A 55,686-nucleotide genomic window follows, 5' to 3' on the forward strand; every position below is an offset into this window, starting at 1 on the left:
CTGAACAGCATCGCGAATGCCGCCGAAGCCGAGGGCAAGACCGCGTCCGACAAGGTCGCCCTCGTGCTGACCGACCTCGAGATGCCGGAAATGGACGGCTTCACCCTGACCCGCAACGTCAAGAAAAGCGCCCGCATGGCGAACATTCCGGTGGTGATCCACTCCTCGCTGTCGGGCACCACCAACGAGGAACACGTCAGGAACGTCGGCGCCGACGCCTACGTGGCGAAGTTCTCGGCGGAAGACCTGGCCAATACGCTGCGGCGGGTGTTGAAGCAGTAAGTTGGAATCGGGGCGCCGCGCTGCGTCCCGGTTGCGTTTCGATTATTCAAACGTGGTACCGCGTGGGCACAGGTGCCCACCCTACAACGGCATGATATCCATCGATTTTCGTAGGGTGGGCACCCGTGCCCACGCGGACGCCCCAGCACCTCAACGTTGACGCCGCCGAAGCCGCAGGCGGCATCACACCACCCTCACAGTTTCGCCAGCGCCTGCTCGATATCCGCGATCAGGTCGCGCGGGTCTTCCAGCCCGATATTGAAGCGCACCAGCGTTCCCTTCTCCTGCCAGTCGCGGCGGATCGCCTGCATCCGGTACGGCACCGCCAAGCTGTTGGCGCCGCCCCAGCTGTAGCCGAGGCCGAACAACTGCAGCGAATCGACGAAGCGGTCGGTCTGCGCCTCGGTGTAGCGCTCGTCGAAGATCACCGAGAACAGCCCGCCGGCGCCGCTGAAATCGCGCTTCCAGGTCTCGTGGCCCGGGCAGTCCGCGAATGCCGGATGCAGCACGCGCACGATCTCGGGACGGGCCTTGAGCCAGGCGGCCACCTCGCGCGCGGCGCGGTCGTGGGCCTCGAAGCGCAGCTTCATGGTCGGCAGGCCGCGCATCACCAGGTAGGCGTCGTCCGGGCTCACGCCCAGGCCGAGGCGCATGTGGGCGGTGGCCAGTTTGTCGTGGACGGCGCGCTCGCGCGTGATGACCGCGCCCATCAACAGGTCCGAGCCGCCCGACTGGTACTTGGTCAGCGCGTGCATGACGATGTCGGCGCCGACGTCGAAGCCGCGCAGCGCCAGCCCCGCGGCCCAGGTGTTGTCCAGCGCTACCAGCACGCCGCGCGCGTGGGCGGCGTCGCAGATCGCGCGCAGGTCCGGCACTTCCATCGACACCGAACCCGGCGCCTCGGTCCAGACCAGCTTCGTGTTCGGCTGGATCAGTTCGGCGATGCCGGACCCGACCAGCGGGTCGTAGTAACGCGCGCTGATGCCGAAGTCCTGCGCCAGCCAGCGGCCCAGTTCGCGGTTCGGGTTGTAGACGTTATCGGGCAGCAGGACGTCGTCGCCGCTCTTGAGAAAGGCGAAATCGACCATGGCGATCGCCGACAGGCCCGAGGGCGCCAGCAGGCAGTGGTTGCCGCCCTCGATCTCGGCCAGGCGCGCTTCGAGCGTAAAGGTGGTCGGGGTGCCGTGCAGGCCGTAGGTGTAGGCGGTCTTGTTCTTCCAGTCGCCCGAGCGCAGGGCGGCGACGTTCTCGAACAGGACGGTCGAGGCGCGGTGGATGCCGGGCGGGTAGGCGTCGAAGCCTGTCGGGGGCGCATAGTCGGTGTGGATCAGGGTGGTCTGGAGGGACTTCTTGGTCATGGGGGCCCTTTCTTGCGATGTGAATTCGGCTCGCTTGATGCGACAATGCCGGCGCTGTCAGTGCTGACAGCGGCCGGCAATGTTACGGTGCCAGATCGGTGGGTACAAGTACCCACCCTACGGAACCATATTACGCCACGGTCGCCCAGAGGTCGTGGGCGTCGGCTTTCGTCACGACGACGTCGGCGAACTGGCCGACGGCGAGCTTGGCCTTGCCCGGCACCAGCGAGCGCTTGATGTGGACGACGCCGTCGATTTCCGGCGCGTCGGCGCTTGACCTGCCGATCGCTTCGCGGGCGTTGACCTCGTCGACCAGCACGCGGATGGTCTTGCCGACCTTGGCCTGCAGACGCTTGGCCGAGATTTCTTCCTGCAACAGCATGACGCGCGCGCGGCGCTCCTCGCGCACCTCTTCCGGCACCGGATTTTCCAGTTCATTGGCGCTGGCGCCCTCCACCGGCGAATACGCGAAGCAGCCGAGGCGGTCGATCTGGGCTTCGCGCAGGAAGTCCAGCAGGTATTCGAATTCGGCCTCGGTCTCGCCCGGGAAGCCGGCAATGAAAGTCGAGCGGATCGTCAGGTCCGGGTTCATCTTGCGCCAGGCCAGGATGCGGTCCAGGTTCTTTTCGCCGCTGGCCGGACGCTTCATGCGCTTGAGGACGTCCGGGTGCGCGTGCTGCATCGGGATGTCCAGGTAAGGCAGGACGTGGCCGTCGCCCATCAGCGGGATCGCCTGGTCGACGTGCGGGTAAGGATAGACGTAGTGCAGGCGCACCCAGGCGTCGTACTGGCGCGCGAGCACGCCCAGGGCTTCGACCAGCTGGGTCATGTGGGTCTTGATCGGGCGGCCGTTCCAGAAGCCGGTGCGGAACTTCACGTCCACGCCATAGGCCGAAGTGTCCTGCGAGATCACCAGCAGTTCCTTGACGCCGGCCTTGAACAGGTTTTCGGCCTCCGTCAGGACCTCATGGATCGGACGCGAGACCAGGTCGCCGCGCATCGACGGGATGATGCAGAAGCTGCAACGGTGGTTGCAGCCTTCGGAAATCTTCAGGTAGGCGTAGTGCTTCGGGGTCAGCTTGACGCCATGGTCGGGGACCAGGTCCACGAAGGGATCGTGCGGCTTGGGCAGGTGGGTATGCACCGAATTCATGACCTCGGCCACCGCGTGCGGGCCGGTCACGGCCAGCACCTTCGGGTGCACCTTGGTGATGATGTCCTCGCCCGAGGCATCCTTCTTCGCGCCCAGGCAGCCGGTGACGATGACCTTGCCGTTCTCGGCCAGCGCCTCGCCGATCGCATCGAGCGATTCCTGCACCGCGGCGTCGATGAAACCGCAGGTGTTGACGATCACCAGGTCGGCGCCGTCGTAGGACTTGGCGGTCTGGTAACCCTCCGCGCGCAGCTGGGTCAGGATCTGTTCGGAGTCGACCAGCGCCTTCGGGCAGCCGAGCGAGACGAAGCCGACCTTGGGCGCCGTGTGGGCACCGGTCACGGCATCGATACTGGTGGGGAGAGGATTGCGACGAAGTTCAGTCATGGAGAGGACGGCAAAAAATTCTGGGCAATCCGCGATTGTACCCGAAGCGGGCTTCGTGGAGAACCGAGGATCGTTTTTTGCCGGCCACGCCGGGGCGACGGTGTTGTTTGAAGGCGGCGTAACCCTCCCGATGAGACAGCGTGGACTCGGGAGTCCATCCTACAAACGCTGTTTCGGGGCGGGGATCCTTCCAGGTCGGCACAGGTGGGTACGAGTACCCACCCTACGCCACCCGGCCGTGCTTACTTCTTGTCCGGCGGATTCATGCCCGGAAAGGGAAAGGCCGCGAACATCGCCTTGCTCTGGTTCTGCATCTGCTCCTGCATCTGCATGAACAGGTTCTTGCTCTGGTCGATGTAGTTGTTCATCATGCCCTGCATCATCGGGCCCTGGACGTTCATGAACTGGGTCCACATTTCCGGGCTGAAGGGCTTGCCTTCCAGGGCGCCGGCGGCGCTGCTGGTGAACTTGTTCTGGATGTCGGTGAAGGCCTGGACGTTCTTTTCCAGGTAGGAGCCCATCATGCCCTGCATCGCGTGGCCGTAGTAGCGGATGATCTGGGCCAGTACCGAGCTCGAGAACATCGGCACGCCGTTCGCTTCTTCCTCCAGGATGATCTGCAGCAGGATGCTGCGGGTCAGGTCCTCGTTCGTCTTGGCGTCGACCACCGTGAACTCGTCGGCGTCGAGCACCAGTTGCTTCACGTCCGTCAGGGTGATGTAGGAACTGGTCTGGGTGTCGTAGAGGCGACGGTTCGGGTATTTCTTGATCAGGCGTTCAGTACTGTTTTTTGCACTACTCATCTCAAGTTCCATTGGTTGCGCTTGGCTTCATGGGCCGCGCTTTAATCATGACCATACAGCGGTGGTGGGTAGCTCCTGCTGTCTCCGTGTTGCTTGCAGGACCGGAATTCAAGGAATTCCGGTGCAGGTGCAGCAATTGAAGGTTTTACCATTCAATTTATTTATAAGCAATACCCACACGCCTTCAATCGGCGCGCGCCTTGACGTAGCGTCCCGGCGCCGGCTCGGACGGCAGGTACTGGCCGTTGCCCGCCTGGCTCGGGGCCGGCACCTCCTTGCCGCCGTTTTCCGCCAGGAAGCGCGCCCATTCCGGCCACCAGCTGCCCTTGTGCTCGACGGCGCCGGCGAACCACTCCTCCGGCGTACGCGGGCGGCCGCGGCCGTTCTTGTCGCCGCCTTTTCCATTCACCCAGTAGCTGCGCTTGCCCTTGGACGCCGGGTTGATCACGCCGGCGATGTGGCCCGATGCGCCCAGCACGAAACGGTTGGCCTTGGCCTTCTTTGGATTGAGCAGGTTCATCGAGGCGAACGCGGCCGGCCAGGGCACGATGTGGTCTTCCTTCGAGCCGTAGATGAAGACCGGGCAGTCGATCCGGCCCAGGTCGACCGGCACGCCGCAGACCGTCAGCTTGCCCGGCTGCTTGAGCTTGTTCTCGAGGTAGGTGTTGCGCAGGTACCAGCAGAACATCGGGCCCGGCAGGTTGGTGCTGTCGGCATTCCAGTACAGCAGGTCGAAGGCGGGCGGGGTCTTGCCCTTCAGGTAGTTTTGCTGGACGTAGTTCCACACCAGGTCGTTCGGGCGCAGCGCCGAGAAGGTGGTGGCCAGGTCGCGTCCGGGCATGATGCCGCCCTTCGCGAGGTTCTGTTCGCGCAGCGCGACCTGGGTTTCGTCGACGAAGACCTCGAGTACGCCCGTATCGTTGAAGTCGAGCAGGGTCGTGAGCAGGCTCAGGCTCGCGGCCGGCTGCTGGCCGCGCGCCGCCAGCACCGCCAGCGCGGTGGCGGCGATGGTGCCGCCGACGCAGAAGCCGAACACGTGGGTCTTCGGCTGGCCGCTGATCGCGCGCACCACGTCGAGGGCCTGGATGGCGCCGCGCTCGACATAGTCGTCCCAGGTCAGCGCGCCCATCGATTGGTCCGGGTTGCGCCAGGACACCATGAACACCGTATTGCCCTGTTCCACGACGTAGCGCACCACCGAGTTTTCCGGCTGCAGGTCGAGGATGTAGAACTTGTTGATGCAGGGCGGGATCATCAAGAGCGGCACCTCGCGCACCTGCGCGGTGCTCGGGCGGTACTGGATCAGCTGGAACAGCTCGTTCTCGTAGACCACCTCGCCCGGCGTGGTGGCGACGTTCCGGCCGACCTCGAAGGCCGACTCGTCCGATTGCGAGATGCGCCCTTTCTGCATGTCGGCCAGCATGTTCTGCAGGCCCTGGGTCAGGCTTTCGCCCTTGGTCTCGAGCATCTTCTTCTGCGCTTCCGGGTTGGTCGCGAGGAAGTTCGCCGGCGACATGGCGTCGACCATCTGCTGCACCGCGAAACGGATCTTCTGGCGCTCGCGCGGCGGCGCCTCGACGGCGTCGGCCAGGGCCAGCATGAAGTCGGCGTTGAGCAGGTAGGATGCGGCGGAGAAGGCGGAGAAGGGATTGGCGGTCCATTCCGAGCCCGAGAAGCGGCGGTCGTGCAGCTCGGGAGTCTTGGCCATCATGAAGTCCTGCCACAGCTTGCCCGCCTTTTGCAGGTAGTCCTGGCGCAGGGCGTCCAGGCGCGCCGGGTCGATGCCGACCTTGAAGTCCTTGAGGATGCCGGCCAGCGGGTTGGCCGCGCCGGCGCCCAGGTTGGCGCCGACGTTGGCGCCGAGGTTGGCGCCGAGATTGGCGCCGAAATTCGCGCCTGGCAGCTTGAGCCAGCCCTGCCAGACCGAGGGGTCGGTCAGCTGCGTCATCCAGGTTGCGGCGAAGGCTTGCGGGTCGGGCATGTTCATGTCGGCTTCCGTTGGTAGAATCTGGTTGTCAACTGGAGAAAAGCATGTGGATCGTTGCAATCGGCTGGGCCTACGTCGTCATCCTGATGGCGGCGACCGAAACCTCGGTGATTGCCGGAATTATGACTTTTTTCGGCTATGGCGTGTTGCCCTTGTCTATACTTTTTTACCTCGCCGGGGCGGGAAGGCGGCGCCGGCGTCGCGCCGACGCATCGGCGCGCCGGCCTGACGGGGTGGCCGGCGACAGTGCCGGCGCGGACTAGCCAGTCTCGATGACCTTGCAGTTTTCTACTTGAGCCAGATCAAACTCGCCTGGCGCCCCGTCACGCCATCGCGGCGATACGAATAAAAACGGTCGCGCTCGGTGGCGGTGCAATGGATACCGCCGGCAATCCCCGTCACGCCTTCGTTCTCGAGCATCAGCCGCGCCAGCGCGAACATGTCGGCAAGGTATTTCGACGCCTGTTCGGGATGGCGCCGGAAGGCGAAGCCGATGTCGACGCCCGGCAGCGCCCGCGCGAAGCTGTCGAACACGTCCTGCCCCACCTCGAAGGCCATTGGCCCGATCGCCGGCCCCAGCCAGGCGCTGATCTCCCCTGCCCCCGCGGCGCGCATGGCGCGCACGGTTGCCTGCAGCACGCCGCCGGCCAGCCCGCGCCAGCCGGCATGCGCCGCGCCTACCACCCGCCCGTCGAGGTCGGCGAACAGCACCGGCAGGCAGTCGGCGGTGAGGATGGCGCAGACCACGCCGCGCTGGATGCCGATGCTGGCGTCGCCCTGGCGCACCGGCTGGCCCGGACCGACGGTCGCGGCATCGACCACGCCGTTGCCGTGCACTTGCGCGATCCAGGCCGGGCGTCCCGGCAGCAGGACCTGCAGGCGCGCGCGGTTCTCGGCCACCGAGGCCGGATCGTCGCCGACGTGCAGGCCCAGGTTCAGCCCGCCGCCGCCGCGGCCGTCGTCGTAGGGACCGGCCGAGACGCCGCCGGCGCGCGTGGTGGCCAGGGCGCCGATGTTCTCGGGCAGCCCGGGCCAGTCGGGGATGACGAGGTCGGCGGCTTGCATCAGGCGGCGTCCGGTTCCGGAATGCCGGCGCGTGCGATCAGCTCGGCGAAGTCCTCGGCCAGCGGCACCACCCATTCGCAAGCTTCGCCGGTGGCCGGGTGCACCAGGCCCAGGCGGCGCGCCTGCAGGGCCTGGCGATGGAACACCGGGCTCAGATGGGTCTTGCCGTAGACCGAGTCGCCGACCAGGCCGAAGCCGATCGACAGCATGTGCACGCGGATCTGGTGGGTGCGGCCGGTCTCGAGCGAGCAGCGCACCAGGCTGACCGGGCGGCGGTCGAGCATGCCGCTGGCGACGCGCTCGTAGTGGGTGATCGCGGGTTTCGCGCCCAGGCCGGTCGAGACCGCCATCTTGACGCGGTCCTTCGGGTGCCGCCCCATCGGCGCGTTGATGGTGCCCGAGAGATTCGGCGTGCCCCAGACCAGGGCGAAGTATTCGCGCTTGACGCTGCGCGCCTGCAGCTGACGCACCAGGTCGGTCTGGGCGGCCAGGGTCTTGCCGACCACCATCAGGCCGCTGGTGTCCTTGTCCAGGCGGTGCACGATGCCGGCGCGCGGCACCGACGCCAGTTGCGGCGCATGGTGCAGCAGGCCGTTGAGCAGCGTGCCCGACCAGTTGCCGGCGCCCGGATGCACGACCAGGCCGGCCGGCTTGTTGATCACCAGGATGTGCTCGTCCTCATGGACGATGTTCAGGGCGATCGCTTCCGGGGCGAAGGCGGTGTCTTCAGGCGCCGGCTGCGGTTCGACGACCACGGTCTCGTCGCCGTAGGCGGTGTCCTTGCCGCGCGCCGGCTTGCCGTCGACCAGCACGTGGCCCTGCTCGAACCACAGCTGCAGGCGGCTGCGCGAGAACTGCGGCACCAGGCCGGCCACGACCTTGTCGAGGCGCTGGCCGCAGGCCTGGGCATCCAGGTGCAGGGTGATCGGCGTCAGGTCGATGCCGCCGGCAAGGGGAAACTCGGCGACGATCTCGTCGTCGAAATCGGAGTCCAGGGGTAATTCCGCCGAATTCGGCGCAGGAGTTAATATCACGTCAGTCCCATCGGCTATAATCAGCCGTTCGTTGAATCTCGGTAAAACTTTTCTGCAAAAAGCTATGCAAAAAAAATTGTTGGTGGTGCTTGCTACGAGTGCCTTGTTGGGCCTGTCGGGCTGCGGCATGTTGCCGAAGAAGACAGACGCCACCCAAAATCAATCAGCGGAGAAATTATACGCTGAGGCACGCGAAGAGATGGCCGGCGGCCACTACGAAGCAGCAATTCCGCTGTTCCGTCGCCTCGAAGCGAACTACCCCTTCGGCACCTACGCCGCCCAGGCCCAGATGGAAATCGCCTACGCCCACTACAAGGCGCAGGACCAGGCCGAGGCCCTGGCCGCGGTCGAGCGCTTCATCAAGCTGCACCCGAACCATCCCCAGGTCGACTACATGTACTACCTGCGCGGACTGGTCAACTTCAACGACCAGATCGGTTTCATGAGCGTGCTGTATTCGCAGGATCCGTCCGAACGCGATCCGCGTGCAACCCGCGAAGCCTTCGCCGCCTTCAAGGCCCTGGTCGACCGCTTCCCGAACAGCAAGTATGCGCCCGACTCGATCGCGCGCATGAACTACCTGATCAACGCGATGGCCGCCTACGAGGTCCACGTCGCGAACTATTACTATCGCCGCGGCGCCTACCTGGCCGCCGTCAACCGCGCCCAGAACGCGGTGTCGGACTACAGCGAATCGCCGTCGCGCGAGGAAGCGCTGTTCATCATGATCCGCTCCTACGACAAGCTCGGCATGTTCGACCTGCGCGACGACACCCAGCGCGTGTTCCAGCTGAACTACCCGAACAGCCGCTTCATGGGCGGCAAGGGCAGCGGCGATGCGCCGTGGTGGAAGTTCTGGTCGAAGTCGGGCGCCAAGCCGGCGCCGAAGGACGTCACCGCTACGCAGTGACAGCGGTAGGGTGGGCACGGAGTGCCCACCCTACGTCGTTTTACGCCTCGATTTTCCGGCGGAACACCCAGCTGCGCTCACCCGACTCCGACGGAACATAGGCATAGCCGTCGACATCGAACTCCTTGAGCTGCTCAGGATCGGTGATGCCCTTCTCGATCGCATAGCGCGCCATCATGCCGCGTGCGCGCTTGGCGAAGAAGGAGATGATCTTGTATTTTCCGTTCTTCCAGTCCTCGAACACCGGCGTGACGACGGGCACGTCGAGCAGTTTCGGCTTCACCGACTTGAAATACTCTTCCGAGGCCAGGTTGACCAGCGCCGAGGAACCGGTCTTCGCGACTTCGGCGTTCAGCGCGCGGGTGATGGTCTCGCCCCAGAAGGTGTAGAGATCCTTGCCGTCGGGATTGGCCAGCTTCGTGCCCATTTCCAGGCGGTACGGGTGGATCAGGTCGAGCGGGCGCAACAGGCCGTACAGGCCCGACAGGATGCGCAGGCGGGCCTGGGCAAAGGCGATTCCCGTCGCATCCAGGCTGCGCGCATCGAGCCCGGCATACACGTCGCCGTTAAAGGCCATCACAGCCTGGTAGCCTTCGCCGTGGTCCGCGGTCCAGCTGGCGTAGCGCGCCACGTTGAGCACCGACAGGCTGTCGGAAATGTGCATCAGGTCGCCGACCTGGCCGGGCGACAAATCGCGCAGCACGCCGATCAACTGACCGGCGCGGTCGATGAAGTCGGGGAGCGTGTGGTCCCGGGTCGGGGATGGGGTGTCGAGGTCGAGCGACTTGGCAGGCGATAAAACAATCAGCATCGTAAACGTAAAAGCAATTAAGTCCCTATATGATACCTGCTTCCGAACAACGCATCGTTCTCGACACCAACGTCTGCCTGGATCTGTTCGTCTTTCGCGACCCGCGCTGGGAACGCCTGCTGCGCGCGCTCGAGGCCGGCGAAGTCCGGGCCGTGACCCGTGTCGACTGCCGCGACGAATACCTGGTCGTGCTGCACTACCCGCACCTGCCGCTGGACGAGGCATCGCGGCGCGAAGCGCAGGAGCGCTTCGACGCCCTGATTACCGTGGAGGCGCCGGACAGCAAACCGATCCGCTTGCCGGTCTGCACCGACCGCGACGACCAGAAGTTCCTGGAGATCGCGCGCGACGCTGGCGCCCAGATCCTGGTCACCAAGGACAAGGCCTTGTTGAAACTCGGCCGCAAGACCATGCAGGCCGGCCTGTTCCGCATCATGCTGCCGGAAGCGTGGACCAAGGCACGACTGGCTGCGGCTGTAGAATAAGCGGACCGCAACCACGCTTTCGACCATGAGCACCCCAGCACTGCAATCGCGCCTGCCGGCCGTCGGCACCACCGTCTTCTCCACGATGTCGGCCCTCGCCGCCGAACACGGCGCCGTCAATCTCGGCCAGGGCTTCCCCGACTTCGGCTGCGACCCGCTGCTGCTCGACTACGTGAACGAGGCCATGCGCGCCGGCCACAACCAGTATCCCTTGATGAGCGGCGTGCCGGCCCTGCGCGAAGCGATCGCGGCCAAGATCGGCCGCCTCTACGGCCGCGCCTACGACCCCAACCTGGAAATCACGGTCACGGCCGGCGCGACCCAGGCCCTGACCACCGCCATCCTCTGCTGCGTGCATCCGGGCGAGGAAGCGATCGTCATCGAGCCGGCCTACGACAGCTATGCGCCGGCGATCGCGCTGGCCGGCGGCGTGGCGGTCCCGGTGGCGATGGACGTCGGGCCCGGGGGCTACAGCCTGCCCTGGGACAAGGTGGCGGCGGCGGTGAATCCGCGCACCCGGCTGATCGTCATCAACTCGCCGCACAATCCGACCGGCACCATCCTGCGCCGCGCCGACCTGGAGCGCCTGGCGGCGATCGTCGACGGCACCGATATCCTGATCCTGTCCGATGAAGTCTACGAGCACATGGTCTACGACGGCCAGCACCACGCGTCGGTTGCGACCCATCCGGTGCTGGCCGAGCGCGCCTTCGTGGTCTCGAGCTTCGGCAAGACCTATCACGTGACCGGCTGGAAGGTCGGCTACGTGGCGGCGCCCGCGGCGCTCACCGCCGAGTTCCGCAAGGTCCACCAGTACAACGTCTTCACCGTGAACACGCCTATGCAGCATGGCCTCGCGCGCTACATGGCCGACCCGGCGCCCTACCTGGCGCTGCCGGCCTTCTACCAGAGGAAGCGCGACCTGTTCCGCGCCGGACTGGCGGGCACCCGCTTCGAACTGCTGCCGGCCGACGGCACCTATTTCCAGTGCGTGCGCTACGACGCCATCTCGACGCTGCCGGAAACCGAATTCGCCAAGTGGCTGACCGCCGAGTTCCAGGTCGCCGCGATTCCCGTCGCGCCCTTCTACAGCCAGCCGAAGGAGTCGGGCATCGTGCGCTTCTGCTTCGCCAAGCAGGACGAGACGCTCGCGTTGGCGCTCGAGAAACTGACGCGTATTTGAGCTTGCCGGCCATGGCGCCAGCGCGGCGCCGTCGCGCTTTACCGGCCCAGCTGCGCGATCTTGCGCTCGACGAAGCCCTGCAATTCCTGCGACAGCGTGCCGCTGCCCTGCGCCCGCCGGAACGCGTCCAGGGCCTCGGCATTGCGCTTCTCGGCCTGCAGCGAGATGCCCAGGCCCATCCACCACACCGCCTTGGCCGGCATGCCGCGCAGCGCCGCCTGGTATTGTTCGGCCGCTTCGCGGTGCCGTCCCTGGCGCTGCAGGGCCGCGGCCAGGAAGCCGTGGTAGTCGGCGTCGCCGGCCGCGTAAGGCAGGGTGCGCAGCAGGACCTCGATGCCGCTGCCGCCGCGCTCGATCTGCAGGCGCGCCAGCAGCATCGCCAGCGCCGGCTGGCGCGCGTCCAGCGTCAGCGCCTGCTGCAGTTCGCCCGTCGCCTCGTCCATGCGCTTGTTCTCGATCAGCAGGCCGACCAGGGTCTGGCGCGCCGCCTCGTGCCGCGGATTGATGCGCAGCGCTGCCTGCAGGCCGGCGATGGCGTCCGACACGCGGCCTTCCTGCAGGCTGGCCAGCGCGCGGCGGTAAGCGTTGTCGGCGCGCTGCAGCGCCGTTTCGCTGCGGCCCGTGGCCTGGCTGGCGGCGGGGCGCGCCTCTCCCCCCTCCGCTTCGCCCGCCAGGGCGCCGGCGGCGCTTTCCTTGCGCTTGAGCGCGGCGATCCAGGCCGCGTCGGTGCGCGCCTTGCGCGCCGCGCTGTCCTGCTCGGCGCGCAGCCGGCGCGTCGCGGCCGCGCGTTCGCTCGCCGGCAACGCGGCGATCCTGCGTTCCTCGGCGGCCCAGCGCCGGGCCAGGCGTTTTTCCTCGGCGCGGGCGCGGGCGCTGGCGACGGCCCAGGTCGTGGTCGACGCGGCCGGGGCGGCTGGCGCCGCGGGAGCGGCAATTGCGGCGGCGGGCGTCTCGCGCGGCGCACGCGGGGCCTCGGCGGGCGCCCGGGGCACGCTGTGCGCCGTGGACGGCCTGGCGCGCAGCGGCGCCGCTTCCTTCGCGGCGGCCGCTGCGGCTGCCGGAGCCGGCTCGTCCGGCACGTCGGGCGCGGCCGGGGCCGGCGCGGGAGCGGGCGCGACCTCGGCCACGGTGACCGGCGCCGGTTCCGCCGCGGCCGGCGCGGGCAATGGGGCCGGCGCCACCTGCGCGGCCGGCACCGGCGGGCGCGGATCGAAGGTCTTGCCCTTGATCGGCAACAGCACCCAGGCCGCCGCGCCCAGGGCCACGGCCAGCAGCGCGGCGGTGACGGCGGCGATCCGGCGCACCGGCGGCCGGACGGCCGGCTGCGGCACCGGCTTGACTTCGAGCGGAATGTCCGCGCTGCGCCCGTTGCCGCGCGCATCGAGGTCCTGCAACATTTTATTTATCAGGCTCATCGTACAAAGGTCCAGGCAAATCCCGCCATGCCGGCCAGCACACCGGCGCCGGCGACCCAAGGCCAGCGGCGCGGCCTGGCCGCCATCGTGTCGCGCGCCGCGGCCGCGACGTGGGCCGCGCTCACCTCCTGCCGGCCCTCCCCGTAGCACAGCATCAGCGCCTTGTGCGCCAGGACGTTCACCAGGCGCGGGATGCCGCCGCTGGCGCGGTACAGGCGCGCCACGGCGCGGCGCGAAAACAGGCGCGCGCCGTCGTGGCCCGCCACCCGCAGGCGGTGCGCGAGATAGTAGTCGAGGTCGTCCCGGCCCAGCGGGCCGAGGTGGTAGTGGAAAGTGATGCGCTGGGCCAGCTGGCGGATCGACTCGAGCGCGAGCTTGCGGTTCAGCTCGGGCTGGCCGAACAGGACGATCTGGAGCAGCTTGCGCTTTTCCGTCTCGAGGTTGGTCAGGAGGCGCAGCGCCTCCATGGTCTCGAGCGGCAGTGCCTGCGCCTCGTCGATGCACAGCAGCACGCGCTTGCCCTGCCCGGCCAGCATCAGGAGGTGGTGGGTGATGGTGCGCAGCAGCTGGTGCTGGTCGACCTCGCGGTCGAGCACCAGCTCCAGCTCGTCGGCCAGGGCCAGCATCAGCGTGCGCGGCTCCAGGAAAGGATTGGGGAGCCAGGCGGTGATGAAATCCTCGCCCAGCGTCGCCATGAACTTGCGGCACAGCAGCGTCTTGCCGGTGCCGACCTCGCCGGTGATCTTGATGAAGCCTTCGCCGCTGCGGGCGGCAATCAACAAGGTGTTCAGCGCTTCCTGCGAGCGCGCGCTGCCGAAAAAGAAACTCGTGTCCGGCGTAATGCCGAACGGCAGCTCGCGCAGGCCGAAATGCGCTTGATACATTACCGGCGCTCCAGAGTACGCGGGTCGAGCTGCTCGATGCGGCGCGTGGCGTCGAGCAGGTCGCGATTCCAGCTGTTGGCGCTGTCGACGATGGTCGGCTTGATCAGCACCACCAGCTCGCGCTTCTGGCTGATCTTGTTCTTGTTGCGAAACAGCGCACCCAGCACCGGCACCTGGCCGGCGCCCGGCAGCTGGCCGGTGTCGTCGGTCGCGGCCTGGCGCATCAGGCCGCCGATCGCCACCACCTGGCCGTCCTGGCCGCGCACGATGCTGTCGAGCTCGGAGGTGCTGGAAGCCGCCAGCGGCAGCGTGAGCGAACCGGCCGAACCCAGGTTCACGCCCTTGGTCACGGTGCTGACCTGGCTCACCGACGGGTGCACGTGCAGCAGGATGTTGCCGCTGTCGTCGATCTGCGGCGTCACGTCCAGCACCACGCCCGAGAAGAAGGGCTGCAGCGTCACGCTCGGGGTGACGGTGTCGCCGGTGGTGTTGCTGTTGATGGTGGTGGTGACGCCGGTCACGTAGAACTCGTCGGTGCCGATCTTCAGCACCGCCTTCTGGTTGTTGACCGCGGCAATGCGCGGGCTCGACAGCACGTGCACGGTGCCCTGCGATTCGAGGAAGGAAATCAGGGCCGCGAAGTTGTTGGTCTGGACCGCCAGGCCGAACAGGGAGCCCGCCGCGTTGGCCGCGTTCGACAGCGAGAAGCCGGTGCTGGCCGACAGCCCGGTGCCGTTGCTGATCACCGGCGGTTGCCCTCCGGTATAGGGCAAGGGCGCGAGACCCGTGCCCGGCGAGATCATGCCGGTCGAGACGCGGTTCGGGTGCGAGCTCTTGATCGAGGCGAAGGAGGCCCAGTTGATGCCGCTCTGGAACTGCTCGTTCAGCTCGACCTCGAGGATCTTCGCTTCCAGGATCACCTGGCGGTCGACCGCGAGCTGGGTCGCCTTCAGGTAGGCGTCGACGTTGCGCAGCTCTTCCGGCATGGCGCGGATCACCAGCACGCCCGACTGCGGGCTGACCACCACGCTGCGCCCGCCCTCCTTCGAGCCGACGATGGCCGCGATCGATTCGCGCAGGTCGGTCCAGAAGTCGTTCTCCGACGAGGTGTTGACGTCGGTGCTCTCGAGCTGGGCATTGCCCTGGCCGTAGGGATTGTTCGGGTTGTTGCGGTTGTTCGGGTTGTTCTGGCCATTGCCCTGGTTGCCCACCCCCAGGCCCTGGCTGCCGCCGCCGTTGTTGTTGGCGCCGGCGTTCGACACCGAGGTCGAGGTCACGCGCAGGTTCGACGACCCGCGGCGGCTGCCGACCAGGTAGTTCACGCGGAACATACGGGTCTGCATGGTCAGCGGACGGATCGTGACCCGGTTGCCCTCGATCTTGTAGTCGTAGCCGTACATCTCGCGGATCGCCTCCAGCGTCTCCTGCAGGGTCACGTCCTTCAAATTGGCGCTGATGGTGCCGGACACCTCCGGATGCACCAGCATGTTGTAGCGCGTGCCGGCCACGATGGAGCGGAAGAACTGCTGGGCGGGGACGTTGTTGAAGGCGACGTTGAAGCGCTCTTCCAGCGCCGGCTTCGCCTTCGGCAGTTCCTGGGCCAGCTTCGCCGCCGGCGGCAGCAGCGCATCGGCCACGGCATCGTTGCCCGGCGCGCCGTTGCCTGGAAGCGCGCTGGTGGCGGCGCTGGCGGTGGCGACCTCCTGCTTGATCGCGTCGTAGGTCGCATGGGGCGGCGTGGCCTGGCAACCGGCGAGCAGTGCGGCGCCCGACAGGACGCTCGTGGTGAGTAGGTGTTTTCGCATCGTCATTGGTTCCCGTCAGTCCCTGCTTGCTCGCAGGCTTGCGCTGCTCGCCGGCGTCGGCGCCGGCGCGGCGCCTGGGTTCAGTTTCAGCACGCGCCGCTCGCGGCCGCGCACCAGCTCGACCTCGTTCGCGCTCATGCGCGTCACGCGCGCGCCCTTGTACAGTTCGCCCAGGCGCACGGTGTCGCCGTCGATCACGGCGACGTGGCGACCGCCCGGTTCGCGCGCGATCAGGATCGACTGGAGCCGGGGACCGGACACCGGCGCCGCCGTGCCGGCCGCCGTGGCGCCTTGCATCAGCGCGGCCGGCGGCCGGGTCGGGTCGCGCAACGCCTGCGCCGCCGCGGGCAGCGCGCAGGCGGCAAGCAGAAGGCCGATCAGGCGCCGGCGGTTCACAGCTTCATCCATTTGCGGTCCAGGCTGAGGGTGTAGAGCGTCAGGCTCAGGCGCGACGCCGGCCAGGTCTCGGCCGCGAGCTCGGCGCGGCCCCAGAACAGCTGGGTCGGCAGGCTTTCCAGCGCGGCCATGTAGTCGACCATGTCGAGGTAGTTGCCGCGCACCGTGATCTCGACGCCGTGGCGGTAGAGCAGCTCGGCCGTGCCCGGCGCCGATGCTGGCGCGCCCGCCGGTGCCGCCGCGGCGGAAGCGCCCTCGCCCGCAGCGGGCGCGGCGCGGCGCCCCGCTTCGAGTACCGACTCGGCCGGCAGGGTACGCACCGACACCAGGCTGAGCCGCCCGTTGGCGCGCAGGATGCTGTCGAGCAGCGGCGCCATGCGCTCGGGCGCGACCAGGCCGTTCTGCATCGCGCGCAGCTGCAGGCTCAGCGCCTCGGTTTCCTTGCGCACCGCGGCCAGGCGTTCGCGCGCCGGGGCGTCCGGATCGCGCTGCGCCGCCTCGACGCGGGCGCGGATCTCGTTGTCGATGCCTTCGATGTTGTTGTTCTGCTGCCCGATCCGGGCCTGCAGCGCATCCTGCTGGCGCAGCTGCGGCCCGAGCGCGAAGAAGTGCAGCAGGAAGACGATGGCCGCGGCGCTGGCCGCGAACACCATGATGCGTTCGCGCAGCGTCAAGGCGTCGATACGCGCCGCGAGTTTGATCCACTGTTCTTTCATGGGCGCGGCGCCTCGCTGTTCGATTGCAGGCTGAATTCGACGAAGGGCGCCGGCTGCGTGGCCGGCTGGGTAGCGGCAGCGGCTTCCTGCGCGCCTTCCGAGATCGAGAGGCTGCCGAAGCCCTTGCCCTGCAGGATGGGTTCGCGCGTCAGGCGCGTCAGGTAGCCCGGCACTGCGGCAGGATCGAGGGCGCGGCCGCGCACCCCGATCTCGCTGCCGGCGCCGTTGATGGTGAGGCCGGTCAGCCACAGGCCGTCGGCATGCTGGCGCGCCAGCGCGCGGAAGTACTCGGCATAGCCGCGGGTATTGCCCAGTTCTCCGCGCTGCAGCACGCCGGACACCTCGCGCAGGGCGCCGAGCTGGCGTTCGGCCTCCTGCACCTCGGCGGCGAGCAGCGGATCCTTCTGGCGCGGCGCGAACTCGGCCGTGACCGCCGCCAGCCGCGCCTCGCGTTGCTGGAGCTGGGCCGCGCCGGCGTCGGCCTGGCGCTGGAGCGCCGTCACGCGCACGTTGCCGTAGACCGCCATGGCCGCCACGCCCAGCGCCAGCACGCCCAGTGCCTGGGCCATGGTCTTGCTGGAAAAGATCTTCTTCTGCTGCAGGAAGATCGGATTGAACAGGTTGATCTGCTGGCTCACAGCACCGTCTCCTCGTGGCGCAGGGCCGCGCCGAGCGGCACCAGGAAGCGTTGCTGCAAGACCTGGTCGGCCAGTTCCGGCGCGCGGCCGAAGTCGAACAGGGTAGCCAGGTCGAGCGTCTCGACCGGCATGTAGAGGTTGCTCGACAGGTAGTCCTCGAGCCCGGCGATGGCCGACGGCGCCAGCACCAGCTTGGCCACGCTGACGAAGGAATACTGGCGCTCGAAGTTGTCGAGCGAACGCTGCAGTTCGAGCGTGACGCGGTCGAAGCTGTGGTGCCGGCGTTCGAGGTCGGCGTCGAGCAGCTGCTCGGGCGCGATGTCGATGCGCCGCGCCAGGTACAGCTCACCCTTGTAGGACACGGTCAGCAGGCCGCCTTCGTCGCCGAAGGAGAGCATGGCCAACCCGCGCCCCTCGGGCTCGATCATGGCCGCGATATTGCGCTGCGCCATCTCGGGAATGTCGATCACCGACAAGTCGACCTTCGCGCCGGCGAACAGCTTCTGGCGCGCCTCGATGGTGCTGTTGCGCGCCGCGATCGCGAACATCGAATGCTGGGCGCGCCCGGCCGCCGCGCTGTCGACCGGCAGGTCGAGCACGTCGATGGTGGCGTCGTCGATGTGAAAGTCGAGCATGTCCTTCAGGCGCCAGCGCACCGCCGTCTTCAGCTCGCTCGCCTCGACGTTGGGCGCGTCGACCGACAGGATCTGGTATTCGCCGCCGGCCAGGACCGTGCTGCAGCGGTAGGCGTTCGCATGCAGTTCGCGCCCCAGTTTTTCCAGCAGTTCCGGGCCCACCTTGCCCGGGTAAAACACCGCCTGACGGACCTGGGGCCGGATGTCGGGCGCGGTCTGCATGCTGACGGCGGCGATGCCGTCGCGCAGCAGGCTGATCGCCAGCCATCCTTCTCTCTTCTTGGTTCTTCTAAAAAAACGCATGCAGGTCCGGTTCAGTGGTGGTGCGGCTATCAGGTGTTTACGGTAAAGGCTTGATTATATTCAAGTACGGCGTCAAAGCGAACAAAAAAAGTTGTCACTTTGCACGACTGTTGGGCAGATTTCCTTGCCGGCTCGTCAATAGACTTCCCGCAGGTAGATCAGTGCGCTGCGGGTGGCTCCGAAATTCACCCTGCCGCGCGTCGCCGGCAGCCAGGGATGGCCGGTGGGCTGGACCCAGACGCTGCCGGCGCGCCCCGCACCAGGGGCGTTCAGCTGATAGATGCCGGTACCGGCCGTCAGCGCGACATTCTGCGTTGCGCTCGGACTGTTCAGGAGCGCGGCGTTGCAATTCTGCAGTCCCGTATCGCCGGCCGCCGGGTTCGCGGTGCCGGCCCGCAGGTCGCGCCAGCACGAGGTGTAGCTCGCCGCCGCCGTGAAGGCCTGGTTCGGGATGTCGGCATGGTTGACCCAGGCCGTGCCGCTCCAGTACTGGACCTGCAGCCTGAGCGGTGTGCGCCGGATGTTGCTGCCCTGGGCGCTGCCGACGTTCAGTCGGCCGTTGACGATCATGACGCCATCCTCGGCCGATTGCGCGGGGTCGTCGCGCAGGGACGAAATGGAGACCACTTTCAGGCCGCTCGACGACGCGCCGGCCTTGGGCACGGCAACCGTTTCCGGCGAGGTCGCGCGCAGGTAGATCGGCAACGGCGCGCTCCAGGCCGTGTTGGCGGGCCTGCCGACGTCGAACGGCACCTCGAGCGTGAAATTCGGCGCCCCGGTCAGGCGCGCAATGCCGGCGTCCGAGCCGAGCTCGCCGCCGATCAGGGCACGCGCCGTCGCCCCCTGCCCCGGCGCCGTGACCGCGCTCAGCGTCACCGGCTTGCGCCAGGTACCGGCGTAGTTCTTCAGCTCGTCGCCGGCCAGGTTGTGGGCCTTTACCTCGACGTCGAAGGGCTGGCCCGAATAGGCCGCGCCGCTGACGGCCGCGGGCGCGCTCTCGCACCGCATCGGCACCTGGCATTGCGAGGGCGCCGTCACCGTCGTCGTGTAGTAGGCCGGATAGAAGCGCCCGACGACTTCGCGCCGGCCACCCACGGCCAGGCCCGTGGCCTGGTAATCGGCCAGCGAGGGCACGAGGTTGACGGCGCCGACCTCGCTGTACTGGAGCGTGGCGCCGATCGCGCCGCTTTTCGCCACCTGGATGGGCGACGACGTCAACTCGCCCGCCACGCTCATCGGTGCTGTCGCGCCCGCTGCCACGGTGTGCGCGAACGACACCGTCGGCGCGGTCCTCTCGTTGCCGAAGTTCAGCGCGAAGGTCTGGCCGTCGGCGAGCAAGGCGCCGACATCGACGCTGAAATTCTCGCCGGCCCTGGCAAAGCCGGTGCCGTCGGGTGTCGTCGCCCCCGGATTGAGGCCGCCGGCCGCATTGGTAATGCTGCGGAAGGCGAGCCGCAGCGGGCGCGCGGTGAAGGAATTCGAGGAGGCGACGCGCCCGTTCGCGAGCAAGTTCAGCTGGACGGTGCCCACGTCCGGGTAGCCGAAGGTCGACTGCGCCGGCGTCACCGCGGCCGATGCGCTGTTCGCGGCGAACGCCATGTTGACCGTGCCCGACCAGGCATCGGTCCCCGCCGCCGGCGCGGCGCCGTTCGGCGTGCACCGCTTCAGTTCCACGCCAGCATAGCCGGGCGCGCTGGCATCGCCGGCCCCGACCTTGCCGCTGGCCGGATCCTCGCAGCTCAGGCTGAACTGCATCGGCACCGTGGTCTGCTGGGTCGCGTTGAGCGTCATGGTCGTGGTTCCGTTCACGGCCGTGACATAGATCTTGGCGCTGGCGCCGCCGGTCATCGGTCCGTTGTACAGCGGGCAATCGGCGCTGTCGACCGTCTTGCCCGGGAGGCAGGGGACGGACGTGAACACATAGCCCGGCATCACGGTCGTGGAGCCGGTCGCGGTAAACGTGTTGCTGGCGTTGTTGTTGGCGCTGTTGTTGTCCGAGGTCCCGGTCACGGTGGCGTTGTTGGTCATGCTGCCGGCCTGGTTGACGGCGGCGGTGATGACCAGCGGCGGCGCCGTCGTGTTCGGCGCCATCGACGGCTTGTAGGTGCAGGTGACGACCTGGCCGCTGTTCGTGCAGGTCCAGTTCACGCCGCTGGCGGAGACGAAGCTCATCCCGGCCGGCAGGGTGTCGGTGACGGTGATCGGGCCGGCCTCGGTATACGGGCCGTTGTTCGACACCACCAGGGTATAGGTCGCCTTGCCGCCGACGGCCGTCGCGCCGCCGCGCGTCATCGCGATCGACAGGTCCGACACCGGCAGGGTCGGCACGACCAGGATCTCGGCATTGAGCAGCACCAGGTCCTGGCCGGTACGGTAGGTCGTCGTGACGCTTGGCTCGTAGAATATCCACTGCACCACTTCGGTATCGTAGGCGTCGAAGTCGATTCCGTAGGAATAATAGTCGCGATTGATGTTACTGCGCGAATTGAACTGGTTGCCGGACGGGTTCATGTCGTCGGTCAGCTCGTTGCCTTCGAAGATCAGGTTCTCGCCGCCCTGCGACAGGGTGGAGTCGCCCTCCCAGGTGATGTGGCCGACGCGCGCCTTCTCGCGGGTAGGCCACCATGGCCTGGGCCAGCGAAAGTTGGTGGCGGTGAAGGTGATCTCGCCGTTCTGGAAGAAGCGGAAACCCTCGTACAGGTTGAGGACACGTTCCGCTTCGTTCGGATGCGAATACACGACCAGCAGCGAAAAGCCGCCCAGCACCGCCTGCGAGGCGCACCAGGGGTTGCCGCTGGCGACGGTCAGGCCGGAGAAGGTATACGTGCCCGCGCCCTTGTTCTTGACGATGTCGGTGACGTCGGCCGCGCCGCCGAAATAGTTCATGCCGTTGCCGACCGTGGCCGACGAGTACTTGCGGGTGGCGGTGACCTGGTTGCCCTGGAAGGTGACGGTGTTGTCGGCCGAGCCGGAGCCGGCCCAGTAGAGCTGGGCCGAGAGCACGGTGGCGCCGGTTGGCAGGCTGAGGACGGCGCTGCGGTTGCTGGTCGAGGACGCGACCGAGCAGGCGTTGACCGTGTTGCTGCTGGTCCGCAAGGTCGCCTGGGTGCCGGTGAAATTCACGGCCCCGTTGAAGCTCTTCCACAAGGTGATCGCGGTGTCGGCGCGGGCCGTTGCGCACAGGCCCAACAGCGCCAGGCAGGCGAGCAGGCGCAGGAAGTGACGCAAGACGCTCATATCTGCACCTCGATCACGCGTGCGACGTAATCGTTGCTGTTGTTCGGCGCCGGGCAGGCGCCGGCCGTGGCCGTGCAGGCGCTGGCACGGATGCGCCGGCGGTCGAGGTTGACGGTGCTGTTGGCCGACGCCGGTCCGGGACTGACCCGGCACTGCACCGTGACGCGGAAAGCGGCCAGCGCGCCAGGCAACTGGAAGGTGTCGGTGGCCGGCGCCGTCGCGCAGTAGTTGTTGGGGTCGAGCGAGCGGCGCAGCAGGGCCCATTCGATGCCGGTGCGCGCTGCCTGGTAAGCGCGCGCCCCCTGCTCGTCCAGGGCCGCGGACTGGCGCTGGGTGATGAAGATGGCGACCAGGGCGACGGCCAGCCCGGCCAGCACGACCAGCAGGAAAATCGCGGTAACGAGGCCGGCGCCGCCGTTGCGGCGCGAACGAGGAAAGAAAGCAGAACGCTGCATCATGGCGTATTGTCGACGTGGACCTGGTGCACCAGGCGCACCGCCGGGTCGGCAAGGTTGCGGGTGCCCAGGCTCAAGGCCAGCACCACCAGACCGGCATTGGTGGCGGCCACGTTATCGCTGCGGAAGACGTTGGCGCAGGTGGTGACGCGGGCGGCAAGCACGGCGACGCGCGCGTTCGCCGGCGGCGCCGCCATTGCGCGGGTTACCGCGTAGCCGGAATAACGCCGGATCATGAAGCCGCCGGCCGGCGCCGCTTCGCATACGTAGGACACCGGCCCGCTGACGACCTGGAAACGCGCGTCCGGCGAAGGCATCGGGACCGGTTGCGCGGCGAAAGGATTGGCCCTGAGCGTGATGACCGGATTGGTTCCGGCCGCAACCGGCGCCGCGACCGGGGCAATCGTCGCGCCTTCGTAGGCATCCGCGTCCGGCACGCCGAGATTGAAGACGGCGATCGCATCGGTCGCCTGGATGTCTTCCATTAACTCGCCCACCACGGAAAAGCTGCGATCGGCGGGATCGGCAAAGGAAAGCGTGTCGCCGCCCTCGACCTCGTCCTCGTCGGCCAGGTAGCGTCCGCCGGTCCGCGTGAGCAGGAATTCGATGGCGCTGCCGGCCGCGTTGACGCGCACGCTGTTGGGCAGGGCCAGGCGGATGTCGCGCGCCATGCGGCGCAGCGCCAGGTCGGCCTCGTCGGTCGCCTCGGCGCGCGCCACCGCATCGACGTAACCCTGGATCGGCGCACGGACGAACACCGCGACGATGGCGCCCAGGATGCCGATGATGACGATCACCATGATCGTCTCGATCAGGGTGAAACCGCGCTGGGTCGCGCGGCGGGAAGCGCAAACGCGAGCCGCAATCACTGGAACCCCGGTCGCGCGTGGCGCGTACGATAGGTTTCCAGCACCACCGGCGCGTCGCCGCCGAAGGTGACGGTGACGCGGATGCGCAGCACGTCGGTGTTCGCCGCCACGCCCCCGCCGCCGGCGTTATTCAGCACGGCCGGCGCGATGTTCACGGTCGCCGCATAGCCCTGCACCCCGAGCGGGGCACCGGTGACGTCGACCAGCTGGCCGGCGGCGTTGTCGAAGGCGGCCGTGTCCACGTTCGGCTGGGCCACGTAGTCGTTGACGTTGTCGAAGGGACGCGGGTTGGCCGGTTCGGGCGCGGCCTGGCCCCAGTTTTCCCCGATCGCGCATTGGGTGGGATCGGCCTGGGTGGCGAAATCGGGCGAACTCGGGTCGCACAGCGTGAAGCCGGCCGAGCGCACCTCTTCCAGCAGGCCTTCGGCGATCATCAGCGCCTGTTTGCGGCGCAGCGGATCGACGCTGTTGGCAGCAGTCAGGCGCATGACCGCGATGATGCCGGCCAGGGCGATGGAAACGATCACGATGAACATGATCAGCTCGATCATGGTCAGGCCGCGCTGGCGGCGCAGGCGCAGCCCGGCCTCAGAAAACATAGCCGGTCTCCGCGTCGACCCTGACGGTGCGCGTGGTGTCGCCACCGACGATCGTGACGGTGAGGCCGCTGAATTGATTGGCCTGGGGCACGTTGAAAGGCTGGCCGAGCGCGTCGAAGCCCATGACGGTCATGTTTGCGTTGCCGGTGATGTTGGCGGGACGGCCTTCGCACATCCAGGTACGCGCGCCGCAGGCTGCGCGGGTGGCGTCGGACCAGCTGTTCTCGACCGGGGCGCGCACCTGGTTGGGGGCGGCGCAGGGCTCCTGGTCGGCGAAGCACAGCGCAATCCGGTTCGGCGCGAGCCGGACGAAGACGTTACGGTTCTGGGCGATGGCGATCTTCTGGCCGTAGCGCAGGATCGAGCGCAGCTGCTCGGTCGCGGTCTCGGCATCGTAGACCTGGCGGTCGAAAAAGCGCGTCATCGCCACCGCCGAGACAATGCCGACGAGGACGATGACGAGGATGAGTTCCACCGCGGTGAAGCCGCGGTGGCGGTCGGCGCGGCCGCGACCGTGGCCGCGGCTGGGTGCGACGTGCGGAGGGATGTCCAGGCCGGCCACGCGCACCCTGCGGCAGCTTACTGGCAGTTGTCGGCGGTGGCGGTGGCGGCCAGGGCCACGACCGGTGCGGTGTTGGCGACACGGGCCGGGGTGTAGGTCATGAAGCAGTTGACGGCCAGTGCGGTGTTGGCTACAGCGCCGGCGACGATGCCGACCGAGCCGGCCGGGATCAGCGGACGGGTGGCGGTGGCGGTGCCTTCGGCGATGATGACATAGTCGCCAGCCAGGCCGGCCGCCTGCAGCAGGCCGGTGTTGGCGGCCGCGTTGACGTTGGTGGTCACGACGTCCGGGTAGCCCGAGGCCGCGTTCATGGTGACGACCGCGCCTTCGACGTTCTGGGTCGCGGCCGGGGCCAGCAGGTGGCGGCCATGGGTCATGGCGGCGGTCGCGTTCAGGGCGCCGCGGGCGGCGTTCAGGCTGGCAACGCGGGCGTCGCCGCTCAGGTTGGTGAAGCGCGGCAGTGCGGTCGCAGCCAGGATGCCGAGGATGACGATCACGACGATCAGTTCGATCAGGGTGAAGCCGCCTTGGGCCGATTTGATGCTCTTGTTCATTACTTTTTCTCCGTTTGAATGGCGCGGATCAGACCCGCTGTGTTCGTGGTGGCAACCGCCTGGCCTTCGATTTCTGCCAGTACCAGGCCTTCGGTGACCCTGTTCCGTCCATCTGGTTCGACTGGCCCGGGGACGCGCAGCAATTCTACCTTGAACCTAAGAAATTTCGGTGTCTTGGCAGAAAAACTTTTAGGTGCGGCCATCAGGTAAACCAGGGTCCGGTTGGACTTATCGAAATACCAGTTACCCTTATGAAGTTTGGTCTCGTCGGGTGAATAGTATTCGCCAAGATAGTTTTCCGGGCGCCGGACCAACCATTCGATGGGATTCTCGTGAGAAATGGCCAATAACGCAAGCTGACCGCCGCTGGCCACTGCCTGCGCCGAACGCAGCGCCAGGGCCGTGCGCAGGGAATGAATGAGTTGTTTGGCTGCAACGACCTCCGACTGTCCGGCATACGGCGCCAGGCGATGGAGCAAGGTTCCGGCGAGCACGGCGACCACGACGGCGGCCACCGCCAGTTCGAACAGGGCGAAGCCGCGCGCGGTGGGACGTCCGGCAGGGCCGCAGCGCTTGCTCATTGCCGGTGCAGGGCCGCCTGGCCGAGGTCCCAGATCGGCAGGAAGATGCCGAGCGCCATCACCAGCACCATCAGGCCGAGGAAGACGATCAGGATCGGCTCGATCTGGGCCGACAGGGTCTTGAGCTCGTAGTCGACCTCGCGCTCGTACATCAGCGCGATCTCGTCGAGCAGGTCGTCGAGCGAACCGGTCTCCTCGCCCACTGCGATCATCTGCAGCACGATGGGCGTGAACACGTTGGCGGCGGTCGAGGTGCGCAGGATGCTTTCGCCGCGCTCGACACCGTCGCGCATCTGCTCGATGCGCGCGGCCAGGTAGGCGTTGTCGGCGGTCTGCGAGACCACGGTCAGCGCCTGCACCACCGGCACCCCGCTCCTCATCGACAGCGCGAAACTGCGCGCGAAGCGCGCCATGGTCGACTTGTGCAGGATCTTGCCGGCGATCGGCAGGCGCAGCTTGTAGCGGTCCCAGTTGTAGCGCCCCTGGCTCGACCCGACCCAGGAGCGAAAGCCCAGGAAGCCGCCGATGGCGAGGGCCAGCAGCAGGCTCCAGTAGTCGAGGGTGAAGCGCGAGGTCGTCATCAGGATGCGCGTCATGACCGGCAGCTCGGTGTGCAGGCTTTCGAATACCTTGGCGAACTGCGGGATGACGAAGATGTTCACTACCACCATCGCCACCACCATGGCGATCACGACGAAGCTCGGGTAGCGCAGCGCCGCCTTTACGCGCTCGCGCATGTCGCGGTCGAATTCGAGGTGGTCGAACAGGCGCAGGAAGATCTCCTCCAGGCGGCCGGTCATCTCTCCCACCCGCACCATCGACAGGTAGAAGGTCGAGAAGGCTTCCGGATGGCGCCGCATCGCGGCGGACAGTTCGCGGCCCGAGTCGAGCGACTCGCGCAGGTCCTTGATCACGCGCCCGAAGGACGGGCTGGTGGCGGACTCCTGCAGGCCGGCCAGGCCGCGCATGATCGGCACGCCGGACTTGAGCAGGGTGTGCATCTGGCGGCTGAACAGCTGCACGTCGATCGACCTGACGGGCTTCTCGCGCAGGCGCTCCCACCAGCCCTGGGCCTGGCCGGGGCCGGCCGTCTTGCGCGTGGTCGGCACGATCTCGACCGGCGTGACGCCGGTGCCGAACAACTGGTCGGCGACGGCGCCGGCGTCGTGCCCCTCGAGCACGCCCTGCATCAGTTCGCCGCGCGCATTGCGGCCCTTGTAGGCGAAGAAGGGCATCAGTCGTCGACCTGGTTACTGATGCGCATGGCTTCGGCGATGGTCGTGCGGCCCTGCACGGCCAGCTGCACGCCATGGCGGCGCAGGGTTTCGCCGGCCATCTCGGCCTGCGCCACCTTCAGGAAGTGGGCCGGGTCCGGGTGGTTGGCGGCATCGGTCACCGCGCGCGTCATCTCCAGCAGCTCGTACACGCCGGTGCGGCCGCGGTAGCCGGTGCCGTTGCAGTGTGAGCAGCCCTTCCCGTGGAAGAACTGGGCCTGCTCGGCGAAGTCCCCGAGTTCCGCGCGCAGCCAGCTGCGCTCAGGCGGGGTCGGGGCGTAGACGGTGCTGCAGCTTTCGCAGATCACGCGCACCAGGCGCTGGGCCAGCACGGCCTGCAGCGAACCGCCCACCATGTAGCGCGGCACGCCCATGTCCATCAGGCGCAGCGGCGTCGAGGCGGCATCGTTGGTGTGCAGGGTCGACAGCACCAGGTGGCCGGTCATCGCGGCGCGCAGGCCGATCTGGGCGGTTTCCTGGTCGCGCATCTCGCCGACCAGCACGATGTCCGGATCCTGGCGCAGGGCCGAGCGCAGCACGCGCGCGAACGACAGCTCGATCTTCTCGTTGACCTGGACCTGGTTGATGCCCTGCAGCCGGTATTCGACCGGGTCCTCGACCGTGATCAGCTTCTTCTCGACCGAATTGAGTTCAGCCAGCGCGCTGTACAGGGTGGTGGTCTTGCCGGAACCGGTGGGTCCGGTCACCAGCACCAGGCCGTTCGGGCGCCCGACGATGGCGCGGAAGCGTTCGAGCATCTTGCGCGGCATGCCGATCGATTCCAGGCGCAGGGTGTTCCCCGCCTGGTTCAGGAGACGCATGACGACCGACTCCCCGTACTGGGTCGGCATGGTCGAGAGTCGCACGTCGATGCGCTGGTTCCTGACCTTGATGGCGAAGCGCCCGTCCTGCGGCAGGCGCTTTTCCGAGATGTCGAGGTCGGCCATGAGTTTCAGGCGCAGCGCCAGCGGCGTGGCGACCTTGATGTCGGCCTCGGTCTGCAGGTGCAGCACGCCGTCGATGCGGAAGCGGATCTGCAGCCGCCCTTCCTGGGGCTCGATGTGGATGTCGGAGGCGCGCACCTGGGCGGCGTCGTCGAACACCGACTGCAGCAGCTTGACCACCGGCGCTTCTTCCAGCCCCGGGTTGGCGCTCATGGCGCCGAAGTCGACGAAAGCGTCCGCCACGTCGGCCTCGACTTCGCGCGCCAGGCCCGTGATCTCGCCGGTGCGGCGGTAGATGCGGTCAATCGTGTGCAGCACCTCGGTCTCGTTGACCACCGCCAGCTCGACGCCTTTCTTGAGCAGGCGCGCGATCTCGTCGTAGGCGAACAGGTCGGTCGGGTCGGACACGCCGACCAGCACCGTCTCGCGGCGGTCTTCCAGCACCAGCGCGCGGAAGCGCCGCGCGGCCGTTTCCGGCAGCAGGCGCACCAGCTGGTCGCTGATGTTGTAGAACTTGAGGTTGATGTAGGGGATGTTCAGCTGGCGCGCCAGCGCGCCCGAGATCTGCTCCTCGGTGACGAAGCCGTTCTCGACGAAGACCCGGCCCAGCTTGCGCCCGGTGCGCTTCTGGTCGGCCAAAGCCTGGTTCAGCTGCTCCTCGGACAAGAGCTTTTGTTGGACCAGGATTTCCCCGAGCCGGACTTTTTCTGGCCTAGCCATGACACCCCTTGCGAATTGTTCTGGAAACGGAGGGTTATTTTAAGGCAGAAACAATGAATATTTACTGTTGGAATTTATTTCTGTGGCCGTAATGCCGCGCTCGGCAGCGGCTGCGTGTAAGATAAATAAGTCCGAATAGCCGAGCGGGCTATTTCATACCCGTAGGGTGGACGGCTCTGCCGTCCACGCGGTGATAGTTCGCAGCAAGTTCATCCGGTGCGAAATCGGCACCGATAGCTATCGACGCGTGGAAGGCAAAGCCTTCCACCCTACGTCCCTTCGATTCATTTTGCAGGGTTACCGATGCCAGAACCAACGAATGCGCGCCGCCGCATCTTCCTGATGCGCCACGGCAGCGTCACCTACTTCGACGCCGCCGGCAAGCCGGTCCTGCCCGAGCAGGTTCCCCTGAACGAGGAGGGCCGCGCCCAGGCCGATGCCGCCGGCGCCGCCTTTGCCGCCGCCGGCATCCGCTTCGACCGCGTCATCGTCTCCGGCCTGCCGCGCACCGTCGAGACCGCCACCCGGGTGCTCGACGCCAGCGGCCAGCAAATCGCCCTCGACACCTGGCCCGAGCTGCACGAAATCCGCGGCGGGCGGCTGTCCGCCATTCCGACCGCCGAACTGAAGCGCGCCTTCACCGGCGCCTTCGAGGGGCTGGTCAATCCCGAGCAGCGCTTCCTCGGCGGCGAATCGGTCGGCGAGATGATGGACCGCGTGCATCCGGCGATCCAGAAACTGCGCGCCGATCCCGGCTGGGACACGGTGCTGCTGGTGCTGCACGGCGGCGTCAACTGCGCCATCCTGTCGCTGGCCCTGACCGGACAGCGGCTCTTCCTCGGCGGCCTGGCCCAGACCGCCGGCTGCATCAATGCCCTCGACGTCGGCGCCGATCCGGCCGACTGGGTGGTGCGCTTCGTGAACCACGTGCCCCCTGCACCGCTGCAGCCGGGTGCGCGCAGCACCACCATGGAACAGTTGTTCGAGCAATACAAACGCTCGCGCTGAACCCTGCCGACAGCCCCTTGATTCGCCTGGCAAAACGCTTGAAAAAATACTAAAAACAAATAGCACGGTCGTGCATTTCATCGGCTACAATCATCCGACAACCACACAGGAGGAGACGCCAGTGTATGAAGAAATGATGGGCACCAAGCCGGTGTCCGAGGGCCAGAAGTTCGATGTCGAGGCGCTCGCCGCCTGGCTGCGGGAGCATGCTCCCGGCTTCCCGGCCGGTCCGCTGGAAGTGGAACAATTCAAGGGCGGGCAATCGAACCCGACCTTCAAGCTGCGCGCCGGCGGTCAACAATACGTGCTGCGCACCAAGCCGGGCCCGGCGGCCAAGCTGCTGCCTTCGGCGCACGCGATCGACCGCGAATTCCGCGTGATGCAGGCCCTGCACGGCGCCGGCTTCCCGGTGCCGCGCCAGATCGTGCTGTGTACCGACGAATCGGTGATCGGCCGCGCCTTCTTCCTGATGGAATGCGTCGAAGGCCGGGTGCTGTGGGAGCAGTCGCTGCCCGGCATGACCCGCGAGGAACGCGGCGCCATCTACGACGAGATGAACCGCGTCATCGCCCAGCTGCACACGATCGACTACGCCGCCATCGGCCTGGCCGACTACGGCAAGCCGGGCAATTATTTCGCGCGCCAGATCGAGCGCTGGACCAGGCAGTACCAGGCCTCCGTCACCGAACCGATCGAGGCCATGGACCGCCTGATCGAATGGCTGCCGCGCAATATTCCCCCCGGCGAGGACACCGCCATCGTGCACGGCGACTTCCGCCTGGATAACATCATTTTCCACCCGACCGAGCCCCGCATCCTCGCCGTACTCGACTGGGAACTGTCGACCCTGGGCCACCCACTCGCGGATTTCTCCTATCACTGCATGAGCTGGCACATCCCGCCGGGCAAGTTCCGCGGCATTGCCGGCCTCGACCTGGCCGAGCTGGGCATTCCCGACCAGGAAAGCTACGTGCGCCGCTACTGCGAGCGCACCGGCAAGACCATCCGCGCCGAGGATTTCAATTTTTATCTTGCCTACAACATGTTCCGCCTGGCCGGGATCATGCAGGGCATCATGAAGCGCTATGTCGACGGCACCGCCTCGAGCGCGCAGGCGCTGCAGAACGGCAAAGCCGCCCGCCCCATGGCCGAGATGGCCTGGCAATTCGCGAATCGCTAAGGAGAAAGACAGAATGGATTTCGAGTATTCCGACCGCTGCAAGGAACTGCGGGCGCGCCTGATCGCCTTCATGGACGAACACATCTATCCGAACGAAAAAGCGTTCAAGGAAGAAGTCGACCGCAACGGCGCGGCCGGCGACCGCTGGGTGCCGACCGAACTCATCGAGCGCCTGAAGCCGCTGGCGCGCGAACAGGGGCTGTGGAACCTGTTCCTGCCGAAGTCCCCGCGCGCCCCCGAGGGCCTGTCGAACCTCGACTATGCCCCGCTGTGCGAGATCATGGGCCGCGTCTCCTGGGCGCCCGAGGTCTTCAACTGCTCGGCGCCGGACACCGGCAACATGGAAACCATCGAGCGCTACGGCACCGAGGAAGACAAGACGCGCTGGCTCGAGCCGCTGCTGCGCGGCGAGATCCGCTCGGCCTTCGCCATGACCGAGCCCGACGTCGCCTCGTCGGACGCGACCAACATCGCCACCCGCATCGAACGCAGCGCCAGTGGCGACGAATACGTGATCAACGGGCACAAATGGTGGATCTCGGGCGCCGGCGATCCGCGCTGCAAGATCTTCATCGTGATGGGCAAGAGCGACCCGAACGCCGCGCGCCACCAGCAGCAGTCGATGATCCTGGTCCCGGCCGACACCCCGGGCATCACCATCAAGCGCCCGCTGCCGGTGTTCGGCTACGACGACGCCCCGCACGGCCACTGCGAGATCCTCTTCGAGAACGTGCGCGTTCCAAGCGCCAACATGCTGCTCGGCGAAGGGCGCGGCTTCGAGATCGCCCAGGGCCGCCTGGGGCCGGGCCGCATCCACCACTGCATGCGTTCGATCGGGGTGGCCGAGCGCGCCCTGGAGCTGATGTGCAAGCGCCTCGACAGCCGGGTCGCGTTCGGGCGCAAGATTTCGGAACAGGGCGTCTGGCGCGAGCGCATCGCCGAAGCGCGCATCCGGATCGACACCGCCCGCCTGCTGACTTTAAAGGCGGCCTGGATGATGGACACCGTCGGCAACAAGCAGGCCCAGGCCGAGATCGCGATGATCAAGGTGCTGGCGCCGACCGTCGCCCAGCAGGTGCTCGACTGGGCGATCCAGGCCCACGGCGCCGGCGGCGTGTCGGACGACTTCCCGCTGGCCTACCAGTGGGCCGGCAACCGCACCCTGCGCCTGGCCGACGGCCCGGACGAGGTGCACCGCAACGCGATCGCCAAGCTGGAGCTTGCCAAATACATATAAGCTGTTGCTGGGTATCTACAGCCAGGGCGGGCGGATGGCGTTAGCGCTATTCCCCGCCGCCCGGGTCGGCTACCATGGGGCGTTGCGGCAACCCATGGCCGCGCCGACCCGGATTTTTTCTTGTCCCTGTTTCGCCGTACTTCCCTTCCTTCGATCCGCTCGAAGCTGTTCGTCCTCGTCTTCGCCAGCGTGCTGCCGATCGTGTTCGGCTACATCGCCTTCGTGCGCGACGCCGGCCAGCGCGAGCGCGAGCATGTCGCGCGCGATGCCGCGACCGTGGCGCGCGCCCTGGTCGCCGCGCTCGACCGCGAACTCGAAAGCGCCGAATCGGCCGCCCGCGTGGCGGCCGCCTGGCCGACCCTCGATGCCGGCAGCCTGGCGCAGTTCCATGCCCACGCGCGCGAATTGCTGCGCCCCGAGTTTGCGGCCCACGCCTTCGTGCTGACCGGCCCCGGCGGCCGGCCGCTGCTGAGCACCCGCGTGCCCTTCGGCGTTCCGATGCCCCTTGTGGCCAACCGCGAATCGGTCGAGAAGGTGTTCGCCCGCGGCGACGCCGTCACCTCCGGCCTGTACGCGCCCGGTCCCGGCCAGGCGCCGGTGGTCTCGGCCGACGTGCCGGTCTGGCGCGACGGCAAGGTGGCCTATGTGTTGTCGGCCGAGCTGCGCCCGCGCCGCATCGGCGACCTGCTCGGCGCCCAGCAGCTGCCGCCGGGCTGGGTGGCGGAAGTGTTCGACAACCACGGCCTGGTGGTCGCGCGCAACCTTGACCAGTCGCGCCACCTGGGCGGGCGCATGAACGCGGCGCTGCAGGCCGCGCTGGAAGCCAGTCCCGAGGGTGCGGTCAGGCTCGCCGGCCAGCCGGGCGAACCTGACTGGTATTCGGTGTATTCGCGCTCGGGCGAACAGGGCTGGACCGTCGTCGTCACCTATCCCGAGGACGCCGCGCGCGAACTGCTCGGCCACACCCTGCCCGCCACCGTCGCCGGCTCGGTCGCCCTGCTCGGCCTGAGCCTGGTGCTGGCCTGGGGCATCGGCGGCACGATCGCGCGTTCGGTGCAAAGGCTGAGCGAACCGGCGGCCGCGCTCGGCCGCGGCGAGCCGCTGCGCCTGGCGCCCCCGAACATCCGCGAAACGGCCGTGGTGGCCGACGCCCTGCGCCAGGTCGAGGGCGAGCTGGTGCGCTACCGCTCGCGCCTGGAGTCGCTGGTGGCCGACCGCACCGCCGAGCTGGAACGCCTGCACGCCCGCGTCGAAACCGTCTACGCCACCGCGCCGGTCGGCCTGTGCTTCGTCGACCGCGACCTGCGCTTCGTGATGATCAACGACTACCTGGCGGAGATCAACGCGGTGCCGGCCGATGCCCACATCGGCCACACCCTGCCCGAGCTGCTGGGCGAGGTCGGCGTCGCGTTCGAGGAAGCCTACCGCCGCGTGCGCGACACCGGGCGCCCGCTGCGCGACATCGAGTCGACCGGCGCGGTGCCGGCCCGGCCCGGCGTGATGCGCTCCTGGCTGGCGAGCTACTATCCGGTGTTCGGCCCGGCGCGCGAACTGGTCGGCATCAATGCGGTCGTGATCGACATCACCGAGCGCAAGCTGCTGGAGCAGCAGAACCGCGACAACGAAGAGATGTTCCGGGTACTGTTCGAAGCCTCGGGCGATGCCCAGACCCTGGTCGCCTACAACGCCAATTTCGTCAACGCGAATCCGGCCGCGGCGGCGCTGTTCGGCTACGACGACATCGACGCTCTCCTGGCGCTGACGCCGGCCGGCGTCTCGCCCGAATTCCAGCCGAATGGCCGGCGCTCCGAAGAAGTGGCGATCGAGAAGATGCGCGAGGCGCTGGACCACGGCGGCGTCCAGTTCGAATGGGTGCACCGGCGCCGCGACGGCAGCAACTTCCATGCCGACATCAAGCTGACCCGCCTCGACATCGGCGGGCGCGGCATGATGCAAGGCACCATCCGCGACATCAGCGCGCGCGTCGCGGCCGACGCCGCCCTGCGCGCCACCGGCGCCCAGCTGCGCCAGCGCGAACGCTTCATCCGCACCGTCACCGACAACCTGCCGGCGCTGGTGAGCTACTGGGACGCCGACGGCAAGCTGCGCTTCGCCAACCGTCCCTGCCTGGACTGGCTCGGACGGCGCGAACAGGACGCGCTCGGCCATCACGCCGACGAACTGATCCCGCCCGACTACAACGAACGCTTCGCGCCCTACTTTGCCGCCGTGCTCGGCGGCGCGCCGCAGCGTTTCGAATGCGAACTGCCGCCGAAGGACCAGGCGAGCGCGGGCGGGCCGGAAGGCGAACCCATCCACGTCTGGGGCAGCTACCTGCCCGACGTCGACCGCCACGGGCGGGTGCGCGGCGCCTACAAGCTGCACATGAACGTGACCGACCTGAAGCGGACCGAAGGCCGGCTGGTGCAGGCCCTGCGCGAAGCCGAGCAGGCCAGCCGCGCCAAGAACGAATTCCTCGGCAACATGAGCCACGAAATCCGCACGCCGATGAATGCGATCATGGGCCTGGCGCGCCTGCTCGAGGAGGCCCCACTGGGCCGGCGCGAACGCGGCCACGTGGCCCACATGAAGACCGCGGCCAGGTCGCTGCTGGGCATCCTCAGCGACCTGCTCGACTATTCCCGCATCGAGTCCGGCCAGCTGGCCCTCGAGCGCGTCGCCTTCCGCCTCGACGACGCCCTGCGCAGCATCGCCACCCTGAGCGCGCCCGGCGCCTGGGCCAAGGGCCTGGAACCGGTGTTCGCGGTGGATCCCGGCGTGCCCGAACAACTCCTGGGCGACCCGATGCGCCTGCAGCAGGTCCTGCTCAACCTGGTCGGCAACGCGGTCAAGTTCACCGAGCGCGGCGAAGTCGTGCTCGCGGTCGAGCTCACGGCGCGCACGGAAAGCGCGGTACGCCTGCGCTTCGCGGTGCGCGATACCGGCATCGGCATCGCGCCCGAAGTGCAGCAACGCATGTTCGAGCCCTTCTCGCAGGGCGACAGTTCGACCAGCCGCAAGTACGGCGGCGCCGGCCTCGGCCTGTCGATCGCGCGCCGCCTGGCCGGGCTGATGGGCGGCGAACTGGGCGTCGAGAGCCGGCCCGGCGCCGGCGCCAGCTTCCACGTCGAGCTCGAGTTCGGCGTGGCCGAAGCCGCGGCGACGGCCGGCGCCGAACGGCTGCGGGTGCTGGTCGTGGACGACAACCCGAGCGCTGGCGCGGCCCTGCGCCGCGCCCTGGCCGGCTTCGGCTGGGAAGTCGCCTGCGCAGCCGGCGGCATCGAAGCGCTGGCGCTGCTGCGCGAAGGGCCGCGCTTCGACCTGGCTTTCGTCGACGCCGCCATGCCCGAACTGGACGGCATCACGCTGCTGGCCTATGCCCGCGCCGATGCCGCCATCGCGCTGCCGCCGACGGCCCTGCTGGCGGCCGATCCGGAGAAGGAAAGGCTGGCGGCCCTGTCCGGCGACCTGGCGCTCGACGCCGTGCTCGGCAAACCCTTCACCCGCGCCGCGCTGCGCGAGACCGTGGCCGAGCTGCGCGGCGGCGTGAACCAGGTCGCCGCCCCCGCCGCGCCCCTGGCGGCGCGCCTGGCCGGCCTGCGGGTGCTGGTGGTCGAGGACAACCCGATCAACCAGGAAGTGGCCAACTACGTGCTGGTGCATGCCGGCGCCACGGTCGACCTGGCCGCCAACGGCCGCATCGCCCTGAGCATGCTGGCCGAGCCGGGCGCGCGCTACGACGCCGTGCTGATGGACCTGCAGATGCCGGTGATGAACGGCTTCGAGGCCAGCGCCGCGATCCGGGCAATGGCGGCGACGGGCGCGGGCGGCGCCGCCCTGCCGATCGTCGCGATGAGCGCCAACGCGATGGAGGACGACCGCCGGCGCGCGCTCGCCGCCGGCATGGATGAGCACCTGGCCAAGCCGATCGACGTCGACGAACTGGTCGCCACGCTGGAACGGGTGACCGGCAGCGGCGGCAGCGGCGGCGCGCGGCGCGCGGCGCCTGCGGTGCTGCCCGCCCCGTCCGCCCTGCCGCTCCTGCCCGGCATCGACCTGAAGGCGGCCCTGCCGCGTTTCGGCGGCAGCTACGCCGCCTTCGCCGCCGTGTTCCGGCGCTTCGCGCTGACCCAGGGCGAAGCCGTGAACGAGATCCGCGCCCAGCTGGCCCAGGGCGAACGCCCGGGCGCCGCCAGGCTCGCGCACCGCCTGCGCGGCGTCGCCGCCAACCTGGGCGCCGACGAGGTGGCGGCGCAGTCGCTGCGGCTGGAAGAAGCGCTGCGCGGCGCCGACGATGCCCAGCTCGCCCTGCGCCTGGCGGACCTGGAAGCGGCCATGGTCCAGGTGGCGGAGATCGCCCGCGAGCTGGCTCCTGCCGCGCCCGAGTCCGGATCCGAAGCGCAAACGCTCCCGGACAGCGTGCGCGCGGACGCATTGGCGGAGCTGATAGAATTGCTCCAGAATAACAACATGAAGGCGATGAGCGCTTATGAGGCCTTGCGACCGGCCCTGGCCGGCATGCTCGCGCCCGCCGAAGCGGCGGCGCTGCGGGAGGCGGTCGGCACGCTGCGATTCGAACAGGCGGCGCAGCAGGTGCGGGCTATACTGGTAGCGAAGGGAGATTCATGAGCTGGACCGACATGGCCCTGAACGGCCGCATCCTGGTCGTCGACGACGCGATGGAAAACATCCAGATCCTGCATGGCGCCCTGCAGGACGAACACGAGGTGCTGTTCGCGCTCGACGGCGCGAAGGCGCTCGCGCTGGCGCGCGCCCAGCGTCCCGACCTCATCCTGCTCGACGCCGTGATGCCCGGCATGGACGGCTACGCCGTGCTGACGGCGCTGCGCGCGGAAGCGTCCACCGCGGACATCCCGGTCATCTTCGTGACCGCCCTGAAGAGCCCGGAAGACGAGACGCGCGCGCTGGACGCCGGCGCCGCCGACTTCATCGGCAAGCCGGTCAATGCGGCCGTGGTGCGCGCCCGCGTGCGCACCCAGCTGACCGTGAAGCGCCAGGCCGACGCCTTGCGCGCGATGAGCCTGACCGACAGCCTGACGGGCGCCGCCAACCGGCGCGCCTTCACCGAGCGCATCGAGGCCGAATGGCGGCGCTGCGCGCGCGCCCAGCTGCCGCTGGCGCTGATCCTGGCCGACGTCGATCACTTCAAGATGTACAACGACTACTACGGCCACCAGGCCGGCGACGCCTGCCTGGAACAGGTGGCGCGCGCGATGCAGCGCACCGCCGGCCGCGCCCAGGACATGGTGGCGCGCTACGGCGGCGAGGAATTCGCCATCCTGCTGCCCCAGCTCGACGCCGCCGGCGCCGAGGGCGTGGCGCGGCGCCTGCTGGCCGAACTGGCCCGGCTCGCGATCCCGCACGCCGCCTCGCCGACCGCGCCGGTGCTGTCGGTCAGCATGGGCATCGCCTCGATCCTGCCGGTCAACGGCCAGCCCAGCGCCCAGCTGATCCGCTCCGTCGACGCCCTGCTGTACCAGGCCAAGGCGGAGGGGCGCAACCGCTACCGGGTGGAGGCGTCATCGTAGCGTGGGCCGGGCCGCGCAAGGCACGCCCTGCCCATGCGTCGATGATCCATCCATTTCCGTTGGCTGCGGCATCACCGACACGTAGCCGATGCCGCAGCGATAGCGGTAGCGTCATTCCCGCACAGTGAGCCGACTGCGGATGCCGCGGCGAGCGATATCTCGCGGCCGCGTACCGGATCGCGCGCACGTAACGCCTGGGCACGGGGTGGTCACCCTAGGGATCTCCCGGCCGAGGTCAACGCGAGGCGCACGCAACGCGTGGGCACGGGGTGCCCACCCTACGGGAGCGCCGCCGTGCCAGGACCGGGCGGAGCGGATCGGCGCCTCAGGCCGGCCGGCGCCGGAACATCGCCATGCCGTCGATCATGCAGACGGCTTCGCCGCGCTGGTTGGTCGCGGTCCACTTCGACCAGACCACGCCGCGGTCCGGCTTCGAGTTCGAGGCCTTGACCTCCTTGGTCAGGTGGCGCAGCGACAGGGTGTCGCCGGCGCGCACCGGCTGCAGCCAGCGCACGCCGTCCAGGCCGGGGGAGCCCATGCTGGAATTCGCGCACGGCATGCCGTCCACGACCATCCGCATGATCATCGCGCAGGTGTGCCAGCCGCTGGCGATCACGCCGCCGTAGATCGACTTCGCCGCTGCCTCCTTGTCGACGTGGAAGGGCTGGGGATCGAACTGGGTGGCGAAGGCGATGATCTCGTCCTCGTTCACGGTGCGCGTGCCCAGGTCGAACTCCTGGCCGGGCACGAAGTCTTCGAAGTACCAGTCGCGGCTCATGCGGCGGCTCCTTGCCTGAATCCCGGCTGGGCGATGAAGCGCGCCAGGTGGTGGTCGGCGTCGCCCAGCGTCAGTTCGATCGTCGCCAGGCGCTTGAAGTAATGCGCGGCCGGCAGTTCGTCGGTCACGCCCATGCCGCCGTGCAGCTGCACCGCCTGCTGGCCGATGAAGCGCGCCGCCTGGTTGATGCGGTACTTCGCGGCCGACACTGCGCGGCGGCGCTCGCCGGCATCCTGCGACCCAAGCTTGACCGCGGCCAGCATCGCCATCGAGCGCGCCTGCTCGAGGTGGATCACCATGTCCGCCATGCGGTGCTGCAGGGCCTGGAACTTGCCGATCGGGACGCCGAACTGCTGGCGCGTCTTCAGGTATTCCAGGGTGGCCTCGAAGATCGCTTCCATCGCGCCCAGGGCTTCCGCGCACAGCAGGCCGGCGCCGTAGTCGAGGGCGGCGTCGAGGATGGGCCAGCCCGCGCCCGGCGCGCCGATCGCGGCGCCGGCGTCCACCCGCACGTCGTCGAACACGACGTCGGCGGCGCGCAGGCCGTCGAGGGTGCGATAGCCGGCGATGCGCAGGCCGGGTGCGTCGGCCGGGACCAGGAACAGCGCGATGCCGTCCTCGGCGCGCTGCTCGCCTCCGAGGCGCGCCGAGACCACCAGCATGCCGGCCTGGGCGCCGTGCAGCACCACTTTCTTTTCGCCGCGCAGGACATGGCCGTCGCCATCGGGCGTCGCGCGGGTGGCGATGTCGCGCATGTCGTGGCGCGACTGGCGTTCGCCCAGCGCGCAGGCCAGCTTCAGGTCGCCCGTGGCGACGCGTTCGAGCAGTTGCGGATGCAGGCCGCCCAGGCGCAGGAACTCGGCGCCCAGCACGGTTGCGAAGTAAGGCTCGACCACCAGGCCGCGGCCCAGCTCGCGCATCACCACGAACATGTCGACCGCCGTGCCCGAGAAGCCGCCCTGCTCTTCCGGCACCGGCAGCGCCGTCATGCCCAGTTCCACCAGGGTGGCCCAGGCGTCGCTGGAGACGCCCGCGTCGGAGTGGACGATGGCGCGGCGCGCCTCGAAGCCGTAGTCGCGGCCGATCCAGCGCTTGAGCGCGTCGGCGAACTGGAGCTGCTCAGGGTTGAAATTGAAGTCCATGCCCTCTCCTCACAGACCCAGGATCATCTGGGTGATGATGTTGCGTTGAATCTCGTTCGAGCCGCCGTAGATGGAGGTCTTGCGATAGTTGAAGTAGTACGAAGCCAGCGGCGCCGCGTCGTCGTCGTCGAACACGCTGTGCTCGTTCGCGCCTTCGAGGTAGGCGGGGTCGAAGGGCAGCGCCATCGGTCCCACCGCCTCGACCATCAGTTCGGTCAGCGCCTGCTGGATGTCGGTGCCGCGCACCTTCAGCACCGAGGCCTCCGGTCCCGGCGCCTTGTCGGCCTTGGCCAGCACGCGCAGCACCGTCATCTCCAGGGCCATGAGTTCGATCTCGAGGTTCGCCAGCTTCGCCGCGAACAGCGGGTCCTCGATCAGCGGCTTGCCGTTCTTGCGCTCGCGCTGCGCCAGTCCCTTCAGGAAGGCCAGTTCGCGCTTCGAGCGCCCGACCGCGGCGATGCCGGTGCGCTCGTGGCCGAGCAGGTACTTGGCGTAGGTCCAGCCGCGGTTTTCCTGGCCGACCAGGTTTGCCGCCGGCACCCGGACGTTATCGAAGAAGACCTCGTTCACCTCGTGGTCTTCGTCGAGCATGATGATGGGGCGCACCGTGATGCCCGGGCTGTGCATGTCGATCAGGAGGAAGGAGATGCCCTCCTGCTTGCGCACGCCGGTGTCGGTGCGCACCAGGCAAAAGATCATATCGGCGTGCTGGGCCAGCGTGGTCCAGGTCTTCTGGCCGTTGACGATGTAGTGTTCGCCCTCGTCGTCCCGGCCACGGACGGCCGTGGTCTTCAGCGAGGCCAAGTCGGAGCCGGCGCCCGGCTCGGAATAGCCCTGGCACCACCAGTCCTCGCAGGACAGGATGCGCGGCAAATAATAGGCTTTCTGTTCGGGACTGCCGAAGGCCATGATGACCGGCGCCACCATGTTCACGCCGAAAGGCATGATCTGCGGCGTGCCGGCCAGGGCGCACTCTTCCTCGAAGATGTGGCGCTGCACCGGCGTCCAGCCGGGGCCGCCGAACTCGACCGGCCAGCCCGGCGCCACCCAGCCCTTGGCGGCCAGAATCTTGTGCCAGCGCACGCTGTCTTCCTTGCTCAGTCGCAGGTGGCTGCGCACCTTGTGCTGCAGGTCCGGCGGCAGGTTCGCCGCCAGGAAGGCCCGCACCTCGTCGCGGAAGGCCAGGTCTTCGTCCGTATAGTTCAGGTCCATACTGTCTCCTTGTTATCGTCGCGCGGCCCGCCCAAAAAAGCACGACCGTTCACAAGGATTGTACCTGAAAACTTTGCTTACTTAGCAAATAAAAAGACGCCTTCGCCAGCGCTGCCATTCCACCGCGCAACGGCGGCAGCGCCCATAAAAAAGGCGCTGTCACCGTTACCTGTTGGGTTAACTGAACGGTCGAGCGGCAACGTCGTCTGAGCTTGTATTCGAAGCGACGACGAGGGCGACAATGCTGGCGGCAAAGTTCAAGCGGTGGATCGACGGCGTGAACCTGTTGAGCGAGGGGCAGCGGCGCCAATTGCTGGAGCGCCTAGGCCCCGCGCTCGGCCTCGACCGGCTGCGCGCCGGCGTGCGGGTGCGCGGCGCGGTCCACGTGCAGAACGCGAACGGCTACCACCGGCGTTTTCGTGAATGGCTGGCGCGCTTCCACGGCGTGGCCTCGCGCTATTTGCCAAATTATCTCGGCTGGCGCTGGGCGCTCGATGGCCGGCGTGTCGAGTCGCCGGAACGTTTCCTGCGAGCGGCGCTGGGCATGTTCAACACGTAGCGATGACAGCGCCCCATAAAAAAGGGTGGCAGGCCGTTTCGGACCACGCCACCCCGAGGGCAGAACGCTGTATTACTTCGCGCGACGGCGACGCAGTGCGCCAACGCCCATTGCGCCAGCCAGCAGCAGGGCAATGCTCGATGGCTCAGGAACTTCGGCAGCTTCCGGAGCGGTGGCGCCCGGGGTAGCGGCGACCGGCGGGATCACGGCCGGAGCCGGAGCCTGCACAGCGGTGCCCGGGCCAGCGGTGCTGCTCGATGCGGCGACGCCGGCGACGCCGGTGACAGCCCAGCCGGTCAGGGTGCCCGGATGGACGCGGGCGGTTTGTGCTTGTGCTGCACCGGCGGTGACGAGCAGGGCGGCAATGACGAGGTGACGTACTGACATGATTGCTCCTTCTTAATGAGAGTGGCTTAACTGTGATAAATATGTCAACAGCAAGTTCATGCTATCACAACCATAAAAAAGGCTTGTTCCAATTGAATTCAATTCCAAAAGGAAAGAAAGCTTCCTACAAGAAGCTTTCCTATTGGAATTTCTTTCCTTTTGGAATGTTCGCTATCGCACGTTTCAACGCCATGCCGGACACGTTTGTCAACACGCCGGAACCCGGGTGCTATGACCTGGTGGGCGCCCTCCCGCTCAAAAAAAAGAGCTTCCGATTGGAAGCTCTCTTCGTGCATCTCTTTCCGAAACGGCGGCTGGCGGAGGTTTGCCCCCTTGCCACCGTCGCAGTGCTTAGGGCTTGGCCGCGCCCATGTAAGGCATCACGCGCGAGGCCATGCGGGTGTCGGTCTTGAGCATGCCGGCTTCGTCGGCCAGGATGTGGGCGGCTTCCTGCAACAGCACGTCCTTGGCATCCTTGGCGGCCTTCTCGGCGGCCAGCTCGGCCGACAGCGCGCGCTCGTCCGCCTGCAGGCCGTCGTCCTGCTGCGGGCTGTTGCGCGCGGCGACCACGGTCTTCACCGGTTTGGTCGGGGTCGGCACCTTGCTGCGCGCTTCCTTGCCGCCCGGCGCCGCGGCCGGCTCGTCCCCGTTCGTGTCCTTGGCGCCGGCCAGGCGCGCCTCGCGTGCCTTGGCGCGCGCGTCCTGGGCATCGCGTTCCTTGCGGCGCACCGCCTCGTTCAGCGAGATCGCGTTTTCCTTGCGAATACGCATGACTTCGGCGATGTCCTCGCGCAGGTCGATGAAGTCCTTGTCCTTGGCGATACGGGCTTCGTGGCGCTTCTGCAGCGGCTCGACCAGTTCCTTCAGGTTCCCCAGCGGGACGTAGGTGGCCGGCTTGATCGAGACCCAGGGCAGCGCATTGCCGAACGAGGATTCGCCGAAATTGTCGGCATCCGACAGCACCGGCAGCTTGATGTCGGGCGTCACGCCGCGCAGCTGGGTGGTGCCGCCGTTGATGCGGAAGAACTGGGCGATCGTCATCTTCAGCTCGCCATAGCGCACTTTCTCGGACTGCGAGAAGCGGTCCAGGTCGAGCAGGGTCTGCACCGTGCCCTTGCCGAAGCTCGGTTCGCCGATCACGAGGCCGCGGCCATAGTCCTGGATCGCGGCGGCGAAGATCTCGGACGCCGAGGCCGAGCCGCGGTTGATCAGGACGCCCATCGGGCCATCCCAGGCCAGGCCCGGCTTGGTGTCGGACTCGACTTCGACGCGGCCTTCCGCGGTGCGCTGCTGCACCACCGGCCCCTTGTCGATGAACAGGCCGGTCAGCTCGACCGCCTCGACCAGCGAGCCGCCGCCGTTGTTGCGCAGGTCGATCAGCACGTTGTCGACACGGTCCTTCTTCAGTTCGCCCAGGATGCGCTCGACGTCGCGGGTTGCGCTCTTGAACTCCTTGTCGCCCTTGCGGCGCGCCTCGAAGTCCTGGTAGAAGGTCGGCAACGAGATCACGCCGATGCGGCGCGTGACGCCGTTGTCCTTGACCTCGATGATCGATTTCTTGGCGGCCTGCTCTTCCATGCTGATCTTCTTGCGCACCATCGACACGGTGACGTGCTTGGCGTCGACGCCGCCGTCGCCAGGGATCACGTCCAGGCGGACGGTCGAGCCCTTCTCGCCACGGATCAGCTGCACCACGTCGTCGATACGCCAGCCGAGCACGTCGGTGAACGGGCCATTGCCCTGGGCCACGCCGACCACGCGGTCGCCGACCTTCAGCTTGCCCGACTTGTCGGCCGGGCTGCCCGGCACGATCTCGCGGATGATGGTGTAGTCGTCGCGCGTCTGCAGCACGGCGCCGATGCCTTCCAGCGACAGGCGCATGGCGATGTCGAAGTTGTCGGCCGAGCGCGGGCCGAGGTAGTTGGTGTGCGGCTCGATCGCGGTGGCGTAGGCGTTCATGAACATCTGGAACACGTCTTCGTTGTTCAGCTTTTGCAGGCGCGAGACATAGCCCGCGTAGCGCTTGTCGAGCGTTTCGCGGATCGCCTTCTCGTCCTTGCCGGCCAGCTTCAGGCGCAGCCAGTCGTTCTTCACGCGCTTGCGCCAGAGGTCGCGCACTTCGTCCTCGTTCTTGGCCCAGGGCGCCTTTTCGCGGTCCAGCTGCAGGGTCTCGTCGACGGTGAAGTCGAACTTGGTCTTGAGCAGGTTGCGCGCATAGGCCATGCGGTCGTTGAAACGCTGCTGGTACAGGTTGTAGATCTGGAACGCGCCCGTCAGGTCCTCGTTGTTGATCGCGTCGTCGAACTTGGTGCGCATCGGCGCGAAGCGGTCGATGTCGGCCTGGGTGAAGTACAGCTTCTCGCTGTCGAGCGACTCGAAGTAGTTGTCGAAGATTTTCTCCGACATCGCGTCGTCCAGCGGCATCGCCTTGTAGTGGTAGCGCGCCAGCACGCGCGAAGCCCAGAGCGCGGCCTGGGTCTGGGCCGCGACCGGCTTCATCTGGGTGGAGGCGACTTTCTCGGGCTGTGCGGTCACCGCATGCGTGGACATGGCGAAAGCCAGCGCAATCATCAACATCTGCTTCTTCATTTATGCGTTCTCCGAACGTGTACTGTGGTGTCTGCCGCGACGCACGCGGGTACCGCCGGTATCCGGGGCGTACAGACCATTCTACAGGATAGCGCAAGGATGCAGAGCCGGACGAGGACAGGCACGGCATGTTTAAGGTTGGCTTAAGCGGTGCTGGCCAGCTTGTCCAGTGCGAGGACGACAAGCTCACATCTTGAACATTCCCGCCTGCCAGCCATGCACGCCGGCGCTGACCGCCAGCACCAGCAGCCAAGGCCAGGAGCGCACGGCCAGGCGCCAGTCCACCGGCGACGGCCAGAACGAGAGGAATTGCGGTGCGAGGAAGACCGCCAGCAGCAGGTCGAGCGGTTCGAAGTGCCAGCCCGGCCGGGTGCGCCAGGCGGCCACCGTCAGCGGCACCAGCAGCACCAGCAGCGGCGCCAGCGCGGCCGGGGCGGCGTTGTACCAGCGCAGGTTGGCGAAGGTGACCGAGCCGAGTTCCCAGACGCGCCCCTTGCGGCGCGGGATCAGGTTCAGGCCGACCGGCTCGGCGTTGGTCAGGAGGCCGACGCCGAAGTGGGCCAGCTCATGGCACAGGGTGCCGGCCGCGGTCAGCACGAAGAAGCCCGGATGGGCGCTGGAGAGCATCCAGAACAGGAAGGCCAGCGCCAGCGAAGGCAGCAGGTAGAGCAGGATGTCGCCCTGGCCGCACAGGAAGGCCGGCGCGACCGCGGCGCAGGCGTGCGGCAGGCTCATGGGGCGGGTCTTCTCAGCCGGCGTAGAAGCAGCGGCCGCAAGCCTGGCGGTAGCTTTCGTTGCCGCCGATGCTGACCTGCTCGCCTTCCTTGATGCGGCGCCCCGCGTCGTCGACGCGGATGTTCATCGTCGCCTTCTTGCCGCAGGTGCAGATGTTCTTGATTTCCTCGATGTCGTCGGCCAGCGCCAGCAGGTAGGCCGAGCCCGGGAACGGCGCGCCGCGGAAATCGCTGCGCAGGCCGTAGCAGATCACCGGCACGCCGCGCACCTGCGCCAGCTGGTGCAGTTGCTGCACCTGGGCGGTGCTGAGGAACTGGGCTTCGTCGACCAGCACGCAGCCCACGCTGGGCGCTTCGGCGAGGAAGTCGGTGTTCTTGTCGAACACGTCGACCTGGCGCTGCGGCCCCAGGCGCGAGGTGATCAGGCCGACGCCGTAGCGGTCGTCGATGGCGGCGGTGTAGAGCGCGACCTGCTGGCCCTGCTCTTCATAGTTGTGAGCCACCTGCAGCAGCGCCGTCGATTTGCCGGCGTTCATCGCCGAATACCTGAAATAGAGTTTAGCCACAGCCCTGCCTGCATGCCCGGATTTTGAAGTGGCGGCAATTATAGCAAGGGGGCATGTGGCGGCGCCAGCGGTCCGCGGCGTAGAAAAAGGCGCGGCTCGCCACGCCGCGGCGCGTGGCGCCACGGCATGGATCGCTCGGTCCGTCCGTCTTCCCGCGGACGCGGCTCAGCCGCGGCGCCGGCGCATCCAGCCGACCACGCCCAGGCCCAGCATCATCATGGCGTAGGTTTCCGGTTCGGGAATGGGCATGGCCAGCGTCACGTCGTTGGCGGTGGCCCAGTAGTCGCCGCCGGAAATCAGGCTGACCGAGGCCAGCGGCGAGCTCGACACGAAACCGACGAAGCTGGTGGTGGTCGCGCCGGTCAGGGTGTAGTCGAGGGTGCTGCCGTCCGTCGCCGTGAACTGCAGGGTTCCGTTCGGTACGAAGGCGCCGTTGATATCGGAACCGAAGAAATATCCGCCGAAACCGACGATGCCGGGAGCAAAATTCGAGAAGATGATGGCTTCGTTGTCGACGTTCGGCGTCAGCCAGCCGTCGCCGCCGCTGCCGGCACCGTAGAGCCCGCTATCCGCCGACGCCGTGTAGCCATAGCTGCCGGCGCTGCGTGCGAATGGGCTCTCGTAGAGCTGGACAGCCAGGTCGTCGTAGGTGTCGACGCCATAGCCGCCGACGGCCGCCAGGAAGGCGGTGCGGTCGGTATAGACGTCGATCTGGGCCTGGGCACCCGATGCCACGCACAGCAGCACGGCGGCGGCGAGGCTTTTCAGGGGAAATGGGTGGCGTTTCATGGTTGCGCTCCTTGCGAAGGGATGAGAGGGTCGGCGCTCTGCCGCGGCCAGTACAACGCATCCCCGCAATTGTGGCAATCCGAATAACGTTGTTATTTTGACAGTTTGATATTGCTCAGTTGTGCGCCAGGTTGCTGAGCGAAGCTTGGATCCGCCTCAGTCCTGCTGCCGATGAGCAATGATACGCGCCGGGTTGCCCGCCACGGTCGCGCCGTCCGGCACGTCGCGCACGACGACGCTGCCGGCCCCGACGATCGCATCGTCGCCGATGCGCACGCCCGGCAGGATGATGGCGCCGCCGCCGATCCAGACGTTGGCGCCGATGGTCACCGGTTTGCCGCTTTCGACGCCGCTGCGGCGCAGTTGCGGATCGCGCGGATGGTCGGCGGCATAGATCTGCACCGCCGGCCCGATGCGGGTGTCGTCGCCGATGGTCACGGGCGCGGTGTCGAGGATCACGCAGTTGTAGTTGATGAAGACACGAGCGCCGAGCTGGATCTGGAAGCCATAGTCGCAATGGAAGGGCGGACGCACGATGGCGCCCTCACCCACCGTCCCCAGGCGCTCGCCGAGCAGGTCATGCCACTCCCCGGGCCTGCCGAGGGCCGCGTTGTAGCGCGCCAGCCAGGCCGCGCAGGCCGCCAGCTCGGCCAGCAGCTCGGGCGCCTCCGGGTGATATGGCTCCCCGGCCAGCATCTTGTCTTTCTCGCTGCGCGCCATCGCCGCTCCTTTGCCGCTCGCCGGCATCTTGTTTGCCCCTTATTGGCCCGGATGGTATTTGCGCTCCAGGGCTTTCTCGATGTCTTCCTTGTAGAACAACACGTCCTTGAACTCGCCGCGGCTGTACATCGCGGCCTGGTCGGCGAAGTGCGGCGACGCCGGGTTGCCGCTCTGGCCGCCGGCCAGGATGCTTTTCGCGCGCACCTTCGGGCCGAACTCGACGGCGGCGACGAAGCTGTTGCCGCGGTCGCCGTAGATGCGTTTCGTCTTTTGCTTGGCCACCATGCCGAACGAGGCCAGCGAGCCCCAGTGCGCCGAGGTGAAGGCCACCGGATAGCTCGGCTTGCTGTCGTCGTACTGCTGGTCGACGTCGCCGCTGATGCGCTGGAAGCGGTTGATCTCGCCCCACGGCGTCTGCCAGCTGCCGAAGTCCCGCGCCAGCTTGTCCGATGCGCGCTGCAGCGCGGCCAGCCGCTCCTCAGGCGTCAGGCTGGTGGTGATGTAATCGACCGAAGGCACCCCGGCCGCGCGCGCTTTGGGGGCGGCATGGGCGACCATCTCCTGGCCCCAGTACACCGCCAGCGAAGTCGGCACCGAGCCCGTGGCAAAGCGCAGGTCCCAGCCGCGCAGCGTCGCGACCTGGCTTGCCAGCGCCGCCTTGCGCGCATCGCCCGCCGGCAAGGCGTCGTAATCCTTCGCCAGTTGCGGCACCAGCGGCTCGAAAGCGGTCAGGTAACTGTCGTACGAGGCCGCGATCAGGCTGTCGATGGTGAAATCCCTGGCGCCCTTCAGCACCCGCTCGGCATGCACGCCGCGCGCGTTTTCCGGCAGCGACCACATGTAGTCCGGATAATCCTTGCGCCTGGGGCTGTCCGCGCCCGCGGCGCTGAACGGCCAGTTGTTCGTGTTCGAGATGTAGCCGCTGGCCGGATTGAACAGCGTGATCGTGTCCTTGATCTCGTGCAGGCCCTGCCATTCGGTGGCCGGGTCGCTGCCGTCGACAGGCTTGCTCCAGTCGAAACGCGGGTCGCGCTTCGGAATGAAATTGCCGTGGAAATAGGCGATGTTGCCGTCGGCGTCGGCATACACGGTGTTGTTCGAGGAATTCGTGCGCAGTTGCATCGCCTGATAAAAGGCGTCGTAGTTCTTCGCCTTGGTGCGCGTGTACGACTGGGTAAGCGCCTTGACCGGCTCGTCCATCATCTTCACCGCCACCCATTTGCCGTTCTCGCCGCGCACGATCGGGCCGTGGTGGCTGAAATAAACGGTCATGGCGCGGCTGGCGCGCTTGCCGTCGGCGGTCTTGTAAGGCAACGTGATCGGCACGGCGCGCAGCGCGCGCTCTTCCTTGCCGTACTTGTAGAAGAACTTGCCACCCCGTTCGACCACCGTTTCCAGGTACTCGTCGATGACGTCGCCGCCGCCCGAGGTATGCATCCAGCCGGCGCGCTCGTTGAAGCCCTGGTAGATGAAGAACTGGCCCCAGGTCACGGCGCCATAGGCGTTCAGGCCCTCCTCGCTGGCCATGTGGATCTCGGGCCGGAAATAGAACGAGGTGTGCGGGTTGATCATCAGGAGCGGATAACCGGCCTTGGTCAGCTTCGGCGCGATCGCGAAGCCGTTCGAGCCGCGCGGCTCCGCGTCCAGTGCGTTGCGCCGGTCCGCCAGCGTGGCTTGCGGGCGCTTGCCGTAGAAGGCTTCGAGTTCCTTCAGGTCGATCGACTCGATGTCGCCGCCGATGCTGCCCTCGCTGAAGGACAGCGCCATCCACGGCTCGAAGCGCGTGATCAGCTTCGGTTTGACGTCCGGATGGGTGTGCAGGTAGAAGTTCAGGCCGTCGGCGAAGGCGACCATCAGTTCCTTCAGCCAGGCCGGGCTCGCCGCGTACTTGGCCTGCAGGTCGGCGGGCTGGATATAGAGCTTCATGCGCAGGTCGCGCCAGATCTCCTTCTCGCCCTCGACCTCGGCCAGGCGCCCCATCGCGTTGATGTAGTTCAGTTCGACGCGGTTGAAGTCGTCCTCGGCCTGGGCATAGATCATCCCGAACACCGCATCGGCATCGCTCTTGCCGAACACGTGGGGAATGCCCCACTTGTCGCGCATGATCGTCACGCGCCCGGCCGTCTCCTGCCAGCGGGCAAGCTCTGGAGCTGTCTTGGCCACGACCGGTGCGCCGGTCGCCGCCACGGCGGTTGGGCCGGCGGCCGCGAAGGCGGCGCCGGACAGGGCCAGGGCCAGGGCCAGGACCGGTGCGGCGAGGCGGGACAGGATCATGCGGGTCTCCTTGTTGTTGTCTGTCTTCGTTGCGATGTTCTTGCGATGCGTCTGTCTACAGGCCGGCGTTGGCCAGCTTCTGCTTGAGGATCTCGTTCTCGGTCAACAGGGTCGCCATGCGGTCCTTGAGCGACGCGATCTCGGCCTTCAGCGCCGCCTTCTCGTCGACCGGCTCGCCGTCCGGGCCCTGCTTGCGCGGCTTGGCCGCCATCTTCTGCTCGCGCACCTGGCGCGCGGCCTGCTGCAGTTCCTTCTTGCCGCCGGCGACAGCCGCGATCTGGGCTTCCTGCGGCAGCTGGGCGACATTCGCCGCGGCGCTCAGCGAGATGGTGCCGGCGCGCACGGCCTCGACCAGTTGCGGCGCGGCCGCCTTCTGGATCCGCTCGATCTGGCTGATCGTATTGCTCGACACGCGCGCCGCCTTGGCCACCTCCTCGCGCGTGTTCCAGGGCGGCGGCGGACGCGAGTCCATGTCGTCCGGCGTCGGCGCGGGCGGCTCCTCGGCCATCTTCTGGGCCATGCGCGCGGTGACGATTTCCTTCTTGCGCAGGGCCAGCAGGCCGCGCTGGAAGTCGGACACGCTGCGGCGCGCCAGGTGGTTGTCGATCATCCAGAGCATGACGTCCTCGATGGACGAGAACTTGTCGTTCTGGACGGTGCGGAATTCGATGCCGTGCTTGCGGCAGATCTCGTAGCGGTTGTGGCCGTCGATGAGGACGTCGCCCCACAGCACCAGCGCGTCGCGGCAGCCTTCGGCGAGCAGGCTGCGCTCCAGCGCGGCGTATTCGATGTCGGTCAGCGGGTCGACGAAGGCCCGCAGATCGTCGTGTATGGTGATGTTCAATGTAGGTCCTTGCACTTCTTGCTGCGCCGTCATGGCGCCGGGTGCATTCTAGACTATTCGATGGCTGAGCCAAAGATGGCCGGCTCTTGCAGGGCCTCGATGCCGCAAAATGTTGCCAGACTGACCCTAAGGGGCCGGCCTTGTGCTAGAATCCTGCGCTCTGCCCGGATGGTGAAACTGGTAGACACCCGGGACTTAAAATCCCGTGCCAGCAATGGCGTGCCGGTTCGATCCCGGCTCCGGGCACCACCTTCCCCTGCCGCTTCCTGCGCGGCCCTGCACGCCGCGGCACGCCGGCGCCCACGGCGACTCCAGCCTGGACGTGATAATTCGAGAGCTTTGCCAGGGCCCGCATCGGCTACGATGGCGCATCTCCTGAAGAGGCCTGTCTCATGCCAAGCAATAGCGCCGTCGAACCGATCGTCCGCCCCAAGCCATTTTCCCCGGCCTTGACCATCGCCCGTTCCTTGTCGCTCCTCGCGTGTGCGCTGCTGGCGGCTTGTTCAACGCCGCGCATGTCCGACCCACTCGACATCGACGTGATCGTGGCGGTCGACGCCAACCAGCACTCCCCCTTCGCATTCGAGCTTGTCTACGTCTTCGACCAGGCAGCGCTGGCGCGGCTACCCAGGACCAGCGCCGAATGGTTCCAGCCGCGGCCTCCCGACGCTTATCCCGGCGGCTCCATCCGGTCCTGGTACTACGAACTTGTACCGGATCTGAACATGCGAATATCGCCCCCGGCGCCGCATGGAGCGGTCGCCGTCGTCGGCTATGCCGACTACATCGACCCGGCAGGCCAGCCGATGATCGACCTCACGGGCTACCGCAAGGTCACGATGCGGTTCGGCCGCGATCGCGTCGACCTCAGCGGCGAGCGCTAGGCCACGCAGGTACCACGCGATCCAGCATGCCAATAAAAAAAATGCCGCTGTCACATCACGCGACAGCGGCAAACGCTCAGTTGGTCTGAGTTGGAGACATTTCTTATCGTATGGGCGGTGCGCCCGGTCTCAAGGCCCGCAAGAATAAATTTTTGGTAAATTTCTTCCTGTCTTTACGTAGGCGCAGTCGCACACGCTGCAACGCAGTTATTATTTCCTCTTCGCAATGTCCGGCAGGCGCCGGCGAAAGGAGGCGAAGGGATGAGCGAGCTGGCCGGGCTGTTCGATACCTGCGCGGGTGCCGCAACGGCGTCCCTGACTGCTGTCCTGCCGCGCGACCTGGCCCATGGCGCGACGCCCGAACCGGCGCAGCGCACCGCGTTGATCGAACTGTTGCACGTACACTGGTCGGAGCACGGCGAGCAACTGCCACCCGCCGACCTGCGCGCGCTGCTGGCACTAAGCGCCCACTGGCGCGACTGGCCCCTGGCCGAGGCGGCCGCCGTGCGCCTGCAGGGCATGGACAAGCTCGACACCGGAGCAACCCTGCACCTGATCGACGCCTGCCGCGCACTCGGCAAGGCCGACCGCGCGCTCGACCTGGCGCGCAAGCTGCAGGTGCGCGAGCCGGCCGAAGCGCGCCATGCGCGCCTGGCCGAGGAACTGCAGTCCTGGCGCGACTGGCGCGCGCGCTTCCCGTCCGCCGGCCAGTGTAGGTGGGGCGACGAGAACCTCACGCTGGAACCGCTGGCCCACCATCACGCGCGCGACTTCATCTGGCAGTACGATGACCCGGCAATCGCCGCCCTGTGCTGCCTGCCGGCCTTCGGCGACGAACTCGACTGGCATTATTGGCTGGCCGATGTCTGGCGCGCCGGCGCCCGCCTGCCGCATGCGGTGCTGCACCGCGAATGGGGTTTCATCGGCTGCGTCAGCCTGGCGATCCACCGCGACGTGGGCTTTTTCTATTATTGGCTGGGCCGCGACTTCCAGGGGCGCGGCTTCGGTCCGCGCGCCGGCGCCCTGCTGCTGTCGCTGGCGCGCCGGGCCTACGGGCTGCGCTGCTGCTACGCCAAGTGCTTCGACTACAACGGACGCTCGCGGCGCGGACTGGAAAAGATGGGCTTTGCCGACCTGGACATCCGTGGCGCGGGCGGGGATTGCAACCAGCTCTTCTACCGCCGCGGTCCGGCCCAGTCACGGCGGCGCGTGGTCGATGAATTGCACTGGCTGCTCGATCGCATGGACGCGCAGGTGCGGCCTGCCGGACAAAAACGCAAGCTCCTGTCCGCCTGAACGCTTCAGGCGCCCTGGTAGATCAGGATGCCGCAGACGGCGGCGCCCAGCACCAGCAGGCCGTACAGGAACCAGCGCATCGCGGTGGCCAGGCTGGCCACCGCCTTGTTCGCGTCCTCGCCCAGCATGCCGCGCTTGCGGCCCGAGTTGAGCAGCATCGACACGAAGATAAACAGGAAAAAGAAAATCAGGACAAACTTCATCGATCGTCCTTCATGTGCGGGCCAGGACCAGCACCAGCGATACGAAGGACACCACCAGGCCGGCCGCCGCGATCACGCCGACCACCTGCAGGCGGCCGCGCGCCGCTTCCATTTTCGCGATCAGCTGGGCGTTCTGGTCGGCCAGCTCGGTGATCAGCTTCGAGGCCTCGCGCAGCTGGTTGTGCATCTGGGCGATCGCCACGTCCTGCTGTTCGATGTGCGCCGCCAGCAGCGCGACGCCGTCGTCGCCCATGGCCTGGGCCGGCATGATCGCCTCCTCGCCCATCGCCCCCGGCGCGCCCTGCTTGCGCCCGACCGTGTCCCACAGTTTGCGCGCGCCGTTTGCCACCTGCGGCGCCGCCGCGATCACGTCGCTCCACGGAACCGCCTTTAATACTTTCAGCCAGGCTACGGCCATGTTATTTCCTCCAATATTTATTCACGCGCAGGATAGCACCTTGCAGCCGGGCCGAACGGACCGGATCGACCGCAATCGTGCAGCTGCCGGTTTTGCAGTACCATTTCCCCATGTGTGGACGATTTGACCAAAGCCAAACTGCACGCTACTACGCGAGCGTCTTCGGCTGGGCCGACGCGGTGTACGACAGCGAATCGACCCCGGCCTACAACGTGTCGCCCGGCAGCTACCGACCCGTCATGCACCTGCAGGACGGCGAGCGCCGTATCGACGACGTGTTCTGGAGTTACCGCGCGAAATGGGCGGAAGGGAAGATACCAATCGCCATCAATGCCCGCCTCGACAAGCTGACCAACCGCTACTGGAGCCGCCTGCTCAAGAACGGGCGGGCGCTGGTGCCGGCCGAAGGCTGGTACGAATGGACTGGGGAAAAGGGCAAACGGCAGCCCTGGCACATCCACCGCAAGGACCGCGCGCCCTTGTTCATGCTGGCGCTGGCGAATTTCGGCAGCTTCACCGAGAACCGGGCCGAAGCCGGTTTCGTGCTGGTGACCGACGATGCCGCCGAAGGCATGCTCGACATCCACGACCGGCGTCCGGTCGTGCTCGATGCCGCCGACGCGGCGCTGTGGCTGGACCCGGCGCTTTCGCCCGAGGCCGCGGTGGAACTGGCGCGCAACGCGGCCCTGCCACCGGACGCTTTCGAGTGGTTCAAGGTGACGCCGGCCGTCAACCGCGCCGGCGTCAACAGCCCGCAGATGGCGCTTCCGCTGCCGGAATAGCGCCAGGTGCGGGACCGGGGACTGCCTGCTCAGCCCTTATTCGAGGGCGCTGACCAGGGCCAGCAAGCCCAGCGACACGCCGATGAGCACGCCGGCGCGGTTGCGCAGGCGTTGTCCGCGTTCGACCAGTTGCCGCGCAATGCGGCGGCGTGGGCGGCGCGACGTGGTGTCGGGCTTGAGGTTGGTTGCTTGCGATTTCTGTTCCGTGTTCATCTCTACGATATCCATTGGCGGCCTTTTCGGTAAGAACTGCCTGAGCTTGTAAATGCCGGCCGCATCGGCCGGTGGCGGGAGGTTGGGCATGCTCGGCGTACGACAGCAAGCTGTCGGCCGAGCTCAACCAAGCCGGGCGAGATGCTCGGAAATGCGGGCACAGGCCGCGCTGGCCGGGATGCCGGTGCGCGTGTGCTGGGGACGAAGATGGGAGACAGCGCGGCGCGCGGCGCGGAAAGCGACGCGGAAAGGCGCCGCCGTGTGCCGGGACGCCAGATTGAACGACTGATCGTGCTGGAAGCGTGACATGCCTGTACCGTATTCGAACCACCATCGGCGCGCCGCGAAAAGCGGGACACCGACCACAAGAAACATCTGATTCTACACGAACAGCTTGTCAAATCAATACACGGCTGGAACCCGTCTGCGCCAGATCAACGCTTCTGTGGGAAAGCTGCCTTTTTCGGCGGTTTGTTGCTCATCCATAGCTTTCAGCCAAAGAAAATTCTCTTGCACATCAAGGACATACCGGCTTCGATTCCTCTGCCATCGCACAAAGGTCTGATCCAAGTCGTGTCCAGGGCGGCAACTAAAGCGACGAGGCCGGTGTCATACATGGCCGCACACACCGACGCACGAGGACACGATGGGCATCTATATGCAATTACGAGAGACGTTGAAGGAAGGCGAGCACTATGCCGGGCTTATCCTCGGCAAGGATGGGCAACCCGACCATCACCTGATCCTGCTTCCCGGCGACGTGGGCGACGTCAGCTGGCCGGGCGCGCTCGACTGGGCGGGCTCGCAAGGCGGGGAACTGCCGAACCGGCGCGAGCTGTCGCTGCTGTTCGCCAACCTGCGCGAGCAATTCGCCCGCGAATGGTACTGGTCGTCCGAGCCGCACGAAACGCGTTCCCAGCTGGTCTGGGGCGAAAACTTCGCAAGCGGCATCCAGACGGTCTACGGACGGCCCTTCCGCGGCCACGCGCGGGCCGTCCGGCGGGTGCTGATCGAATAGGCGCCTTTCCGGCCGGCAGGACTGGCCGGCGCGACCGACTGGAACAGCCGGGCCGGCACCCTTACCCGGGTGACACGGGCGCTGACGGGCACGGACGGATAATTCGTCCGTGCCCGTCACTGCCCTTCACTGTCTTGCCCTGCGTCGCCATCGACGACGCCGGCCTGCTTGCCAATTTATTCCGACGCCCCGCGTTCCTCGGTCGCCGAGATGCGTCCGCCGTTATTGGCACGGGTGACGGCCAGCATGCCCGCCCCCAGCAGCGCCAGGCCCAGGGCCGCGCCGATCGGAGAACGCGGCATCCAGCGCATGGCGGCGCCGGTGACGGCGCTCGGGCTTTCGCGCTGCGGATCGGAATGGCGGCGGCGCAGCGCGCCGTTGCTGGCCGGGCCGCCGGCATACAGCTGCACCATTTCGCGCACGAAGGGCACCATGTCCTGTGGGCCGCGGCTGGTCACCAGGTTGCCGTCGCGCACCACCTCCTGGTCGAGCCAGGTCGCGCCGGCATGCACCATGTCGTCGCGCACGCCCGGCCACGAGGTCAGCGTGCGGCCCGACAGCAGGCCGGCGGACGCCAGTACCCAGGGGCCGTGGCAGAGCGTGGCGATCGGCTTGTCGAGCAGGTCGAAGGCGCGCACGAAATCGCGGGCCTCGCTCGATTGGCGCAGCGCATCGGGATTCATGAAGCCGCCCGGGATCAGCAGGCCGTCGTAGTCACGCGCGCTCACTTCGCCCACGGTCCAGTCGACCGGGATCAGGTCGGCCGGCTGGTGCAGGTTCATGCCGCGGATCTTGCCCGATTTCAGGGAGATGATGTCCACCTCGGCGCCCGCCGCACGCAGCGCCGCCACCGGCGCCGTCAATTCCACCTTCTCGAAGCCGTCCGCGGCAAGCACGGCGATACGCTGTCCAATCAGTTTCTTCCGTCCAGTCATGGTGTCCTCCGTTGAGATATGTGCGGGGGAGTCTACCTGAACGGCCGGATTGGCCGCGTACGGTCCGGAGCGCGCGCCGCGGCGCAGCATTCGCTGTTGCGCCAGCGAAAAAAGCCGTCAGGCGCGACCGGGCGGTCCGCCTCGCGGCGCGCTGCGGCGCCTACTTCGCCGGCACGTTGGCGCGGCCGACCGGCTCCTCGACGTTGGCCAGGAACCAGGCGGTCGCCGTCATCACGGCGACGTGGCGGCGCAGGTTGTCGGGATCGACCTTGTCCAGGGTGTCGGCGGCGGTGTGGTGGTAGTCGAAATAGGTCGAGGTGTCGA

Annotated in this window: 54 protein-coding genes, 1 tRNA gene and 1 pseudogene (2 of these 56 running past the window's edge); 16 read left to right on the forward strand and 40 right to left on the reverse strand. The window is 67.4% G+C overall.

Annotated elements, in window-relative coordinates:
* Positions 1–282, forward strand: partial view of a chemotaxis protein gene (locus RT688_RS03470; protein WP_313703450.1) — the 3' portion only. Its footprint begins 678 nt before the window's first position; the window shows 282 of its 960 coding nt (coding positions 679–960); the start codon falls outside the window, past its left edge; it ends in the stop codon at positions 280–282.
* 194 nt (positions 283–476) lie between these two features.
* Here the strand turns inward: RT688_RS03470 and RT688_RS03475 are convergent, their stop codons facing one another.
* The 4 genes from RT688_RS03475 to phaC all read right to left on the reverse strand — a co-directional run bounded on the left by RT688_RS03475 (position 477) and on the right by phaC (position 5,970).
* Complete coding sequence (locus RT688_RS03475; RefSeq protein WP_313703451.1) at positions 477–1,640, reverse strand: cystathionine beta-lyase; 1,164 nt, start codon at positions 1,638–1,640, stop codon at positions 477–479.
* A gap of 130 nt (positions 1,641–1,770) precedes the next feature.
* Positions 1,771–3,180 carry a 30S ribosomal protein S12 methylthiotransferase RimO gene (gene rimO, locus RT688_RS03480; RefSeq protein WP_313703452.1) on the reverse strand — a complete coding sequence of 470 codons (1,410 nt, stop codon included), beginning with the start codon at positions 3,178–3,180 and terminating at the stop codon, positions 1,771–1,773.
* A 242-nt stretch (positions 3,181–3,422) separates the two neighbouring features.
* Entirely contained in the window at positions 3,423–3,983 is a 561-nt protein-coding gene (gene phaR, locus RT688_RS03485; protein ID WP_313703453.1) for a polyhydroxyalkanoate synthesis repressor PhaR, read from the reverse strand.
* Between the two features lie 184 nt (positions 3,984–4,167).
* The gene (gene phaC, locus RT688_RS03490; protein ID WP_313703454.1) at positions 4,168–5,970 is read right to left on the reverse strand and encodes a class I poly(R)-hydroxyalkanoic acid synthase; all 1,803 of its coding nucleotides are present in this window, start codon (positions 5,968–5,970) and stop codon (positions 4,168–4,170) included.
* Positions 5,971–6,014: 44 nt separating this feature from the next.
* Between phaC and RT688_RS03495 the strand changes: the two genes are divergently transcribed.
* Positions 6,015–6,233 carry a hypothetical protein gene (locus RT688_RS03495; protein ID WP_313703455.1) on the forward strand — a complete coding sequence of 73 codons (219 nt, stop codon included), beginning with the start codon at positions 6,015–6,017 and terminating at the stop codon, positions 6,231–6,233.
* Positions 6,234–6,258: 25 nt separating this feature from the next.
* Here the strand turns inward: RT688_RS03495 and pgeF are convergent, their stop codons facing one another.
* Both pgeF and RT688_RS03505 read right to left on the reverse strand, forming a co-directional pair.
* Positions 6,259–7,035, reverse strand: a complete 777-nt coding sequence (gene pgeF, locus RT688_RS03500) for a peptidoglycan editing factor PgeF (RefSeq protein ID WP_313703456.1) — start codon at positions 7,033–7,035, stop codon at positions 6,259–6,261.
* Complete coding sequence (locus tag RT688_RS03505; protein ID WP_313703457.1) at positions 7,035–8,069, reverse strand: RluA family pseudouridine synthase; 1,035 nt, start codon at positions 8,067–8,069, stop codon at positions 7,035–7,037. Before RT688_RS03505 ends, pgeF begins: the two co-directional genes overlap by 1 nt.
* A gap of 64 nt (positions 8,070–8,133) precedes the next feature.
* On the opposite strand from RT688_RS03505, the gene RT688_RS03510 reads away from it, so the two are divergent.
* Positions 8,134–8,979, forward strand: coding sequence for an outer membrane protein assembly factor BamD (locus tag RT688_RS03510; protein WP_313703458.1), 846 nt, complete (start codon positions 8,134–8,136; stop codon positions 8,977–8,979).
* A 40-nt stretch (positions 8,980–9,019) separates the two neighbouring features.
* Here the strand turns inward: RT688_RS03510 and yaaA are convergent, their stop codons facing one another.
* Positions 9,020–9,790, reverse strand: a complete 771-nt coding sequence (yaaA, locus tag RT688_RS03515; protein WP_313703459.1) for a peroxide stress protein YaaA — start codon at positions 9,788–9,790, stop codon at positions 9,020–9,022.
* A gap of 29 nt (positions 9,791–9,819) precedes the next feature.
* Between yaaA and RT688_RS03520 the strand changes: the two genes are divergently transcribed.
* Both RT688_RS03520 and RT688_RS03525 read left to right on the forward strand, forming a co-directional pair.
* Complete coding sequence (locus RT688_RS03520; protein WP_313703460.1) at positions 9,820–10,275, forward strand: putative toxin-antitoxin system toxin component, PIN family; 456 nt, start codon at positions 9,820–9,822, stop codon at positions 10,273–10,275.
* A gap of 25 nt (positions 10,276–10,300) precedes the next feature.
* Positions 10,301–11,458 carry a pyridoxal phosphate-dependent aminotransferase gene (locus RT688_RS03525; protein WP_313703461.1) on the forward strand — a complete coding sequence of 386 codons (1,158 nt, stop codon included), beginning with the start codon at positions 10,301–10,303 and terminating at the stop codon, positions 11,456–11,458.
* 38 nt (positions 11,459–11,496) lie between these two features.
* On the opposite strand, the gene RT688_RS03530 is transcribed toward RT688_RS03525, so the two are convergent.
* The 16 genes from RT688_RS03530 to RT688_RS03605 all read right to left on the reverse strand — a co-directional run bounded on the left by RT688_RS03530 (position 11,497) and on the right by RT688_RS03605 (position 28,045).
* A complete protein-coding gene (locus tag RT688_RS03530) occupies positions 11,497–12,873 on the reverse strand; it encodes a tetratricopeptide repeat protein (protein ID WP_313703462.1) in 1,377 nt (458 codons plus the stop codon).
* A complete protein-coding gene (locus RT688_RS03535; RefSeq protein ID WP_313703463.1) occupies positions 12,870–13,757 on the reverse strand; it encodes an AAA family ATPase in 888 nt (295 codons plus the stop codon). Before RT688_RS03535 ends, RT688_RS03530 begins: the two co-directional genes overlap by 4 nt.
* Positions 13,757–15,562, reverse strand: coding sequence for a pilus (MSHA type) biogenesis protein MshL (gene mshL, locus RT688_RS03540; protein WP_313703464.1), 1,806 nt, complete (start codon positions 15,560–15,562; stop codon positions 13,757–13,759). The genes RT688_RS03535 and mshL overlap by 1 nt, the downstream gene beginning before the upstream one ends.
* 15 nt (positions 15,563–15,577) lie before the next feature.
* Positions 15,578–15,970: a hypothetical protein gene (locus RT688_RS03545; RefSeq protein WP_313703465.1), complete on the reverse strand. Its 393-nt coding sequence runs from the start codon at positions 15,968–15,970 to the stop codon at positions 15,578–15,580.
* The gene (locus RT688_RS03550) at positions 15,955–16,674 is read right to left on the reverse strand and encodes a hypothetical protein (protein ID WP_313703466.1); all 720 of its coding nucleotides are present in this window, start codon (positions 16,672–16,674) and stop codon (positions 15,955–15,957) included. The genes RT688_RS03545 and RT688_RS03550 overlap by 16 nt, the downstream gene beginning before the upstream one ends.
* Complete coding sequence (locus RT688_RS03555) at positions 16,671–17,312, reverse strand: PilN domain-containing protein (RefSeq protein WP_313703467.1); 642 nt, start codon at positions 17,310–17,312, stop codon at positions 16,671–16,673. Before RT688_RS03555 ends, RT688_RS03550 begins: the two co-directional genes overlap by 4 nt.
* Positions 17,309–18,250, reverse strand: a complete 942-nt coding sequence (locus RT688_RS03560; protein ID WP_313703468.1) for an agglutinin biogenesis protein MshI — start codon at positions 18,248–18,250, stop codon at positions 17,309–17,311. The genes RT688_RS03555 and RT688_RS03560 overlap by 4 nt, the downstream gene beginning before the upstream one ends.
* A gap of 135 nt (positions 18,251–18,385) precedes the next feature.
* The gene (locus RT688_RS03565; RefSeq protein WP_313703469.1) at positions 18,386–21,487 is read right to left on the reverse strand and encodes a DUF6701 domain-containing protein; all 3,102 of its coding nucleotides are present in this window, start codon (positions 21,485–21,487) and stop codon (positions 18,386–18,388) included.
* Positions 21,484–21,945 carry an agglutinin biogenesis protein MshP gene (locus RT688_RS03570; RefSeq protein WP_313703470.1) on the reverse strand — a complete coding sequence of 154 codons (462 nt, stop codon included), beginning with the start codon at positions 21,943–21,945 and terminating at the stop codon, positions 21,484–21,486. Before RT688_RS03570 ends, RT688_RS03565 begins: the two co-directional genes overlap by 4 nt.
* Positions 21,942–22,811 (reverse strand): type II secretion system protein, encoded by an 870-nt coding sequence (locus RT688_RS03575; protein ID WP_313703471.1) that lies wholly within the window; start codon positions 22,809–22,811, stop codon positions 21,942–21,944. The genes RT688_RS03570 and RT688_RS03575 overlap by 4 nt, the downstream gene beginning before the upstream one ends.
* Positions 22,808–23,410: a prepilin-type N-terminal cleavage/methylation domain-containing protein gene (locus RT688_RS03580; protein WP_313703472.1), complete on the reverse strand. Its 603-nt coding sequence runs from the start codon at positions 23,408–23,410 to the stop codon at positions 22,808–22,810. Before RT688_RS03580 ends, RT688_RS03575 begins: the two co-directional genes overlap by 4 nt.
* Positions 23,400–23,972: a type II secretion system protein gene (locus RT688_RS03585; protein ID WP_313703473.1), complete on the reverse strand. Its 573-nt coding sequence runs from the start codon at positions 23,970–23,972 to the stop codon at positions 23,400–23,402. Before RT688_RS03585 ends, RT688_RS03580 begins: the two co-directional genes overlap by 11 nt.
* Before the next feature lie 17 nt (positions 23,973–23,989).
* Positions 23,990–24,526 carry a type II secretion system protein gene (locus RT688_RS03590; RefSeq protein ID WP_313703474.1) on the reverse strand — a complete coding sequence of 179 codons (537 nt, stop codon included), beginning with the start codon at positions 24,524–24,526 and terminating at the stop codon, positions 23,990–23,992.
* A complete protein-coding gene (locus RT688_RS03595) occupies positions 24,526–25,107 on the reverse strand; it encodes a hypothetical protein (protein ID WP_313703475.1) in 582 nt (193 codons plus the stop codon). Before RT688_RS03595 ends, RT688_RS03590 begins: the two co-directional genes overlap by 1 nt.
* The gene (locus RT688_RS03600) at positions 25,104–26,342 is read right to left on the reverse strand and encodes a type II secretion system F family protein (RefSeq protein WP_313703476.1); all 1,239 of its coding nucleotides are present in this window, start codon (positions 26,340–26,342) and stop codon (positions 25,104–25,106) included. Before RT688_RS03600 ends, RT688_RS03595 begins: the two co-directional genes overlap by 4 nt.
* Complete coding sequence (locus RT688_RS03605; RefSeq protein ID WP_313703477.1) at positions 26,342–28,045, reverse strand: GspE/PulE family protein; 1,704 nt, start codon at positions 28,043–28,045, stop codon at positions 26,342–26,344. The genes RT688_RS03600 and RT688_RS03605 overlap by 1 nt, the downstream gene beginning before the upstream one ends.
* 303 nt (positions 28,046–28,348) lie before the next feature.
* On the opposite strand from RT688_RS03605, the gene RT688_RS03610 reads away from it, so the two are divergent.
* The 5 genes from RT688_RS03610 (at position 28,349) to RT688_RS03630 (ending at position 37,019) form a co-directional block, all read left to right on the forward strand.
* Complete coding sequence (locus RT688_RS03610) at positions 28,349–29,053, forward strand: histidine phosphatase family protein (RefSeq protein WP_313703478.1); 705 nt, start codon at positions 28,349–28,351, stop codon at positions 29,051–29,053.
* A gap of 136 nt (positions 29,054–29,189) precedes the next feature.
* The gene (locus RT688_RS03615) at positions 29,190–30,233 is read left to right on the forward strand and encodes a phosphotransferase (RefSeq protein WP_313703533.1); all 1,044 of its coding nucleotides are present in this window, start codon (positions 29,190–29,192) and stop codon (positions 30,231–30,233) included.
* A 13-nt stretch (positions 30,234–30,246) separates the two neighbouring features.
* Positions 30,247–31,470: an acyl-CoA dehydrogenase family protein gene (locus RT688_RS03620; RefSeq protein ID WP_313703479.1), complete on the forward strand. Its 1,224-nt coding sequence runs from the start codon at positions 30,247–30,249 to the stop codon at positions 31,468–31,470.
* Between the two features lie 120 nt (positions 31,471–31,590).
* Positions 31,591–36,099, forward strand: coding sequence for a response regulator (locus RT688_RS03625; protein WP_313703480.1), 4,509 nt, complete (start codon positions 31,591–31,593; stop codon positions 36,097–36,099).
* A complete protein-coding gene (locus RT688_RS03630) occupies positions 36,096–37,019 on the forward strand; it encodes a diguanylate cyclase (RefSeq protein WP_313703481.1) in 924 nt (307 codons plus the stop codon). The genes RT688_RS03625 and RT688_RS03630 overlap by 4 nt, the downstream gene beginning before the upstream one ends.
* A gap of 325 nt (positions 37,020–37,344) precedes the next feature.
* Here the strand turns inward: RT688_RS03630 and RT688_RS03635 are convergent, their stop codons facing one another.
* From RT688_RS03635 to RT688_RS03645, 3 genes are read right to left on the reverse strand one after another with little or no spacing between them, the layout of a single operon-like run.
* Entirely contained in the window at positions 37,345–37,797 is a 453-nt protein-coding gene (locus RT688_RS03635) for a MaoC family dehydratase (RefSeq protein WP_313703482.1), read from the reverse strand.
* Positions 37,794–38,939, reverse strand: a complete 1,146-nt coding sequence (locus tag RT688_RS03640; protein WP_313703483.1) for an acyl-CoA dehydrogenase family protein — start codon at positions 38,937–38,939, stop codon at positions 37,794–37,796. Before RT688_RS03640 ends, RT688_RS03635 begins: the two co-directional genes overlap by 4 nt.
* A gap of 9 nt (positions 38,940–38,948) precedes the next feature.
* Positions 38,949–40,151, reverse strand: a complete 1,203-nt coding sequence (locus RT688_RS03645; protein WP_313703484.1) for an acyl-CoA dehydrogenase family protein — start codon at positions 40,149–40,151, stop codon at positions 38,949–38,951.
* Between the two features lie 346 nt (positions 40,152–40,497).
* On the opposite strand from RT688_RS03645, the pseudogene RT688_RS03650 reads away from it, so the two are divergent.
* Positions 40,498–40,710, forward strand: a pseudogene (locus RT688_RS03650) (IS1595 family transposase); the annotation flags it as partial.
* A gap of 72 nt (positions 40,711–40,782) precedes the next feature.
* On the opposite strand, the gene RT688_RS03655 reads toward RT688_RS03650, so the two are convergent.
* The 8 genes from RT688_RS03655 to RT688_RS03690 all read right to left on the reverse strand — a co-directional run bounded on the left by RT688_RS03655 (position 40,783) and on the right by RT688_RS03690 (position 49,613).
* Positions 40,783–41,097 carry a PEP-CTERM sorting domain-containing protein gene (locus RT688_RS03655; RefSeq protein WP_313703485.1) on the reverse strand — a complete coding sequence of 105 codons (315 nt, stop codon included), beginning with the start codon at positions 41,095–41,097 and terminating at the stop codon, positions 40,783–40,785.
* A gap of 351 nt (positions 41,098–41,448) precedes the next feature.
* Positions 41,449–43,686 carry a carboxy terminal-processing peptidase gene (locus RT688_RS03660; protein WP_313703486.1) on the reverse strand — a complete coding sequence of 746 codons (2,238 nt, stop codon included), beginning with the start codon at positions 43,684–43,686 and terminating at the stop codon, positions 41,449–41,451.
* Positions 43,687–43,872: 186 nt separating this feature from the next.
* Positions 43,873–44,421 (reverse strand): hypothetical protein, encoded by a 549-nt coding sequence (locus RT688_RS03665; protein WP_313703487.1) that lies wholly within the window; start codon positions 44,419–44,421, stop codon positions 43,873–43,875.
* Between the two features lie 13 nt (positions 44,422–44,434).
* Positions 44,435–44,986 carry a thymidine kinase gene (locus RT688_RS03670; protein ID WP_313703488.1) on the reverse strand — a complete coding sequence of 184 codons (552 nt, stop codon included), beginning with the start codon at positions 44,984–44,986 and terminating at the stop codon, positions 44,435–44,437.
* 165 nt (positions 44,987–45,151) lie between these two features.
* Positions 45,152–45,775: a PEP-CTERM sorting domain-containing protein gene (locus tag RT688_RS03675; RefSeq protein ID WP_313703489.1), complete on the reverse strand. Its 624-nt coding sequence runs from the start codon at positions 45,773–45,775 to the stop codon at positions 45,152–45,154.
* A gap of 156 nt (positions 45,776–45,931) precedes the next feature.
* Positions 45,932–46,495, reverse strand: a complete 564-nt coding sequence (locus RT688_RS03680) for a sugar O-acetyltransferase (RefSeq protein WP_313703490.1) — start codon at positions 46,493–46,495, stop codon at positions 45,932–45,934.
* Between the two features lie 39 nt (positions 46,496–46,534).
* Positions 46,535–48,769, reverse strand: a complete 2,235-nt coding sequence (locus RT688_RS03685; RefSeq protein ID WP_313703491.1) for a penicillin acylase family protein — start codon at positions 48,767–48,769, stop codon at positions 46,535–46,537.
* Positions 48,770–48,824: 55 nt separating this feature from the next.
* Positions 48,825–49,613, reverse strand: coding sequence for a hypothetical protein (locus tag RT688_RS03690; protein ID WP_313703492.1), 789 nt, complete (start codon positions 49,611–49,613; stop codon positions 48,825–48,827).
* 162 nt (positions 49,614–49,775) lie between these two features.
* Between RT688_RS03690 and RT688_RS03695 the strand changes: the two genes are divergently transcribed.
* From RT688_RS03695 to RT688_RS03705, 3 genes are all read left to right on the forward strand, one after another.
* Positions 49,776–49,862, forward strand: a tRNA-Leu gene (locus tag RT688_RS03695).
* A 143-nt stretch (positions 49,863–50,005) separates the two neighbouring features.
* Positions 50,006–50,497, forward strand: coding sequence for a hypothetical protein (locus tag RT688_RS03700; RefSeq protein ID WP_313703493.1), 492 nt, complete (start codon positions 50,006–50,008; stop codon positions 50,495–50,497).
* A gap of 261 nt (positions 50,498–50,758) precedes the next feature.
* Positions 50,759–51,793 carry a GNAT family N-acetyltransferase gene (locus RT688_RS03705; RefSeq protein ID WP_313703494.1) on the forward strand — a complete coding sequence of 345 codons (1,035 nt, stop codon included), beginning with the start codon at positions 50,759–50,761 and terminating at the stop codon, positions 51,791–51,793.
* A 5-nt stretch (positions 51,794–51,798) separates the two neighbouring features.
* On the opposite strand, the gene RT688_RS03710 is transcribed toward RT688_RS03705, so the two are convergent.
* On the reverse strand, positions 51,799–51,996 hold the full coding sequence (locus RT688_RS03710) for a hypothetical protein (protein ID WP_313703495.1): 198 nt from the start codon (positions 51,994–51,996) through the stop codon (positions 51,799–51,801).
* Positions 51,997–52,006: 10 nt separating this feature from the next.
* Positions 52,007–52,414 carry a hypothetical protein gene (locus tag RT688_RS03715; protein ID WP_313703496.1) on the reverse strand — a complete coding sequence of 136 codons (408 nt, stop codon included), beginning with the start codon at positions 52,412–52,414 and terminating at the stop codon, positions 52,007–52,009.
* A 110-nt stretch (positions 52,415–52,524) separates the two neighbouring features.
* Here RT688_RS03715 and RT688_RS03720 point away from each other — a divergent pair, with 110 nt between their 5' ends.
* Complete coding sequence (locus RT688_RS03720) at positions 52,525–53,196, forward strand: SOS response-associated peptidase family protein (protein ID WP_313703497.1); 672 nt, start codon at positions 52,525–52,527, stop codon at positions 53,194–53,196.
* Positions 53,197–53,232: 36 nt separating this feature from the next.
* Here RT688_RS03720 and RT688_RS03725 read toward each other — a convergent pair whose 3' ends face one another.
* Positions 53,233–53,409, reverse strand: coding sequence for a hypothetical protein (locus tag RT688_RS03725; RefSeq protein ID WP_313703498.1), 177 nt, complete (start codon positions 53,407–53,409; stop codon positions 53,233–53,235).
* Between the two features lie 123 nt (positions 53,410–53,532).
* On the reverse strand, positions 53,533–53,784 hold the full coding sequence (locus RT688_RS03730; protein ID WP_313703499.1) for a hypothetical protein: 252 nt from the start codon (positions 53,782–53,784) through the stop codon (positions 53,533–53,535).
* Between the two features lie 271 nt (positions 53,785–54,055).
* Here RT688_RS03730 and RT688_RS03735 point away from each other — a divergent pair, with 271 nt between their 5' ends.
* The gene (locus RT688_RS03735) at positions 54,056–54,427 is read left to right on the forward strand and encodes a DUF1566 domain-containing protein (protein WP_313703500.1); all 372 of its coding nucleotides are present in this window, start codon (positions 54,056–54,058) and stop codon (positions 54,425–54,427) included.
* Between the two features lie 176 nt (positions 54,428–54,603).
* Here the strand turns inward: RT688_RS03735 and RT688_RS03740 are convergent, their stop codons facing one another.
* Positions 54,604–55,362, reverse strand: coding sequence for a type 1 glutamine amidotransferase domain-containing protein (locus RT688_RS03740; RefSeq protein WP_313703501.1), 759 nt, complete (start codon positions 55,360–55,362; stop codon positions 54,604–54,606).
* A gap of 160 nt (positions 55,363–55,522) precedes the next feature.
* Positions 55,523–55,686: the final stretch of a M20/M25/M40 family metallo-hydrolase gene (locus tag RT688_RS03745; protein ID WP_313703502.1), read on the reverse strand. It continues 1,288 nt past the right edge of the window; only the last 164 of its 1,452 coding nucleotides appear in the window; its start codon lies off the right edge, out of view; its stop codon occupies positions 55,523–55,525.

Origin of the sequence: Massilia sp., assembly GCF_032106685.1 — a bacterium.
Taxonomy (GTDB): Bacteria; Pseudomonadota; Gammaproteobacteria; order Burkholderiales; family Burkholderiaceae_D; genus Telluria.

Bases quoted from the DNA above. Each gene is read 5' to 3' on its own strand.
- phaR (WP_313703453.1), bottom strand. From the start codon at position 3,983: ATGAGTAGTGCAAAAAACAGTACTGAACGCCTGATCAAGAAATACCCG.
- RT688_RS03720 (WP_313703497.1), top strand. From the start codon at position 52,525: ATGTGTGGACGATTTGACCAAAGCCAAACTGCACGCTACTACGCGAGC.
- RT688_RS03600 (WP_313703476.1), bottom strand. From the start codon at position 26,342: ATGCCCTTCTTCGCCTACAAGGGCCGCAATGCGCGCGGCGAACTGATG.
- RT688_RS03495 (WP_313703455.1), top strand. From the start codon at position 6,015: ATGTGGATCGTTGCAATCGGCTGGGCCTACGTCGTCATCCTGATGGCG.
- RT688_RS03580 (WP_313703472.1), bottom strand. From the start codon at position 23,410: ATGTTTTCTGAGGCCGGGCTGCGCCTGCGCCGCCAGCGCGGCCTGACC.
- pgeF (WP_313703456.1), bottom strand. From the start codon at position 7,035: ATGCAAGCCGCCGACCTCGTCATCCCCGACTGGCCCGGGCTGCCCGAG.
- RT688_RS03645 (WP_313703484.1), bottom strand. From the start codon at position 40,151: ATGGACCTGAACTATACGGACGAAGACCTGGCCTTCCGCGACGAGGTG.
- RT688_RS03565 (WP_313703469.1), bottom strand. From the start codon at position 21,487: ATGAGCGTCTTGCGTCACTTCCTGCGCCTGCTCGCCTGCCTGGCGCTG.
- mshL (WP_313703464.1), bottom strand. From the start codon at position 15,562: ATGCGAAAACACCTACTCACCACGAGCGTCCTGTCGGGCGCCGCACTG.
- RT688_RS03570 (WP_313703470.1), bottom strand. From the start codon at position 21,945: ATGATGCAGCGTTCTGCTTTCTTTCCTCGTTCGCGCCGCAACGGCGGC.
- RT688_RS03685 (WP_313703491.1), bottom strand. From the start codon at position 48,769: ATGATCCTGTCCCGCCTCGCCGCACCGGTCCTGGCCCTGGCCCTGGCC.
- RT688_RS03700 (WP_313703493.1), top strand. From the start codon at position 50,006: ATGCCAAGCAATAGCGCCGTCGAACCGATCGTCCGCCCCAAGCCATTT.
- RT688_RS03640 (WP_313703483.1), bottom strand. From the start codon at position 38,939: ATGGACTTCAATTTCAACCCTGAGCAGCTCCAGTTCGCCGACGCGCTC.
- RT688_RS03530 (WP_313703462.1), bottom strand. From the start codon at position 12,873: ATGAGCCTGATAAATAAAATGTTGCAGGACCTCGATGCGCGCGGCAAC.
- yaaA (WP_313703459.1), bottom strand. From the start codon at position 9,790: ATGCTGATTGTTTTATCGCCTGCCAAGTCGCTCGACCTCGACACCCCA.
- RT688_RS03560 (WP_313703468.1), bottom strand. From the start codon at position 18,250: ATGCGTTTTTTTAGAAGAACCAAGAAGAGAGAAGGATGGCTGGCGATC.
- RT688_RS03630 (WP_313703481.1), top strand. From the start codon at position 36,096: ATGAGCTGGACCGACATGGCCCTGAACGGCCGCATCCTGGTCGTCGAC.
- RT688_RS03740 (WP_313703501.1), bottom strand. From the start codon at position 55,362: ATGACTGGACGGAAGAAACTGATTGGACAGCGTATCGCCGTGCTTGCC.
- RT688_RS03660 (WP_313703486.1), bottom strand. From the start codon at position 43,686: ATGAAGAAGCAGATGTTGATGATTGCGCTGGCTTTCGCCATGTCCACG.
- RT688_RS03680 (WP_313703490.1), bottom strand. From the start codon at position 46,495: ATGGCGCGCAGCGAGAAAGACAAGATGCTGGCCGGGGAGCCATATCAC.
- RT688_RS03525 (WP_313703461.1), top strand. From the start codon at position 10,301: ATGAGCACCCCAGCACTGCAATCGCGCCTGCCGGCCGTCGGCACCACC.
- RT688_RS03520 (WP_313703460.1), top strand. From the start codon at position 9,820: ATGATACCTGCTTCCGAACAACGCATCGTTCTCGACACCAACGTCTGC.
- RT688_RS03475 (WP_313703451.1), bottom strand. From the start codon at position 1,640: ATGACCAAGAAGTCCCTCCAGACCACCCTGATCCACACCGACTATGCG.
- RT688_RS03710 (WP_313703495.1), bottom strand. From the start codon at position 51,996: ATGAAGTTTGTCCTGATTTTCTTTTTCCTGTTTATCTTCGTGTCGATG.
- RT688_RS03620 (WP_313703479.1), top strand. From the start codon at position 30,247: ATGGATTTCGAGTATTCCGACCGCTGCAAGGAACTGCGGGCGCGCCTG.
- RT688_RS03665 (WP_313703487.1), bottom strand. From the start codon at position 44,421: ATGAGCCTGCCGCACGCCTGCGCCGCGGTCGCGCCGGCCTTCCTGTGC.
- phaC (WP_313703454.1), bottom strand. From the start codon at position 5,970: ATGAACATGCCCGACCCGCAAGCCTTCGCCGCAACCTGGATGACGCAG.
- RT688_RS03545 (WP_313703465.1), bottom strand. From the start codon at position 15,970: ATGGATGAAGCTGTGAACCGCCGGCGCCTGATCGGCCTTCTGCTTGCC.
- RT688_RS03595 (WP_313703475.1), bottom strand. From the start codon at position 25,107: ATGAGCAAGCGCTGCGGCCCTGCCGGACGTCCCACCGCGCGCGGCTTC.
- RT688_RS03635 (WP_313703482.1), bottom strand. From the start codon at position 37,797: ATGAGCCGCGACTGGTACTTCGAAGACTTCGTGCCCGGCCAGGAGTTC.
- RT688_RS03675 (WP_313703489.1), bottom strand. From the start codon at position 45,775: ATGAAACGCCACCCATTTCCCCTGAAAAGCCTCGCCGCCGCCGTGCTG.
- RT688_RS03730 (WP_313703499.1), bottom strand. From the start codon at position 53,784: ATGTTTCTTGTGGTCGGTGTCCCGCTTTTCGCGGCGCGCCGATGGTGG.
- RT688_RS03715 (WP_313703496.1), bottom strand. From the start codon at position 52,414: ATGGCCGTAGCCTGGCTGAAAGTATTAAAGGCGGTTCCGTGGAGCGAC.
- RT688_RS03510 (WP_313703458.1), top strand. From the start codon at position 8,134: ATGCAAAAAAAATTGTTGGTGGTGCTTGCTACGAGTGCCTTGTTGGGC.
- RT688_RS03590 (WP_313703474.1), bottom strand. From the start codon at position 24,526: ATGAACAAGAGCATCAAATCGGCCCAAGGCGGCTTCACCCTGATCGAA.
- RT688_RS03535 (WP_313703463.1), bottom strand. From the start codon at position 13,757: ATGTATCAAGCGCATTTCGGCCTGCGCGAGCTGCCGTTCGGCATTACG.
- RT688_RS03615 (WP_313703533.1), top strand. From the start codon at position 29,190: ATGGGCACCAAGCCGGTGTCCGAGGGCCAGAAGTTCGATGTCGAGGCG.
- RT688_RS03605 (WP_313703477.1), bottom strand. From the start codon at position 28,045: ATGGCTAGGCCAGAAAAAGTCCGGCTCGGGGAAATCCTGGTCCAACAA.
- rimO (WP_313703452.1), bottom strand. From the start codon at position 3,180: ATGACTGAACTTCGTCGCAATCCTCTCCCCACCAGTATCGATGCCGTG.
- RT688_RS03550 (WP_313703466.1), bottom strand. From the start codon at position 16,674: ATGAAAGAACAGTGGATCAAACTCGCGGCGCGTATCGACGCCTTGACG.
- RT688_RS03705 (WP_313703494.1), top strand. From the start codon at position 50,759: ATGAGCGAGCTGGCCGGGCTGTTCGATACCTGCGCGGGTGCCGCAACG.
- RT688_RS03735 (WP_313703500.1), top strand. From the start codon at position 54,056: ATGGGCATCTATATGCAATTACGAGAGACGTTGAAGGAAGGCGAGCAC.
- RT688_RS03725 (WP_313703498.1), bottom strand. From the start codon at position 53,409: ATGAACACGGAACAGAAATCGCAAGCAACCAACCTCAAGCCCGACACC.
- RT688_RS03610 (WP_313703478.1), top strand. From the start codon at position 28,349: ATGCCAGAACCAACGAATGCGCGCCGCCGCATCTTCCTGATGCGCCAC.
- RT688_RS03655 (WP_313703485.1), bottom strand. From the start codon at position 41,097: ATGTCAGTACGTCACCTCGTCATTGCCGCCCTGCTCGTCACCGCCGGT.